This is a genomic window from Streptomyces chattanoogensis, assembly GCF_001294335.1.
Lineage (GTDB): Bacteria > Actinomycetota > Actinomycetes > Streptomycetales > Streptomycetaceae > Streptomyces > Streptomyces chattanoogensis.
The window spans coordinates 340,903-398,573 of the sequence record NZ_LGKG01000196.1; the positions used below are offsets into that span (position 1 = coordinate 340,903).

Here is a 57,671-nt window from a genome sequence, read left to right on the forward strand (position 1 = left end):
GACGCCGCGGACCGCCTGGCCGCGGCCTGTGCGGGACTGCAGAGCCTCGCGGGCGCGGTCGCGGCCGAACTCCCGCACAGCGAGGGGCGGATGCGACTCGTCGTCATCGAGATGGACGCCGGCTTCTTCTATCTGATGGCGGCGGGCGCGGGCGCCTATCTCGCGGTACTGGCCGACGACGGCGTGGACGCGGGCCTGATGGGCCAGCGGATGCGCGACCTCGTACTGCGGATCGGAGAGCACCTGAGCACGCCGCCGCGGCAGGACGGGCAGGCCGCCAGGTGACCCAGCCCTCCGGCCAGGAATGGGACGTGGGCGGGCCCGAGCGGCTCTATGTGATCACTGGTGGGCGCAGCGGTTCGTCCGCGCCCACCGAGCTCGACCTGGTCACGCTGATCGTGGCCGGGTCGGGCCCGCGGCCCGGGATGCCGCCGGAGCATGCGGACATCGTCCGCATCTGCCACCGGCCGCTGTCCGTCGCGGAGATCTCCGCGCACCTGGGCCTGCCGGTCAGTGTGGTGACCGTGCTGCTCAGCGATCTGCTGGCCGACAAGCGGGTCACCGCCCGGCCGCCGGTGCCGCCCGCACAACTCCCCGACATCGCGTTGATTGAGGCAGTGATCGATGGACTTCAAAGGCTCTGACCGGGCCACCGGGCAGCAGCTCGCCGGGCCGCGGAGCGAGGACGTGCTGCCCGAGACCGCGGCCGCCGCGGTCAAGGTGGTGATCGTCGGCGGATTCGGGGTCGGCAAGACGACCCTGGTCGGCTCGGTCAGCGAGATCCGGCCGCTGACCACCGAGGAGACGATGACCCAGGCCGGGGTCGGCGTCGATGACACGGCCGGGATCGCGGGCAAGTCCACGACCACCGTGGCAATGGATTTCGGCCGCATCAGCATCAACGAACAGCTGGTGCTCTATCTGTTCGGCACCCCGGGACAGGAGCGCTTCTGGTTCCTGTGGCGCGGCCTGTTCGAGGGCGCGCTCGGCGCGGTGGTGCTGGTGGACACCCGCCGCCTCGAGGTGAGCTTCGACGTGATCGGACGCCTGGAGGAGCGCCGCGTGCCGTTCGTCGTCGCCGTCAACACCTTCCCCGATGCGCCGGGTTACCCGGTCGAGGAACTGCGGGGCGCGCTCGACCTGCCGGAGTCGGTGCCGATCGTGGAGTGCGACGCACGGCTGCGCACCTCGAGCCGCGACGTCCTGATGACCCTGATGCACTACCTGTATTCCCTGGCCACGCCGACGGAGGCCTCGTGAACACCCCCGACCCGTCCCCCGCCCCTCCCCCGGGCTGCCCCGCGCACGGGCTCGGCGCCGAGGGGATCCGCAGGCTGTACGGCCCCGAGGCGGAGGCGGATCCGCGCGGGCTGTACGAGAAGCTGCGGGACGAACACGGCGCCGTCGCCCCGGTGCTGGTCCACGGCGACCTGCGAGCCTGGCTGGTCCTCGGCCACCGCGAGAACCTCGACGTGGCCCGTACGCCGTCCCGCTTCTCCCGCGACTCCCGGCGCTGGCGCGATCTGCGCGAGGGCCGGGTCCCGGCCGACCATCCGCTCACCCCGATCGCCGCCTGGCAGCCGGTGTGCAACTTCGCGGACGGCGCCGAGCACGAGCGGCTGCGCGGCGCGGTCACCGAGTCCCTGGAGCGCTTCGACCGCCGGGGGATCCGCCGCTATGTCACCCGCTTCGCGGGCCAGCTGATCGACCGGTTCGCGCAGAACGGCCGCGCCGACCTGGTCCAGGACTTCGCCGAGCAGCTCCCGATGCTGGTGATGACCCAGCTCGTCGGCATGCCCGAGTCCTACGGTCCGCGGATCGTGGAGGCGGCCCGCGACATGCTCAAGGGCACGGAGACGGCCGTCCAGTCGAACGAGTACATCACCCAGGCGCTGCGCCAGCTGGTCGAGCGCAAGCGGGAGCAGCCCGGCCGGGACTTCACGTCCTGGCTGCTGGAGTCGGGCGCGGCGGGGCAGGGTGCGGCGCTGTCGGACGAGGAGATTCTCGAGCACGTACGCCTCGTCCTCATCGCCGCCTTCGAGACGACGGCCAACCTGATCGCGAACACCCTCCGCCTGGTCCTCACCGACCGCCGCTTCCGGGCCAGCCTGTCCGGCGGTCATATGACGCTGCCGGACGCCCTCGAGCAGGTGCTGTGGGACGAGCCGCCGCTCACCACCATCCTGGGCCGGTGGGCCACGGGCGACACGGTGCTCGGGGGCGCGGAGATCCGCGAGGGCGACATGATGCTCCTCGGCCTCGCGGCGGGCAACGTGGACCCCGAGATACGCCCCGACCTCGCCTCGCCGGTGCACGGCAACCGCTCGCACCTCGCCTTCAGCGGCGGGCCGCATGAGTGCCCGGGCCAGGACATCGGGCGGGCGATCGCGGACAGCGGGATCGACACCCTGCTCACCCGGCTGCCCGATCTGGAACTGGCCGTACCCGAAGGCGCGTTGATGCGCTCCGCATCGCTGATGTCGCACCAGCTGGTGAGCCTGCCGGTGACGTTCACGCCCCGGGGGGCCGGGGTGACGGGCTCGACCCCGGTGCAGCCCCGGTCGTCTCCGCTGCCTGCGGCCGTACCGGCACCCACACCCTCGGCACCGGCGGAGGCGGCCGCCCCCCGGTCGTGGTGGTCGCGGCTGTTCGGCTGAGCATGCGCCGGGCGGGCCTGGTCCCCGGCCCGCCCGGCAGGGTCTAACCGATGAGCTCGGCCCACCACCAGTCGATGGCCGGAATGCCGGGCGCGGCCACGGCCGGATCCCGGGGAACCGGGCTCCACGTCACGTCATACGACGCCCCCTCGGCCGGCAGCGCATTGCGGTTCCGCGGACTCGCGAACCGGGGCGCCAGGTTCTGCCACTCGATACACCCGCTCACGTAGTGGGCCAGCGAGTCCAGATAGCGCAGCAACTCCGCGGAGGCCCCCCGCGCAACCTGCTCCCGCCCCTGGATGAACAGCGTCATCACCCGGTCCCGCAAGGCCACCGCGGGCCCCATCGCCTCCCGCGGTGAACAGCCCGCTTCGGCCGCCACCACGTTCAGCAGGTTCTGCTCCCAGGGCGACTGGTGGTCCTCCTTGTTGTAGGAGAACAGGTCGTTGTCGCACGACACGAGGAGCGCCGCCGCATCCGTCAGCGCCTGCACCGGCGCCGAGTACAGCTCGTCGGCCGGCACCGCGATCCCGTTGGCCGCATCGCACCAGGTGAGCGTGAACCGCGTCCCGTTCACCGACATCCGCATCGCGCAGAATTCGTTCAGGGACGGCATCACCCCGCGCTCGGCGTTCGCGGTCTGCCACCCCGCCCCGAGCAGCCAGTCCCGCGTCCCCTCGGCGAACCTGCGCAGCTCGAAGGGGCTGAGCATGGCCCGCGTGCGGACGACCAGGTCGTCCAGCGCGGTGGTGAGCGGCGAGGACGGCAGCAACGCGGAGCCCGGCGCCTCGATGGACCGGATCAGCCGGACGCTGTGGTCGGCGATCGCCGCCGTACTGACCGACGTGGAGCCGGAGTCCTGCCAGTCGTCGATGGCATTGGCCCAGTAGTTCCACTGCATGAACAGCAGGATCGGCTCGGGCTCACCGTACGGAATGATCCGCGAGGTGAAGTCGGCGCTGTGCGTGGCAAGGCCCCAGGCCCGCTCGGTGGCGTCGGGGTAGATCCCGAAGCGGTCGATCCACTCGACGGCCCGGGCCTCGAGCTCCTCGGCCTCGGGGTGGATCAGCGAGGCGTTGAACGGACAGTAGAAGGGCGGGAGTTCCCAGCCGATCCGGGAGGGCGCACTGTCGGCCGCGTAGACGGGAGGCATCGGTTCAGCAGTCCCCGCCCATGAGGCGGAACATCAGCAGCCGTGTCTCCAGCGCGTGATCCCGCCAGATCCTGAAGAGCTTGCCGTGGGTGACGGCGGACTCGGTGAGCCGCTCCCGCGACCACGCGCCCGCCTCCTCGCCGCGCTCGACCCGCTCCAGCTCCGCCGTGTTCCACGCCATGGACTGCACCCAGAACTCCGCGACCCGGTCGGTCACGTCCTCGTCCTGCTCCAGCTCGAACCCTGCCTTCCGGGCCGCGCGGATGTATTCGGTGAGCGTCCCGAGCCTGGTCTTGTAATAGCCGTCGATGAACTCGGTCCACTCCGGCCGGCAGATGAAGTGCTCCTGGATCCCGAACCAGCCACCTGGCTTCAGGGAGCGGGCCACCACCTCGAAGAGCCGCTCACGGTCCATGTAGCCGGAGCTCTCGTTGGCGTACGCGGCGTCGTACTTGCGGTCGGCGGCATAGCTGTGGATGTCCGCGAGCACCGGGGTGACGCGCTGCGCCACGCCGGCGGCGGCGGCGAAGTCCCTGATGACCGGGAGGTGGTCGCCCGCGACGGTGAGTCCGGTGACGTCCGTGCCGTGCTCCTGCGCCCAGTAGATCGAGCCGCCGCCCACACCGCAGCCTATGTCGAGCAGCGAACCGGGCGGGGTGGCGTATGCGCCCCAGGTGCGGGCCGCGTGGTCGACTATCGCTTCCTGGGAGGCCACGATGCGGCGCTGCAACACCCGCTGGGAGACGGTGGTGTTGGGGGCATGTCCCGGCTCGAAGAGACCCATGTGGAAGTGGACGCGCGGGCCGGGTCCGTATTTGTGGAGGATGCCTGCGGTCTTGCGCGAGTAGTACAGGGGCACTCGTGTCTCGTCAAAGGCGAGGAGACTGCGGTTCATCGATTCTCCGGTCGGTACGGCGTGGGGGTGAACAAGCGGATCAACCTTGCCCGAAAGTGATCGGTCCCGCCACGTCCGCCCTGTTAAATGCACGCCGACTTCGCGCCCGGTGCGGTAAGGAGCCTGAAGCGGCGTCACATGGTGACGCCCGGCGGACGGGTGCTCGATGCGTTGCCGTCCGCCGGGCGTGGCCGGGCCGCCGGGCCCCGCCCCCTCCTCGGGGCCCGGCGAGGGAAAGGAGCTCAGCCGCTGAGCTCGTCGAAGCGGCTGACGAGTCCGGCGCGGCCGGCCTCGGTGAGGTCGCCGTGCAGGCGCAGCCGCGCGAGGCCGCCGTCGGGGAAGACGTCGAGGCGTACGTGGGTGGCGGTGACCCGGCGCGGCAGGGCGAAGCGGTGCGGGGTGTCGGGCTGCAGCTTCGTCCGCGGCAGGATCTCGAACCACGACGCCTCGTCGTCCGGCGTTCCGTCGCAGCCGTGAAGGGCCGCCCAGCCGGCGGAGTTGCCCTTGAGGTACGCGGTGTCGATCTCGACCGCACGGATCTCGCCCTGCGCGGCGAGCCGGAAGCGCACCCAGTCGTTGGTGCCCCGGACCCGGCGGCGGCGGTTCTCCCAGCCGTCGTCCATCTTGCGGGAGAGGTCGGGCTGGATGATCTGGGTGGGCGAGGAGTAGAAGCGGTCGGAGGCGTCCTCGACGGTGCCACCGTGCATGACGGAGGCCAGGTCGAGGGTGCCCAGGACGTCCAGCCACTCCGGGTCCGGCACGACCTCGCCGTAGACCCTCAGGCGGGCTATGCCGCCGTCGGGGTGCTGCTTGAGGCGCAGGTGGGTGAAGCGGCGCTCGACGGTGACCTCGAAGCCGTTGGCGGCGTGGCCGCGGACGGGCGTGCGCGGGACCAGCTCCTCCCACTTCACGTCGTCGGCGAGCAGGTCCTCGGGGCTGGGGCTGCCCGGGAGCGCGGTGGCCTCGAGGGTGATCTGCTGCGGGTAGTTGCCGCGGAAGTGGGCGGTGTCGACGATGACGCCGCGGATCACGCCGGGGGCGGCGAGGCGGATCAGCGCCCAGTCGTGCTCGTCGTCGGTCGGGAAGGGGTGGTCGCCGTCGGCGCCGCGGCGGCGTCGGGTCTCCCAGCCGTCCATGATCTTGCCCTTGTGGCCGAAGTGCTCGGGGTCGAAGACCGCCGGGCCCGGCTTCAGCAGGTTCTCGCGCTCGGCGAAGAACTCGTCGTTCGCGGCGATCACACCGGCGCCGAAGCGGCGGTCGGCGAGATCGACGAGCGAGGTGAAGGGGAAGTCCCCGCCGCGGTAGTCGGCGTAGGGGTCACCGCCGCCGTACGGGTTGGCGTCGTTGGCGTGCGGATCGGTGGAGTCGGCGGCCGGGGTGGCGGTCATCGTTGCCCTTCGGTGCGGAGGCTGGTGCGGACCCGTCCACGGTCGCAGGCCCCACCCCACAGGTCCATCGAAAGTTCTTGACGGTTATGTTCAGCAGGATTGAACGGTCACGGGGGTTAAACCGTCAGCCGATGTGAGCTTCGCCCGGTGCCTGGGCGGCCGCCGCATGCCGCAGCGCGGCCAGTACGCGGGCCAGGCCCGGCGCCCCCTCGGAGCCGCGCCGGGCGGCCGCCACCACATGGCGGCGCGGCTGGTCGGCGTGCAGCACCCGGAGAGCCACCCCGGCGCCCCGCTCCCCGCGCGACACCGCGCCGCCCCCCGCCATCGCCATCCGCGGCACCAGCGCCACCCCCATCCCCGCCGCGACCATCGCCAGAATCGCGCTCCAGTCCGCCGCCGCATGCGCCTGCTCCGGCACGAACCCCGCGTTCTCGCAGGCCGTGGTGGTGATCTGCGACCAGGGCCCGCTGCTGCCGAAGATCCAGGGCTCGTTGGCCAGATCCGCCAGCCGCAGCCCCGGTTCGGCGGCCAGCGGATGCCCGGCCGGCAGCGCCACGTCCAGCGGGTCGGCCAGCAGCGAGACCCGGCTGAACTTCGGGTCACGGGGCGTCGGGGCATGCGCGGCCAGCGACAGCGCGAGATCGACGCTGCCCTCCGCCAGCAGCTCGTACGCGGCCTCCGCCTCCGCCTCCCGTACGGCGACCGACAGGCCCGGATGCGTACGCCGCAGCTCCTGGACGGCGGGCACCACCAGGGCGGGAATGGCCGTGGAGAACGCGCCGACCCGGACCTGTCCGGCCTCGCCCTGGAGGTAGTCCAGGAGTTCCGCGTCCGCCCGCTCGAGCTGGGCGAACACCGCCTCGGCGTGCCGCAGCACCAGCTGCGCGGCGTCGGTCAGCCGCACCCGGCGTCCATGCGCCTCCAGGAGCGTGACGCCGAGCTGCCTGGCCAGGCCCGTCAGCTGCTGCGAGACCGCCGAGGGCGTCATGTGCAACGCCTCGGCGGTCGCGGTGACCGTACCCAGCTCTTGGAGGGTGCGCAGGATACGCAGCTTTTTGATGTCCCAGTCGGCCATACGCGGCAGCGTACGCTGCGGTTTCTCCCCACGTTTTCGGCTTTCCCGCCGTGGTGGCTTCTCGCCGTTGCGCCTGCGGCGGGCCGATCCGCTGCGCTTTGCCAGGGCCGTACGTTGTCGGCCTCCCCGCCGTGGGTGCCTCTCGCCGTTGCGCCTGCGGCGGGCGTGGGTTGTACGGGAGCGGTGCCCCTCCTCCGGACTTCGTCCTGCGGAGCGGCCCCTCCCGTGGGTGGGGGAAGAGGCCGGTGGGGGCTGGTGTGGTTCGTTCGCTGCGGGCAGGTGGCGTCAGCGTTTGTTTCCGGCGCCGAGTGCGACGCCCGCGACGATCAGGGCCATGCAGACCGTCTGCATGACGCCCACGGGCTCGTCCAGGACCGCGGACGACAGCAGCGCCACACAGACCGGCTGGAGGTAGTAGACGATCCCGGCCCGTGCGGCGCCGACCAGGGCGATGGCCTTGTTCCAGGTGAAGTAGGCGACGGCGGACGAGAAGACGCCGATGTAGAGAAGCGGGGCGACGGTCCCGGTGGTGGGGGCGAAGCCGCCTTCGACGGCAAGGCTCACTGCGTACGCCGGGAGCAGCATCGCCGCGCCCAGCGCGAAGGTCATGAAGAGGAACGGAACCCCGCCGATCTCCCGGGGACGGCGGCGCAGCAGGGCGCTGTAGCCGGCGAAGGCGGCCGTCGCGGCGAGCATCCACAGATCGCCGGTGGCGAAGTCGAGATGGAGGACGGCCGCCGGTGAGCCCTTGCCGACCAGCGTCACCACACCCGCCAGCGCGAGCGCCATTCCGGCGGTCCGCCGCCCGCCGAGCCGCTCCCCGCCGCGGGCGAACAGGGCGATCAGCACCGGCGAGGCCGCCGCGATCATGGCCATGTTGGTGGCGGAAGTGCTGCGCCCCGCCTGGTAGATGAGGGTGTTGAAGAGGGTGACGCCCAGCAGGGCGGCCAGCGCCAGGAAGCCGAGGTGCCGGCGGATGACCGGCCACTGGCGGCGGACCGGCGCAGCGGCGAGCGGCGCCACCGCGAGCAGCGCGATGATCCACCGCCAGAAGGCGGTCTGGACGGGCGGGACGGTGTCGTGCAGGGCGCGGGCGATGACGAAGTTGCCGGACCAGACGACGGTCGCCGTCAGGGCGAGCGCCAGGCCGGAGCTCTGCGCGGACGGTGTGCGGGGGGCGCGGACCCGTTCCAGGACTGCCACGGTTTCCTCTCCTCGGGGGCGGTGGGACTCCACCGTGACAGCCCGGGAACCATCAGGTCCATCGAATAGTTTTGTTTGTTTCTTTTAGGGAAATTGAATGGTTGGGGCGGCCTCAGCCGCGGGCGGCCTCACGGCGGGCCCGGATGGCCGCCTGGCGCTCGTCGAACTTCCGCGCCTGGCCGTCCAGGCCGTCCATGAAAAGCCCCAGCTCCTCCTGGGCGCGCAGCCCGGCGGGTCCCAGGCCGCCGATCTCCAGCACCTTGAGGAAGCGCAGGACGGGCTGCAGTACGTCGTCGTGGTGGATGCGCAGGTTGTAGATCCCGCCGATGGCCATCCGGGCGGCGGCCCGCTCGAAGCCAGGCATGCCGTGGCCGGGCATCCGGAAGCCGGTGACGACGTCGCGTACGGCGCACATGGTCTGGTCGGGCGCCATCTCGAAGGCCGCGCCGAGCAGATTGCGGTAGAAGACCATGTGGAGGTTCTCGTCGGTGGCGATCCGGGCCAGCATCCGGTCGCAGACGGGGTCGCCGGAGTGGTGGCCGGTGTTGCGGTGCGAGATCCGGGTGGCCAGCTCCTGGAAGGCGACATACGCCACGGAGTGCAGCATGCTGTGCGAGTTGTCGGACTCGAAGCCCTCCGACATATGGGACATCCGGAACCGCTCCAGCTCGACCGGGTCCACCGCGCGGCTGGTGAGCAGGTAGTCGCGCATCACGATGCCGTGTCGGCCCTCCTCCGCGGTCCAGCGGTGCACCCAGGTGCCCCAGGCGCCGTCCCGGCCGAAGAGGGTGGCGATCTCGTGGTGGTAGCTGGGGAGGTTGTCCTCGGTCAGCAGGTTGACCACCAGTGCGATCCGGCCGATGTCGGTGACCTTGGACTGCTCGATCGACCAGGGCTCACCGCCCAGCGGGCCGTCGAAGTTCCGCCCGTCGCTCCAGGGGACGTACTCGTGCGGCATCCATTCCTTGGCGACCTTCAGATGCCGGTTGAGCTCCTTCTCGACGACCTCTTCGAGTGCGTAGAGGAGCTGTGCGTCGGTCCAGGCGGCCTGGCCGCGCTCTCCGTTGTGGCGGGCGGGGGCGATGGTCACGGGGGAACTCCGGGGGACGACGAAACCTACGGTGTCGCAGGCGGGGGACCTACGGGGCCGTAGGTTACGTCATCGTAGGTTGGGCCCGGTTAAAGACGCCCCCCTCCCCAAACCGGTGGAAATCCACTCGATAGGCACTCCGCAACCCCTTTTTCACCTGCGGAAACGCCCCCCAATAGCGCGGGGCATACAAAAGGGCGCCCACCGGTTCGTATGAACCGGTGGGCGCCCTCGAGGCGTCACGGAGGCTTGCGCCCCGCCCTGTGATGTCAGCCCTTGGCCTGCTTGCGGGACTTGTCGCCCGCGATGACCAGCCCGGCGATGACCAGGAAGAGCACGATGGGTGCGACGACATAGAGGCCGAGCGTCTCGACCACGTTCAGGCCCGGACCCGGGTCGTCACCGTCGTCGGGGATGGCCGCAGCCGCAAACACGGGGGACGACATCATCAGCATCAGCGCGGTGCCGGCCGTGATGGTCCCGGCGCGCAGGGCATTCTTCTTGACCTTGTGGCTCACGGAGTCAACGTATCCGACGCCCCGACGCCCCGCGCGCCCGGGGTGGCGTGCGGGGTGCGCAGCGGCGGAGGTCTCAGCGCCCGCCGTTGCCGAATTCCCGCATCAGGGTGTGCAGTCGGGGCGATGCGGCCAGCTGTTCAAGGGTCTGCGGGCGGCCGTCCGGGTCCGCGATCGGCAGGCGCCAGTTCGGGTATTCGTCCCAGGTCCCGGGGAGGTTCTGGGGGCGGCGGTCGCCCACCGCGTCCGGGAGCCAGATCCCGACCAGCCGCGCGGGGGTGCGCAGCAGGAAGCGGTGTACGGCCCGGACCGCGGCCTCCTCGTCGGCCGGGCCCTCCGGCAGCAGGCCGTGCCGGGTCAGCTCGCCCAGCCATGCGGCGAGTTCGCAGGTCGCGCGGGAGCGTTCGCGTTCCGGCGGGCCGGTGAGCAGGCCGAGCCGCTCGCGCAGTGCGATGTCCTCGCCGGTGAGCCGGGCGGCGGTGGTCGGCAGGTCGTGGGTGGTGGCGGTGGCCAGACAGCCGGTGCGCCATTCCTCGGGGGCGAGGATGCGCGCCTCGGCGGGCGCTTCGGCATCGCCGGCCTCACTGGCGGCGTCCGCCGCCGCGTAGTCCCGCTCGAACCACAGCACCGAGGTGCCCAGGACCCCGCGCTCGGCGAGCGCCTCCCGGACGCCCGGCTCGACCGTCCCCAGGTCCTCGCCGATCATCGCGGCGCCCGCCCGGTGCGCCTCCAGGGCCAGGAGGGAGAGCATCGCCTCGCCGTCATAGCGGACGTAGGCCCCCTCCGTCGGCGGCCGGCCCTCCGGCACCCACCAGAGCCGGAAGAGGCCCATGACGTGGTCGATGCGCAGTCCGCCGGCGTGCCGCAGCAGGCCGCGCAGCAGATCGCGGTACGGGGCGTAGCCGGAGGCGGCCAGGGCGTCGGGGCGCCAGGGCGGCAGGCCCCAGTCCTGGCCGCGGGCGTTGAAGGCGTCGGGGGGCGCGCCGATGGACATGCCGGCGGCGAAGGCGTCCTGCTGGGCCCAGGTGTCGGCTCCGGTGGGGTGGACGCCGACCGCGAGGTCGTGGACCAGTCCGATGTCCATCCCGGCGTCCCGCGCGGCGCGCTGCGCGGCCGCCAGCTGCTGGTCGGTGAACCAGGCCAGGCGGCAGTGGAAGTCGATGCGGTCGAGGAGTTCGGCGCGCAGCCGGGCGGTGCCGGGCGAGCGGGGGCCGCGCAGCCCGGCGGGCCAGGCGCGCCAGTCGGGTCCGTGCCGCTCGGCGAGGGCGCACCAGGTGGCGTGGTCCTCCAGGGGCGTGCCCTGCTCGGCGAGGAAATCGCAGTAGGCGGCGCGCCGTCCCGGCGAGAGCGGGACCGCGCAGAGCATTTCCAGGGCCTCGCGTTTGAGCTCCCAGACGGCGTCCCGGTCGATCAGTGCGCCGCGTTCGAGGACGTCCGTACGCAGGGTGCGGGCGCGGGCGGCGAGGGCGTCGGCCCGCCGGCGCTCGGAGCCGGTCAGGTGGGCGTACTCCGGGATGTGCTCGATCCGCAGATGGACCGGGTCGGGGAAGCGGCGCGAGGAGGGGCGGTAGGGGGACGGGTCGGCGGGCGGGCCGGGGACGGCGGCGTGCAGCGGGTTGAGCTGGACGAAGCCGGTGCCGAGGGCGCGGCCCGACCAGGCGGCGAGGTCCGCGAGGTCCCCCAGGTCGCCCATGCCCCAGGAGCGGCGGGACAGGAGGGAGTAGAGCTGGACCAGGAAGCCGTGTGCGCGGCCGGGCGGGGCGGGCACCCGGTCGGGGGCGACGATCAGCCGGGCGCGGGCGGTGCGGCCGTCGGGGGCCTGCGCGTGGAGGGTGTGGACCCCCAGGGGGAGGTCCGGAGGGAGTGCCGGGCCAAGAGAGGGGGGCCGGTCCGGGGGTGCGGCCGGCATGGGGTCCGGCGGCCGGGCGTCCGCGTCCCCGCCGCGCTCGGTCTCGACCCGCACAACGGTGCCCTCGGGCAGATCGCCGAGGTCGGGCGGGCGGCCGGGGCGGGCCACGACGGTGCCGGGGAGCAGGCGGCGGCCGGCTCCGTCCTCGTACGCGGTCAGGGCGGCGCGTACGGCATCGGGCGTCGAGGCGTCGACACCTAAGGCGGCGAGCACGGCGACAACGGTGTCGTCGCCGATGTGGAGGGTCCTGCCCGGCGAGGGTTCGTAGCACGTGGCGATGCCGTGCAGCCGGGCCAGCCGCGCACGGCCCATGGGTCCTCAGACCTCCATGGACTCCGTGCCCAGCCCCGTGGCCGTCGGTTCGCTGGTCAGCGGCAGCTCGGCGGAGATCGGGACCTCGCTGGTCAGCGGCGCGGCGTCGGCGAGCGGCGGCTCGCTGGTGAGCGGCGGCTCGGCGAAGCTGAAGGATCCGGAGCCGTCGAGCCCCGAGTCGGGACCGGAGACCCCGTCGAAGAGGTCCGGCTCGGTCGGCGCGTCGCCCGGTTTGGCGGACAGCGCATCAAGGAGCAGCTGAGCGGATGCGGCCATGAGGCCCTCCGTTCATCGGTAATGGGACAGGTCTGCCCTACCCACTCGACACGATCGCAGACGCTTTTACCCATTAGACGTGACTCAGCTCACACCGCACACGCAGGCGATTTCACGGTTGGGCCGTTCGACTGACGCAGGGAGTCCGGGCAAACGGGGTATCGCGACGGAAGTTCTGCGGGCACCGGGGCCCGGCGGGCCACCGCCCCCTCCCCGGCCGTCCTCCTCCGGGCCCCCGAGGGCAGGAGGCACCCCCGACGCGCGGTTGACCCCCTTACCGACACAATGGTGAGCTGACCGCCGAAGGTCTGTCCGAACGGGCATCGGCGGCATACAGGGGGGCCGGTGCGAACCGGCGTGCGGATGAGGGGACGAGGAGCGAGCCGTGCGGGTCCGGGGCGTATGGAGCGGCGGAAGTTTCGGCAAGGGCAGCAGGGGCGGCGGCGCGGGCCCCAAGGCGCGCGTGGCGGGAACCGCCGCGCTGGCCGCCGCGGTCATCTCCGGGCTGCTCGGCGGCGCGCCCGGCGCCCAGGCGGCGCCCGCGGACCCGTCGGTCGGCACCCCCGACCGGCCGGACCGCCCGGCGGACGCCGGCACCCCGCCCGCCGTCTGGCCGCGCCCCCAGTCGATGCGGGAGCTCGCCGCCGCCGTTCCGCTCGGCGGCGAGGCGGCGCTGGTGGCGGCGCCGGACACCGACCCCTACACCCTGGACGTGGTGCGCGGCCTGCTGCGCGACGCCGGTGTACGCAAGGTCCACCAGGTGGCGCCCGGCGACCGGCTGCCCCCGGCCGGGCCCGTGATCTACCTCGGCGCACCGGCCGCGGACGCGCTGCGGGCGCTGAAGGCGCCCGGCCGCGGCGATCTGCCCGCCGGCGGCTACCGCCTCGCCGTCGGCCAGGCCGCCGGCCGCGACACGGTGGCGCTGGACGGCGTCGGCCCGGACGGCCTCTTCCACGCCGCGCAGACGCTGCGGCAGCTGGTCACCGACGGTCCGGAGGGCCGCCGGCAGCTGGCCTCGGTCGTCGTACGGGACTGGCCGGGCACGGCGGTGCGGGGCACCACCGAGGGATTCTTCGGACAGCCCTGGAGCCGGGCGCAGCGGCTGGCGCAGCTCGATTTCATGGGCCGTACGAAGCAGAACCGCTACCTCTACGCGCCGGGCGACGACCCCTTCCGCCAGACACGGTGGCGCGACCCCTATCCGGCGGCGCAGCGCGCCGACTTCCGGGCGCTGGCCGAGCGGGCCCGCGCCAACCACGTCACCCTGGGCTGGGCGGTCGCACCCGGCCAGGCGATGTGCATGTCGTCGGAGGACGACCTGCGGGCGCTGCGGCGCAAGGTGGACGCGATGTGGGCGCTGGGGGTGCGCTCCTTCCAGCTGCAGTTCCAGGACGTCAGCTACAGCGAATGGCACTGCGACGCCGACGAGGAGGCCTTCGGCAAGGGGCCGGAGGCGGCCGCCAAGGCGCAGGCCAGGGTCGCGCGGGCGCTCGCCGGCCATCTCGCCGAGCGGTATCCGGGCTCCGCGCCGCTGTCGGTGATGCCGACCGAGTACTACCAGAACGGCTCCACCGCCTACCGCGAGGCGCTGGCCGGGGCGCTCGGCGACCGGGTGGAGGTGGCCTGGACCGGCATCGGCGTGGTGCCGCGCACCATCACCGGCGGCGAACTGTCCACCGCCCGGGAGGCGTTCGGCCACCCCCTCGTCACCATGGACAACTACCCGGTCAACGACTACGCCCAGGACCGGATCTTCCTCGGCCCCTACACCGGCCGCGAGCCGGCCGTCGCCACCGGCTCCGCCGCGCTGCTCACCAATGCCATGGAGCAGCCGGTGGCCTCCCGTATCCCGCTCTTCACGGCCGCCGACTACGCCTGGAACCCGCGCGCCTACCGCCCGGCGGAGTCCTGGGAGGCGGCCATCGACGACCTGGCGGGCGGCGACCGGCGGGCCCGCGCCGCGCTCCGCGCCCTGGCCGGGAACGACGCCTCCTCCGTCCTCGGGTCCCAGGAGTCGGCGTATCTGCGGCCGCTCATGGACCGTTTCTGGAAGGCCCGGGAGTTTGCCCTGAATCATGGCCGGCCGGGCAAGGATGCGTCGTTGGCCGAGGCTGCCGAGGCCCTGCGGAGCGCGTTCCGCACGATGAGCACCGCGCCCGAGGGCCTGAGCGCGGACCTGGCGGCCGAAGTGCGGCCCTGGGCCGAGCAGTTGGGCCGTTACGGGCGGGCGGGCGAGGCGGCCGTCGACACCCTGATGGCGCAGGCACGGGGCGACGGGGATGCCGCCTGGACCGCCCAGCGCACGGTGCAGCGGCTGCGCAAGGAGGCGGAGCGGAGCCCGGCGACGGTCGGCAAGGGGGTGCTCCTGCCGTTCCTGGAGCGGGCGATGACCGAGGCCGATGCCTGGACCGGGGTACGGGCCGGCGGCCCGAAGCCCACGGAGGGCGCCGATCCCACCTCGCTGACCGTTCCGTTCGAGCGGGCCCGCCCGCTCACCGCGGTCACCGCGCTCACCGATCCGGGTCCCTCGGCGGGTGCCGTCTCCCTGGAGGCGCATGTCCCGGGCGAGGGCTGGCGCCGCCTGGGCCGGCTCTCCCCCACCGGCTGGACCGAGTCCCGCACGCCCGGCCTGCGCGCCGACGCCGTACGGCTGTCCTGGCGGGGGGCCGCCGCCGCGCCCTCCGTCCACGCCGTCACGCCCTGGTTCGGCGACACCCCGGCGGCCGGGCTGGAGCTGGCCCGCAAGGAGTCGGACGCTCAGACCGGCGGCACCGCGACGGTGGATGCCCTGGTCTTCTCCCGCCGCCCCGCCGATGTCAGCGAGGAGCTCCGGGTCAAGGCGCCCAGGGGCTTCACCGTTCATGCGCCGCACCGGGTCACCGCCCCGCGCGGCGGCACGGCGACGGTCCGGATCACGGTCGACGTCCCCGAGGACGCGCGCTCAGGCACCTATGAGATCCCCGTCACCTATGCCGGACAGGAACAGGTCCTGACCGTACGGGCCTACCCGCGCACCGGCGGCCGCGATCTTGCACGCGGCGCCGCGGCCACCTCCTCCGGCGACGAGACCGCCGACTTCCCCGCCTCGGCGGCCACCGACGGCGACCCCAGGACCCGCTGGTCGTCCCGCCCCGACGACCACGCCTGGCTGCAGTTCCCGCTCCCCCGCCCCACCCGCCTGGGCCGGCTCGTCCTGAACTGGCAGGACGCCTACGCCACCCGCTACCGCATCCAGGTCTCCCCCGACGGCCGCACCTGGCGCACCGCGGCCGTCGTCAACGATGGCAAGGGCGGCCGCGAGTCCGTCCGCATGGACGCCGGGGACACCCGCTATGTCCGTATCCAGGGTGAGAAGCGGGCGACGCGGTTCGGATATTCGCTGTGGTCGGTGGAGGCGTATGCGGTGGCCTCCGGCGAGCCGGACTCAGGCCGCGGGGACGGTCACGATCACGGCCGTCGCTGATACGGGCCGGGCCCGGCGGTGGACGACCGCCGGGCCCGGCCCGTACGTACGGAAAGACCCGGATCTACGCCGATACGGCATCGATCCGGGCCAAGGCATCATCCGCGCCGTACGGCTGCAAGTACGGCAGCCAGCGCGGGTCCCTATGCCCTGTCCCGATGATCCGCCACGCCAGTCCTGACGGCGGGGCGGGCTGATGGCGCAGCCGCCAGCCGATCTCGGCGACATGGCGATCGGCCTTGACGTGATTGCAGCGGCGGCACGCGGCGACCACGTTCTCCCAGGTGTGCTGGCCTCCCCGGCTGCGCGGGATGACGTGGTCGACGCTGGTTGCGACGCCACCGCAGTACATACAGCGCCCGCCGTCGCGGGCGAAGAGGGCCCGGCGGGTCAGGGGCACGGGGCCTCGAAAGGGCACCCGCACAAACCGCTTCAAGCGGACCACACTCGGAGCGGGTATCACGCGGGTTGCGCTGTGCATCAGGGCGCCGGACTCCTCGAGACTCACAGCCTTCTCATTGAGTACGAGGATGAGCGCGCGGCGGAGCGGTACGACGCCGAGCGGCTCGTACGACGCGTTGAGGACCAGGACATGCGGCACGGGTGCCTCCTTGTACGCCGGCGGCGCGTGGCTCGCGCCGGGACGATCTCCCCCAGTGTCCCCCGGTGCCTGGTCGGAGCGCCACCATCACCGAGTAACGGGCCGGAGGTGTTTTCCACCACACCGCCGCACTTCCCGACGGATCCGGCCCTTCCCGGTCGTTCCGGCCGTCTCCGGGACTCTTCTCACTCGAACACGGGGACGGACCGCACCCGTTGCCCCGTTAGTGTGGTTGGTCTGCCCGGTCGACGACATCCACCGAGGCCCGGGTCAGCTGTCCCACACGGAAGGTTCTGCTGTGTACTGGTCCGCTTCGACGGCCGCTACCGCGCCCCTCGGCGCCGCAACACCCGGCGCACACGCCTCCACCTCGCTCGACGAGGCCACCCAGAAGGCCACCAACGCCGCCGGCTGGGTGGAGGAGAACTGGGGGACGTGGGTCGAGTCCGGCCTGAAGATCCTGCTGATCATCGTGATCGCGGTGGTGCTTCGGCATGTGATACGGCGCACCATCACCAAGCTCATCGAGCGGATGAACCGCACCGCGGCCGCCGCCCAGGGCACCGCGCTGGGCGGCCTGCTCGTCAACGCCGAACGCCGCCGTCAGCGCTCCGAGGCCATCGGCTCGGTCCTGCGCAGCGTCGCCTCCTTCGTGATCATGGGCACGGCCGCCCTGACGGTGCTCTCCGTCCTCCAGATCAACCTGGCGCCGCTGCTGGCGAGCGCCGGTGTGGCCGGCGTCGCCATCGGTTTCGGCGCCCGCAACCTCGTCACCGACTTCCTCTCCGGCGTCTTCATGATCCTCGAGGACCAGTACGGCGTCGGCGACGAGATCGACGCGGGCGTGGCCACCGGTACGGTCATCGAGGTCGGCCTGCGCGTCACCAAGCTGCGCGGCCCCAACGGCGCCATCTGGTACATCCGCAACGGCGAGGTGAAGCGGATCGGCAACCTCAGCCAGGGCTGGTCGACGGCCGGTGTGGACGTGATGATCGCCGCCGACCAGGACCTGCGGCGGGCCCGGGACATCATCACCGCCGCCGGCGAGGTGATGTCCAAGTCGGAGCCCTGGAACGAGCAGTTGTGGGAGCCGGTGCAGGTCCTGGGCCTGAGCGAGGTCCACCTCGACACCGTCACCATCAGCGTCTCGGCCAAGACCATGCCCGGCAAGGCCCTCGGCGTCGAACGCGAACTCCGCTGGCGCATCAAGCACGCCCTGGACGAGGCCGACATCCACCTCGCCCGCCGCCCAGTTCCCGAGGAGGAAACGGAAGAGGCCGCACCGGCCGACCCCACCGCCTCCATGGCGGCCCCGTCGGCCCTCAACAACCCGCTGTCCCCCCAATCGACGGCCACGGAACCGCTCTCCGGTCCCCCGCTGGGCAAGTAACGCTCCCCGGGGCCGCTGTCCCCGCCCCTGCCTCACCGGCCGCGCCGCCATGGCGCGGCCGGTTCCGTTTTTTGCGGTTCAGAGGTTCCGGTCATTTTTCGGCTTCTTCCCGCCGCACCTGCGGAAGCACGCCGACACCTCGCCGACCCGCCGACGGCATCTGTTTCAGGACTGACAGCATGCGCGGGCACGGCGATCACGTCGGGTCGCCCGCATTGCCCCCGGCGCACCACCCTCGGCACGTCGGCACGTCGCCCCCATTGACGGCGTCCCGCCCCGCGCCCTACCTTCCTGTCCATCATTTGGAAGGTTTCCTAACAGATGTGGGGGCAGTCATGGCCGGTGTGCAGGGCACGCAAGGGACGCCCGGGACGCCGCGCGTGCTGCGGGCCATGAATGACCGGGCGGCGCTCGATCTGCTGGTGTCGCAGGGGCCGTTGACCCGTACGCAGATCGGTGAGCTGACCGGGCTGTCGAAGCCGACGGCCTCGCAGCTGCTGGCGCGGCTGGAGGCCGCGGGGCTGGTGCGCACGACCGGGAATGTGACCGGGCGGCCGGGGCCGAATGCGCAGTTGTACGAGGTCAACCCGGTCGCGGCGCATGTCGCCGCGCTGGCCGTGGACCAGGAAGGGATCACCGCGGCGGTCGCCGACATCACCGGGCGGGTGCTCGGGGAGGCACGGGTCGGGACGGACGCGGTGGACGAGGAGGCGCCGCACCGTACGGCGCGGCTGGTGGCGAAGGCCGTGGACGGGGCGCTGGCCAAGGCCGGGCTGGGGCGCGAGCGGCTGCACGGGGCGGTGATCGGCACGCCCGGCGCGCTGGACCCGGAGACCGGTGCGCTGCGCTATGCACCGCACCTGCCCGGCTGGCACTCGCGGCGGCTGAAGGAAGAGCTGGCGGAGGTGCTGGGCACACCGGTCGTCATGGAGAACGATGTGAATCTGGCGGCCGTTGCCGAGCAGCATGACGGGGCCGCGCAGGACTTCGACGACTTCGTGCTGGTGTGGGTCGACGAGGGCGTCGGCGCCGCGATCGTGCTGGGCGGGCAGCTGTTGCGCGGCGCCACCGGCGGCGCGGGGGAGATCGGGTACATGCCGCTGCCCGACGCCCCGCTGTCCCGGGGCGGCGACCGCAGCGCCGCGCGCCCGGATGCCGGCGGTGGGTTCCAGCGGCTCGTCGGGTCGCCGAGTGTGGTCGCGCTGGCGCAGGAGTACGGCGCCCCGGAGGTCCGTACGGTCGCGGAGGCGCTGGAGCGCGACGCGGTGCGGGAGGAGGTGGCCAGGCGACTGGCCACCGGGCTGGCGGCGGTGGTCGCGGTGGTCGACCCGCGGCTGGTGGTGCTGTCCGGCGAGGTCGCCCAGGCCGGCGGGGAGGAGCTTCGGGTGCTGGTCGAGGAGGAATTCACCGGCCTCGCGCTGCCGCGGCCGGAACTGCGGATCAGCGATATCGGCGGAAATCCGATTCTTATCGGCGCACTGCGGACGGCACTCGCCGGGGCGCGCGATGCGGTGTTCACCACCGCATGAGAACCCGAACCCGGCCTGCCGCGTAACGCATCACACGACTCGTTCGTCAACTTCCCCTGCCGTGAAGCGCGGGGCGCAAAGGGAGTCTGCCATGCCGTTTTCCCGTATGCGTATCCCTCTGTCCGTGGCGCTGGCCTGCGCCGGGCTTCTCGTGTCGGCCTGCGCCCGGCCGAGCGTCGGCAGTGACCGGGACGATCCGACGAAACCGGTGACGCTCAGGTTCTGGCACGGCTGGTCCGCCGCCGGTGAGGTGAAGGCGATCGAGGACAGCGTCGCCCGCTTCGAGAAGCGGCACCCCCACATCACGGTGAAGGTGACCGGGAACGTCACCGACGAGACGGTGAATCAGGCGCTGCGGGCGGGCGGGGACGAGGCGCCGGATGTGGTGTCGTCGTTCACCACCAACAACGTGGGGCAGTACTGCTCGTCCGGCATGTGGGCGGATCTCGATCCGTTCATGAAGAAGACCGGAGTGGACAAGGAGAAGGTGTTCCCGAAGACCTTCCTCGATTACACGAGTTATGCGGGAAAGCAGTGTGCGCTGCCGCTGCTCGCGGATTCCTATGGGCTCTACTACAACAAGGACGCCTTCCGGGAAGCCGGGATCGCACGGCCGCCGCGGACGATGTCGGAGCTGGAACGGGACGCCGTGCGACTCACCCGGCGTACCGGGGACGGGTCGTACGAGCGGGTCGGGATCATGCCCAACTTCCGGCTCTACCAGAACAGTCCGGACCGGCTGTTCGCACAGTGGGGGCCGACGTACTTCGACCGACAGGGCAAGGCGCGGCTGGCCAGGGACCCGCGCACGAAGGAGTTCTTCGCCACCCAGCGCGGGCTGATCCGGGCGCAGGGCGGCTATGCGGCGCTGGAGAGGTTCCGTACGACCTTCGGCGAGGAGATGTCCTCGCAGAACGCCTTTCTGACACAGAAGGTGGCGATGCACATGGACGGCGAATGGCGTGGGCTGATGCTCAGGGACAAGAAGGCGCCGTTCCGCTGGGGCACGGCGCCGATGCCGGTGCCGGACGACCGGGCGGAGACATACGGCCGCGGATATCTGACCGGTACGGTCGCGGGCATCGCGCACAGCAGCCGGCATCAGAACGCGGCGTGGGAACTGGTGAAATTCCTGACCGTCGACACGGATCAGGTGGTGCGGTTCGCCAATGCCATCCATAACGTGCCGTCGACGAAGGCGGCGCTGAAGTCCCCGGGCCTGGACGCCGATCCGGCGTTCCGCACCTTCCTGGACATCGCGCGGAATCCGCACAGCACCGCGATTCCGCCGTCCGTCAACGGCGGCCAGTACATCGTCGCACTGCAGGACTTCGCATACGACGTCGAGGCCGGAAAGGTCCCCGATCTGGACGAGGGGCTGCGGGCGCTCGACGCGCACATCGACGCCGACACCCTCCAGTCGGAGAACTGACGGAAAAGAGAAGAGAACTCACCGGAACCGACGAGAACGTACGGAGGCCCGCCTTGGTATCCACCGCCCTCGCGCCACCGCCCGGCCTGCGCCGCAAGCGCAACCGGGAGCGACTGCGCACCCTCGGATTTCTCTCCCCCTGGCTGGCCGGGTTCTGCGTCTTCTTCGGCTATCCGCTGATCGCCACCGTCTATTTCTCGTTCATGCACTACAACCAGATCCAGGAGCCCGATTTCGTGGGGCTGCGGAACTGGACCTATGTCCTGACGCAGATGCCGCTGTTGGGACCCGCGCTGGGGAACACGCTGTGGCTGGTCGTGGTGATGGTCTCGCTGCGGGTCGTCTTCGGGCTGGGCATCGGGATGCTCGTCACCAGGATCAGGACGGGCGCCGGATTCTTCCGTACGGCGTTCTATCTCCCGTATCTGGCGCCCCCGGTGGCCGCGACCGTGGCCTTCGTCTTTCTGCTCAACCCCGGCACGGGACCGGTCGACGAAATCCTCGGCGCCGTCGGGCTCCCGGCCCCCTCCTGGTTCAACGACCCCGGCTGGGCCAAGCCGTCCCTGGTCCTGCTCTCCCTGTGGGGCATCGGCGACCTGATGGTGATCTTCATGGCGGCGCTGCTGGACGTGCCGAAGGAGCAGTACGAGGCCGCCGAGCTGGACGGGGCGGGCGCCTGGGGGAAGTTCCGGTACGTCACCTGGCCGTCGATCACCCCGGTCGTGCTGTTCGCGGTGGTCACCGGCGTCGTCCAGACCATGCAGTACTACACCCAGGCGCTGGTCGCCGGAAAGCTCGCCTCCGGCGTCTCCGTCGGCCCCGGCACGGTCATCCAGCCCGGCTACCCCGACCACTCCACCCTCACCGTCCCCCAGCTCGTCTACTCCCTCGGCTTCCAGAACTTCAACACCGGCGCGGCGTGCGCGCTCTCCCTCGTGCTGTTCGCCCTCGCCATGGCCGTCACCACCCTGCTGATGCGCAGGCGCGCCGGCCTGCTCCCGGCGGAGGACTGATCCGGTATGAGGCGCAGCCGGACGCTGCACTGGATCGCCGTACACGCCGTGGCCGTCGCCGCCGCGCTCTTCTTCGTCCTGCCCTTCCTGTTCGTCTTCCTGACGTCCGTCATGGGCGACGAGCAGGCGATGAGCGGCGAGCTCTGGCCGACCGCATGGCACTGGTCCAACTACGCCACGGTCTTCCGGACGCCCGGCTTTCTGGACTGGTGGCGGAATTCGCTGCTGTACGCCGGGCTCGGCACCCTCTTCACCGTCTGCTCGGCGGTCCCCGTGGCGTACGCCCTGGCCCGGTTCCGCTTCCGGGGCCGCCGTACGGCCATGATCCTGGTCGTCTCGACGATGATGCTGCCGCCCCAGGTCATCGTCATCCCGATGTATCTGGTGTGGGCCCAGCAGCTCCATCTCTCCGGGACGCTCTGGCCGCTGATCATCCCCATGGCGTTCGGCGACGCGTACTCCGTCTTCCTGCTGCGGCAGTTCCTGCTCACCATCCCCCGGGAGTACACCGAGTCCGCCAGGGTGGACGGCTGCGGCGAGCTGCGCACCCTGCTGCGCATCATCGTGCCGATGGCCAGACCCGGCATCGCCGCGGTGGCCCTCTTCCAGTTCTTCTTCTGCTGGAACGACTACTTCGGCCCGCAGATCTACGCCGCGCAGAACCCCGCCTCCTGGACGCTCTCCTACGGCCTGGAGTCCTTCAAGAGCGCCCACAACGTCAACTGGAACCTGACCATGGCCGCGACGCTGCTGGTCATGGCCCCCGTGATCGTCGTGTTCTTCTTTGCGCAAAAGGCCTTCGTCGAAGGCGTCACACTCACCGGAGTGAAGGGCTGATCCCGAGAGATGAAACTTGCCGTGGTCGGCGGAGGCTCGACCTACACCCCCGAACTCATCGACGGTTTCGCGCGGTTGCGCGACGTCCTGCCCGTGACGGAGCTCGTGCTCATCGACCCGGCCGCCAGCCGGCTGGAGCGGGTGGGCGGTCTGGCCCGGCGGATCTTCGCCCGGCAGGGCCACCCGGGCCGGATCAGCTGGACCGGTGATCTCGATGCCGGTGTCGACGGCGCCGATGCGGTCCTCCTCCAGCTGCGCGTCGGCGGACAGGCCGCCCGCAACCAGGACGAGACCTGGCCGCTGGAATGCGGCTGCGTCGGCCAGGAGACCACCGGGGCGGGCGGGCTCGCCAAGGCGCTGCGTACCGTCCCGGTCGTCCTGGACATCGCCGAGCGGGTACGCCGCCGCAGCCCCGGTGCCTGGATCGTGGACTTCACCAACCCCGTCGGCATCGTGACGCGCGCACTGCTCACCCAGGGCCACAAGGCCGTCGGGCTGTGCAATGTCGCCATCGGCTTCCAGCGGAAGTTCGCCAGGCTGCTGGGGGTGGCACCGGATCAGGTCGAGCTGGACCACATCGGCCTCAACCACCTCACCTGGGAGCGGGCGGTACGGGTCGCCGGTGAGGACGTCCTCCCCAGGCTGCTCGCCGAGCACGGCGACGCGGTGGCCGACGATCTGCGCATGCCGCGCTCGCTCCTGGACCGCCTCGGCGTCATCCCCTCCTACTACCTGCGCTACTTCTACCGCCATGACGCGGTGGTACGGGAGTTGCGCGGCAAGCCGTCCCGTGCGGCGGAGGTCGGGGCGATCGAGCGGCAGCTGCTGGACATGTACGCGGACCCCTCGCTGGACGAGAAGCCGGAGCTGCTGAGCAAGCGCGGCGGGGCGTACTACTCGGAAGCGGCGGTGGCGCTGACCTCCTCGCTGCTGCGCGGGACGGGCACCTCCGGCGGCGTGGGCGGCGCGGGCACCTCGGGCGGCGGGAACGACCCGGGCGACATCCGGATCGTCAACACCTCCAACCACGGCGCCCTTCCCTTCCTGCCCGACGATGCGGTGATCGAGGCGCCGGCGGTGGTGAGCCCGGCGGGCGCCCGGGTGGTGCCCGTACGGCCGCTGGAACCCCTCTACGCCGGGCTGACCGCCCACGTCACCGCCTATGAACACCTGGCCCTGGAGGCGGCCCTGAAGGGCGGCCGGGACCGGGTCTTCACCGCCCTCCTCGCCCACCCCCTCATCGGCCAGGCCGACCCCGCCGACCGGCTCACCGACGCACTGATCGCGCACAACCGGGAGCACCTCACGTGGGCCTGACAGGCACGGCGCTCGCCGTCGACGCGGGCAACAGCAAGACGGATGTGGCCCTGGTGACCGCGGACGGAAGACTGCTGGGGACCGCCCGGGGCGGCGGCTTCCAGCCCTCGGTGGCGGGCCCGCGGCGCGCCGTGGACGTCCTCGCTCCGCTCGTCACCGGCGTACTGGCACAGGCGGGAGCCTCGGGCCCGGTCGGGCATCTCTCCGCCTGTCTCGCCAATGCCGACCTGCCCGTCGAGGAGGTCGGCCTGACCGCGGAGATCGCCCGCCGCGGCTGGGCGGACACGGTCACGGTCGCCAACGACACCTTCGCGCTGCTGCGGGCCGGCCTGGCGGACGCGGGCACGCAGACGGGGGTCGCGGTGGTGTGCGGGGCGGGCATCAACTGCGCGGGCCTCGGACGCCACGGGGCCACCGCCCGCTTCCCCTCCCTCGGCCGCATCTCCGGCGACTGGGGCGGCGGTTCCCACCTCGCCGATGAGGCCCTGTGGTGTGCGGCCCGCGCCGAGGACGGCCGCGGCGAACCCACCGACCTGGTCCGCGCCCTGCCCGCCCACTTCGGCCTCGCCACCATGCTCGCCCTCATCGAGGCCCTCCATCTGCGGCGCATCCCCGACCGCCGGCGCCACGAACTGACCCCCGTCCTCTTCGGCGTCGCCGCCGCCGGCGATCCCGTCGCCCGCGCCATCGTGGCCCGGCAGGCGGAGGAGGTCGCCCTCCTGGCCGCGGTCGCCCTGGAGCGCCTGGGCCTCCTCACCGAGCCCACCCCCGTCATCCTCGGCGGCGGCGTCCTGGCGGCCCGCCACCCGCTGCTGCACGACCGACTGACCCAACTCCTCGCGGAGCGCGCCCCGATGGCCGTACCGCAGGTGGTCACGGCGCCGCCGGTACTGGGGGCGGCGCTGTATGCGCTGGACCGGGCGGGGGCGGGGCCGGACGCCTATGAGCGGCTGAGGGAGGCTTGGGGCTGAAAGGCGCCCATCACCCGCCCCCAGCCCACCTGCACGCTGCGCCCCCGGTGCGTCTCCGTGCGGTCGCCCGGGGCCAGCACGATGTCGGTGGTGGGGTCATGGCCGCCGTCGCGTTCCGTGATGACCGTGACGTGATGGTCGGTGTCGTTGACGACGAGGGTGGGGGTGCCGTCCGGTGCGGGGGTGAGGGGGTAGTGGCCGGCCGGGTCGATGTAGGTGCTGGCTCCGATGGTGAGGAAACCGCTGGCCGGCGGGGCGTGGGCGGAGGCTGCGGCGCCGCGTGCCGTCACGGCGGCAAGGGGTCTGAAGAGCTGTGCCACACGTCCCATGAGGAGCCTCCCGTATGCCGTCCATGCACCGTCCGCGCATCGTCACGCGCATCGTCCGCGCATCACCTTCGTCACTTAGAGTAGTTGACGTGGGGTGCATCGGGCAGCGGCGCGCGGGAGCGGAACGAGGGGCGTGCAAGGTGCCGTACGCGCCCCGGCCGGCCGGTCAGTCGTCCAGCGGCAGGGCCAGATCGCGGACATGACCGGCGAGCAGGAGGACGGCGGCGTCGACCGCGGCCTGCGGGTCCTGGGCGCGGATGGCGTCGGTGAGACGAGCGTGCGGGTCGGTGGGGGCCGCGGTGGCGGTGTCGAGGCAGGCGGCGCGGCGCAGTTCCTCGCGGAGGGCGGCGCTGAGGGAGCGGTAGATGTCGGCGAGTACGGGGTTGGCGCCGGCCTCGGCGACCAGGATGTGGAACTCGGCGTCGGCCGCGGTGAAGGCATCCGTGTCCTGCGCGGCGAGGGCGGCCTTGCGGCGGGCCAGGGCGGCTTCGATACCGGCGAGCTGGGTCTCGGTCCGGTGCTTGGCGGCCTGCCGGGCGGCGACGACGTCGAGGCCCTGGCGGACCTGGGTGACATGGGTGAGTTCGGCGCGCTCCAGGCGGCGGCGGAGGGCGACCGCGCTGTCGTCGTCGGAGATCACGAAGGTGCCGTCGCCCTGCCGGGGTTCGAGGAGTCCGGAGTGGACCAGGGAGCGGACGGCTTCGCGTACCGAGGCGCGGCTGACGCCCAGCGTCTCGGAGAGTGCGTTTTCGGGCGGAATGCGGCTGCCCACGGGCCAGACGCCGGTCACGATCTGCTCGCGGATCTCATCGGTCGCGGTCTCCACCAGCGACACCCTGCCCTTGCGCACCGCTTGCACGCGATCACCCTCCGGTCACGGTTCGCAGGTTGGTGGCCTGATGGCTTGATGTCCGGCGTCCGGCCGTCCTGGGGGCAACTGTAGTGCCGCTCGCCGGACGCCAGGCCGGACGCCGGACAGAAAGATCAGGTCAATCGCGGTGTGGTTGTCGGTGAGTGCAGACATACTGCTGCCCGTGCACCGGTTCTCGTGAGCGCGCGCGTCAGGCGCTGCGCGCGAGCGGCCGGGCCGCCGACGACGGAGGGGGAGGTTCGGTGTCGTCAGAAGCGTCCGTGTCACCCATGCCGTCCGCGGCGCCCGCATCGTCCCTGTCGTCCGCAGCGCCCCCGTCGTTCGCCTCGTCGGAGCAGACCACGCGGCCGGCGCCGGCGGAGCCCGCGGGCGGCGGCCCCGCACCCGCGCCCCGCCGCCGTACGGCATGGGCCGACGGGCTGGACGAGCTGCGCGCCGCGGCGACGACCGAGCCGGGGCGCCTGCGGGTGATCGGCGCCGTGCTCGCCCTGCTGGTGCTGGTGTTCGGTGCGGTCGCGGCCTGGGAGGTGGCCGACCGGGCGGCGGCCGCGGACGACGTGGTCGGGCGCAGCCAGCCGCTGAGCGCGGACGCGGCGCGCATCTACCGCTCGCTGGCGGATGCGGACACGACCGCCGCCGGGGGCTTCCTGGCGGGCGGGGAGGAGAGCCGGGCGACCCGCGACCGGTATGCCCAGGACCTGGCGACGGCCGCCGGGCTGCTGGTCAAGGCCTCGTCCGGCACGCGGGGTTCGGACCGGGCCGATGCGCAGATAGCCGCGCTCAGCAAGGCGCTGCCGCGGTACGCGGGTCTGGTCGAGACGGCGCGGACGAACAACCGGCAGGGGCTGCCCCTCGGGGGCGCCTATCTGCGGTACGCCAACGACCAGATGCGCAGGGAACTCCTGCCCGCCGCCCGGGCGTTGTACGACGCGGAGAACGACCGGCTGGCGGCGGACTACGCCGCGGCGAAGGCCTGGCCGTGGCTCGCGCTGGCGGCCGGGTTGCTCGCCGTCGGGGCGCTGGGGTGGGCGCAGCGGCGGGACTACCGGCGGACGAACCGGGTGTTCAACCGGGGGCTGCTGGCGGCGACGGCGGCCTGCCTGGCCGCCCTGGTGTGGCTGGTGGCCGGGCATGCGCTGGCGCGGTCGGGGCTGAGCGATTCCTATGAGCGCGGGACGCGGTCGTTGCGGGTGCTCCACGAGGCCCGGATCGATGCGCTGCAGGCACGGGGGGACGAGAATCTGACGCTGGTGGCACGGGGAGCGGTGCTGACCGGCGACCAGAAGGACTTCTACGAGGCCGGCTTCCGCACGGGGATGGCGGATCTGGTGGGTGCGGGCAGGAAAGGAAACGCCGCGGGCGGCAGCAGGCTGGGGAAGGCGCTGGCGCTGGCGGACGACGAGGCGGGCCGGCGGCCGGTGCGGGATGCTCTCCGGCACGTACGGCAGTGGCAGGCGCGGCACGCCGAGGCGCGGGCGGCGGACGAGAAGGGCGCCTACGAGCAGGCTCTGGCCAAGGTGATCGGCGGCGACCGGCCGACGCGGGAGTCCTTCGACCGGGTGGACGCCGAGCTGCAGCGGGCACTGGCGCACGAGCAGCAGGAGTTCCGGTCGGCGGCGGACGGCGGACGGGCGGCGCTCGGCGGACTGGCGGCGGGGGCCGCGGTGCTGGCGGTGCTGGGTGCGGTGGGTGCGGTGCTGGGTATCGGGCGCAGGCTGTCGGAGTACCGGTGAGGGGGCCGGGTGATGGGGACATGAAGCCTGGTGACGAGGGCAGGACGAGGCGGGCGCGGGCCTTGCTGAATCTGCGTGCCGCGCTGGCACCGGTCGCGGCGGGGATCGGTGTGATGGCGGCGGCCGCGGCGGTGCTGGTACCGACGCTGGGCGGGCACGCCTTCGACGACGGACCGGCCTGGCACAAGGCGCCGCCGCCCGTACGCGGAACGTCGCAGACGCGGCCCGCCGAGGAGCGCTGTACGGCGCAGAACGCCGCGCAGAGCTTGCGTCCGTCGGCGGACGACGGCCCGGCGGTGGACCGGATCAAGGAGAAGGGCCAGCTGGTCGTGGGGGTCGACCAGAACACGTACCGATGGGGGTACCGCGACCCGGGCACCGGCAAGCTGCAGGGCTTCGACATCGATCTGGCCCGGGCCATAGCCAGGGACATCCTGGGGCCGGACGCCAAGGTCGTCTTCCATGCGGTGCCGACCAACCAGCGGATACCGGCGCTGCAGAAACGCAGCGTCGACATGGTGGTGCGGACGATGACGATCAACTGCGCGCGCAAGGAGAAGGTGGCGTTCTCGACGGCGTACTTCCAGGGCGGGCAGCAGGTGCTGGCGCCCAGGAAGTCGCCGGTGACGGCGTTCGACGACTCGCTCCGGGGCAAGCGGGTGTGCACGGCGGCCGGTTCGACGGGCGAGGCGGAGCTGACGAAGCAGCGGCACGGCGCGACGGTGCTGACGGTGCCCAATCAGCTCGACTGTCTGGTACGGCTCCAGCTGGGCCGGGCGGACGCGGTGGTGACGGACAACGCACTGGCCGCGGCGCAGGCGGCGCAGGATCCGACCGTGGAGCTGAAGGGCAGGCCGTTCACCGACGAGCCGTACGGCGTGGCGATGAACAAGGCCGACACGGATCTGGTCCGGCGGGTCAACAAGGTGCTGGACGACTACCGGGGCGGCGGGGCCGCCGACAGCCCCTGGATGCAGGCGTACCGCAAGTGGCTGCGGGCCGATCTGCCGCGGATATACGGGCCGCCGTCGCCGGAGTACAGCGACTGAGCACACGTCACGGCCGCCCGGGGTGCACAAGCCGCTCATGCGCCCGTACGGCGACTGATCGGCCCAAGAAGCGATGGTTGCCTTCACTATGGGAAGGGAGGGGATGGCGGGAGCAGTTCACCGAGCGACCCAGGCGCACCAACCGCCGTGTGCCGTACGCGTATTGGAGAGGTGATCGATGGGGGTCCCTGGGCCCTGCCCCGGATCCGCGGGGCGGCAACCTGCCCCGGTGCCGGACCGGGAGGAGGTGGACCGCGCCCTGGCACGGCTCGGCGCCGAGTACGAAGCGATAGAGACCTCGCTGCTCGCGTTGCAGGATCACGCCGGCCGCCGGCTGCTGGAGGGCGGCGGCCTGTCGGGCACCACCAAGGAGCGCTGGGCCGCCGCCGAACGCTCCATCACGGTCCTGTGGTCGCTTTTCGACACCTACACCGCCGCGCTGACGGCGGCACGGGAGCTGCGGGCGCGGCGCCGCTGGCCGTCCCCCGACGATCTCGCGGAGCTGTCGGAGCTGCTGTACGGCAGCGGGCTGACGGTGTCCGGCGAGGCGGCGGACGACAGCTCGGTGGACGGCCCGCAGGAGCGCTTCAGCCTGGAGGAGCTCGTCGCGCGGATGAACGGCCTCTACGCCCGGTCGCTCGATGTCATCGTCGCGGCCGACGCCGTGTGGTCGACGCTGCCGGCCCGGATAGATCTGCTGTCGGCCGAGCTGCGCCGGACGCGTTCGCTGGCGCACTCGGTCGGGGTGCGCCCCGGTGCGCATCCGGCGGGCGACGACCTGGAGCGGATCACGGACGAACTGGCCCGGCTGCGCGACCGGGTGATCGCGGATCCGCTGGCGTTCTGGGTGTCGTCGTCGACGGGCAGTTCCGCGCCCGGTGGCGGCCGGCCGGACACCGGGCGCTACGACCGGGCGGCGCGCGCCCTGGAGGACGTACGGCGGGAGATCGAGGCGGTGCTGGACGTCCGGCAGGACGCCGAGCGGAGGCTGATGCAGCTGCGCGATGTGCTCTCCCGGGCCGACCGGACGCTGACCGAGGCGCGCCAGGCCCGCGGCGAGGTGCTGGCGAAGATCGCCGCGTCCGAGGTCCCGGCCGTCAGCGGCCCGTCCACGGCGCTGTACGAGCAGCTGGCGGCGGCCGCGGAGTACCGCAGGCGGGCGCAGTGGCACCGGCTGTCGCCGCTGCTGGAGAGCCTGGAGGAGCGGGCCGAGGAGGAACTCCACCGGGCCCGCGAATCGTTGACCGCGGTGACGGCCCCGCTGGCCGTACGGGCCGAGCTGCGCGGCCGGCTGGACGCGTACAAGGCGAAGGCCGCCCGGCACGGCATGGCCGGGGATCCGCTGCTGCTGGAGCGGTACGACGTGGCCCGCCGGATGCTGTGGAGCGCGCCGTGCGATCTGCGGGCGGCCGAGCAGGCGGTGTGGCGTTATCAGCAGGCGGCGGCCGAGGCGCTGGTGCCGGAGCAGGCGGAGCATGGGCCGGAGGAACCGGCCCGGGACGGCAGGGGAGAGAAGTGACGCAGGACGGGGGGCCGGTGGCGGTGCACGGCGGCGTCCGCTGTCAGCGGCCGGGCTGTGCGGGCCGGTACGACGACGCCGGCGGCGGCGAGCTGTACTGCGATGTCTGCCGGCTGGCGCCGGTGGTCTCGGCGGACGGGCTGCTGTCGTCGCCGGCGACGGAGATCACGGGGCGGGTGCCGGAGGACGAAAGGGCGGGCCGGGACGGCTCCTCGTCCGCCTCCGGGAGCGCCGGTGAGCCGACGCGGCAGATGCCGGGCCCGGCCGTCCCGGTGCCGGAGCGCCGTACGGACAGCGTCGCGGGCTCCGGGGCATCGGGGTCCGCGGCGTCCTCGGGGCCCTCCGGGTCGGCACGTGGCCGGCTGGGCGCCGGGCTGGTGACCGTGCCCCAGGTGCCGCGGCCCGATCCGCACACCGCCGTACTGGAGCGGCCGGAGGTCCCCGAACGGAAGCGGTTCTGCAGCCGGGGCGACTGCGGGGCGGCGGTGGGGCGGGCGCAGGGCGGCCGGCCGGGCCGTACGGAAGGGTTCTGCACCAAGTGCGGCCATCCGTACAGCTTCGTGCCCAAGCTGCGCCCCGGGGACATGGTGCACGGCCAGTACGAGGTCGTCGGCTGTCTGGCGCACGGCGGGCTCGGCTGGATCTATCTGGCCGTCGACCGTGCGGTGGCCGACCGGTGGGTGGTGCTCAAGGGCCTGCTGGACACCGGTGACGAGGAGGCGCTGGCGGTCGCGGTGTCCGAGCGGCGGTTCCTCGCCGAGATCGAGCACGCCAACATCGTGCGGATCTACAACTTCGTGGAACACCTCGACCCGTCGACGGGCAGCCTGGACGGCTACATCGTCATGGAGTACGTCGGCGGCAAATCGCTCAAGGACATCGCCAACGACCGGCGCACGCCCCAGGGGCGGCGCGATCCGCTGCCGGTCGAGCAGGCCTGTGCGTACGGCATCGAGGCGCTGGAGGCGCTCGGCGAGCTGCACCGCCGCAACCTGCTGTACTGCGATTTCAAGGTCGACAACGCCATCCAGCAGCACGACCAGCTCAAGCTGATCGACATGGGCGCGGTGCGCCGGATGGACGACATCCGGAGCCCGATCTACGGCACGATCGGCTACCAGGCGCCGGAGATAGCCGAACTCGGCCCGTCGGTGGCCTCCGACCTCTACACCGTCGCCCGCACCCTGGCCGTCCTCACCTTCGACTTCCAGGGCTATACGAACGTCTTCGCGGACTCCCTCCCGGACCCCGAGCACATCGAGGTGTTCCGCACCTACGAGTCCTTCTACCGGCTGCTGGTGCGGGCCACGGACCCGGACCGGTCGCGCCGCTTCGCCTCCGCGGAGGAGATGGCCGAGCAGCTGACAGGGGTGCTGCGGGAGGTGGTGGCGCTGCAGTCGGGCGAGCAGCGCCCGGCGCCGTCGCAGCTCTTCGGGCCGGAACTGCGCGTGGTGGACACGGAGTTGATGACGGTCGAGGAGGGCGCGGGGTCGCTGCTGGGTGCCCGCGGCGCGGCACCGGAAGCCGTGGCTGCGGGCGGGCCCGTGCTCCGGCCCCTGGACGCCGCCCGTGTGGCCCTCGCGCTGCCGGTGCCGCGGGTGGATCCGGCCGATCCCAACGCCGGTTTCCTGGCCGGGCTGATGACCGTCGCCCCGGCGGAGCTGCTGCCCGCGCTGCGCTCGGCGCCCGCCGACTCCCCGGAGCTGCGGCTGCGCGCGCTGCGCGCCCGCCTGGAGACGGGCGACGGCCCGGCCGCGCAGGCCCTGCTGAGCTCCGTCGAGGCGGAGCCCGCTGCGCGCGCGGCCGGCGACTGGCGGAGGGTGTGGAACCGCGGCCTGGTGTCCCTGGCCTGCGGGGACCGCGAGAGCGCCGCGCTGGCTTTCGACGCGGTCTACGACGCCTTCCCCGGCGAACCCGCGCCGAAGCTGGCGCTGGCGGTCTGCGCGGAGCTGCTCGGGCAGCTGGAGACCGCCGCGGAGTACTACCGCCTGGTGTGGACGGCCGATCACGGCTTTGTGAGCGCCGCGTTCGGGCTGGCCCGGGTGCGGCTGGCGGCCGGTGACCGCGGCGGCGCGGTGGAGGCGCTGGAAGCCGTACCGGAAGCGTCCATTCATCACACCGCGGCGCGCATTGCGGCGGTGCGCGCGCGGCTGCGGCAGCGCCCACCGCACGACGCGCTGCTCGATGATCTTCAGGCCGCCGCCCGAGAGGTGGCGCGGCTGGCGGAATTCGGACTGGACGCCGGGCGCCGCGAACAACTGGCCACCGAGGTACTGGGCAGCGCCCTGGACTGGGTACTCTCCGGTAGCCACGGTGCCCCGCCCGGGGGCGGACGGCCACCGTCGCTGCTCGGCAGCGCGCTGGACGAACGCGGCCTGCGGTTCGGGCTGGAGAGGTCGTACCGCCTGCTGGCGCGGCTGGCGCAGCGTGGCGAGGAAAGGATCGAGCTGGTGGAACGGGCCAACCGCTTCCGCCCCAGGACGTGGGTGTGACATGGGTGTGACTGGGCCGTCCCGCTGCCGGAGCTGCGCGGAGCCGCTCGACGCGGGGGACAATTTCTGCGGACGGTGCGGCGCGGACCTCGTGGTGCCCGCCGCGCCGGGGTACGGCGCGGTGCCGCCGCCTCCGTCGTACGCCCCGATGGTCGGTGCGCCCGCCGGGGCACCCTCAGGGGCGCCGGCCGGGCCGCCGCCGCCGGATCCCACGACGCGGATCCCGGACGAGGAGATCGCGGGCGAGGGCGCCCCCGGTGCGGACGCCCCGCGTCCGGGCGCCGCCCGGCGGCCTGTCGACCCCCGGGTCGCCGGGTACGAAGTGGTCGCCGACGCCGCCGCGGAGGCGGCCGGAGCCGCACGGAACGCCAAGGCGGCCCGGGACGGAGCCGACGGCGGCGGCACCGGTGAGGCGCCCCCCGGGGACGCCCCCGCCCCCGAGCAGACCGACCCGCCCGACGACACCCTCCACCTCTGCGCGATCTGCCACTCCGGCGCCCTGACGCCCGAGGGCTTCTGCGAGCACTGCGGACGCGCCCAGCCCCGCGAACGCAACCACATGGAGCACGAGCTGGCGGGCATCGCGGCCGTCAGCGACCGGGGCCACCGGCACCACCGCAACGAGGACTTCTTCGCACTGCGGGCCATGGCGCTGCCGGACGGTTCGCCCGCCGTGGTCGCGCTGGTCTGCGACGGCGTCTCCTCGGCGACCCGGCCGGACGAGGCCTCCCGGGCGGCGTCCGAGGCCGCGGGCGAGGCGCTGCTGGCGTCGCTGCCGCGCGGTACGCACCCCCAGCAGGCGATGCACGACGCCGTCCTGGCGGCCTCGGCGGCGGTCGACGCGCTGGCCGCCGATCCCTCCCTCGCGCACGACGAGCACCGCCAGCAGAACGCCCCGGCCTGCACCTTCGTGGGGGCCGCGGTCGGCGGCGGGCTGCTGACCATCGGCTGGGTCGGCGACAGCCGCGCGTACTGGATCCCCAACGACCGTACGGCGCCCCCGGCCCGGCTCACCGAGGACGACTCCTGGGCCGCGCAGATGGTCGCCAACAACCTGATGTCCGAGGCGGAGGCGAACGCCGATGAGCGGGCGCATGCCATCACCGGCTGGCTCGGCGCGGATGCGTACGAGGTCGAGCCGCACACCGTGACGTTCAAGCCGGACGGTCCGGGTGTGGTGGTGGTCTGCACGGACGGGCTGTGGAACTACGCCGACTCCGCCGCCCAGATGGCATCGGTGCTGCCCGTCGACTCCCCGGACCGCCCGCTGAACGCCGCTCAGGCCCTTGTCACCCACGCCCTCGACGGCGGGGGCCATGACAACGTCACGGTGGCGGTGGTGCCGTTCCCGGCGCCGGCGCGCGGCTAGGGCCATGACAGCGGACCGGCTCTCCCGACGACTCCCCGGCCAATACACCCAGGGATTACCCCACTTGCGCATGATTTCCGGATATCGACATCACTCGGGAAATACCGGGCGCGCGGTTCCTTTTCCGTTCATTCCCGTGCCGGAGGGCGGTTCGTCACAGCTCCTTCCACAAAGGCGCGTACCGGCCGCACGGAAGCCCACAACTCGGGCAATAGGGGTCGCGATACCGCGAATTCCGGCCGGTCCGCACCGCCACCGAATACCCCCGGGAATGCGGACACTGCGAAACTCCTTGCGAAGGTGGTGGGCGTCGCCGATGCGGCGACCGGTACTGTGCGACTGAAGGCGAAGGTGACCGGCGCGTACGCGATGACCCTCGCGACGCGCTCGCAAAAGCCATTTGCCCGAAGAAACACCCAGTGACACAGCCGAAGAAACAACCGCGAGCAGTACCGAGCAGTACCACCGGAAGAAAAGGTACGGAGGGGGAAGAACCGACATGCCGACCTGCCCGAACGGACACCAGTCGGTGGCCGAAGACTGGTGCGAGGTGTGCGGCCACCGGATGGCAGGCGCTGTCCCCCCGCCGCCCTCCTTGCCTGCGGGGTTCCTGAACACTCCGCCGCCCGGCCAGCCCGCACCGCCGCCGCCCCAGCAGCCGGGCCCGCCGCCTGCGGACCCGCAGGGACCGCCGCCGGGGTCCTTCGCCCCGCCGCCCGGCCAGCCCGGCCCCGGCACCCAGGGCGGTTACGGCTTCCCGCCACCGGCCCCCGGCCCGGCCCAGGGCCCTGGCGCCCAGGGCGGCTACGGCTTCCCGCCGCCCGCACCCGGACCGGGACCGGCGCCCGGTATGCCCGGCCCCGATCAGTCCGCGCCGTCCGAGGCGTGCCCGCAGTGCGGTACGCCGCGCATGGCGAACGCGCCGTTCTGCAACAACTGCCACTACAACTTCCTGACCCACACCGCGACATCCACGTCGCCTCCGGGGTCCTTCGCCCCGCCGCCCGGCCAGCCCGGCCCCGGCACCCAGGGCGGCCAGGACGGTTACGGCTTCCCGCCGCCGGCTCCCGGCCCCCAGGGCGGCTACGGCTTCCCGCCGCCCGCACCGCAGCAGCCGCAGCAGCCGTTCGAGCAGCAGCCCCCCTTCGGGCAGCAGCCTCCCTTCGAACAGCAGCAGCCGCAACAGGGTCCCCCGCCCGGCCAGCCCGGCCCCGGCGGCTTCCCCGGCCAGCCCGGCCCCGGTATGCCCGGCCCCGGCCCGGCCGGCCAGCCCGGTCCCCCGCCGCCGCAGGGCGACGACTGGACGCTGAACCCGCCGAGCGCACATCAGGCCGCGGCCCCGCCGATGGCCCCGCCCGCGCCCGGCCCCGGCCCGCAGGCCCCGTTCGAGCAGCAGCCGCCCGCGCCGTTCCCGCCGCAGCAGCCCGCTCCGTTCGAGCAGCCGCACCAGCAGCCGCCGTTCGAGCAGCAGCCCGGCCCGTACGACCCGCAGCAGCCGCAGCAGCAGGGCCCCCCGCCCGAGCAGCAGTGGAACGGCGGCCCCGGCCCGGGTCCCGCGGCGCCGCCGCAGGGTGCGCAGCCGGTCGTCGGTGACGGCTGGGTGGTGGCCATCGCGCCGGACCGCGAGTACTTCATGGCGATGATGGGCCGCAGCGGCCCGGAGGCGGCCGGGCTCAACCTGCCCGCGTACTCCCCCGAGCAGGTGCTCCCGCTCGCCAACGGCCAGATCGCGGTCGGCCGTCGCCGCAACAGCACCGGCGAGGCCCCGGACATCGATCTGGGCAGCCCGCCGGAGGACCCGGGCGTCTCGCACCAGCACGCGCTGCTGGTGCAGCAGCAGGACGGCAGCTGGGCGGTGGTGGACCAGAACTCCACCAACGGCACCACGATCAACCTCGCCGAGGACCCGATCCAGCCGTATGTGCCGGTGCCGCTGCACGAGGGCGACCGGGTGCATGTGGGGGCCTGGACGACGCTGACGATCCGCCGGGCCTAGCCCCGTACGGTCCGGGGGCGTGACCTTTCGGGTCACGCCCCTCGCCGTATCTGCCACCATGGACGGGTGAACAAGATTCCGCGCGGCACGCTTCAGGAGCAGACCTTCTACGAACAGGTCGGTGGCGAGGAGACCTTCCGGCGTCTGGTGCACCGCTTCTACCAGGGCGTCGCCGAGGACCCGTTGCTGCGGCCGATGTACCCGGAAGAGGACCTGGGCCCGGCCGAGGAGCGCCTCGCGTTGTTCCTGATGCAGTACTGGGGCGGTCCCCGCACCTACAGCGACGGCCGAGGCCACCCCCGGCTGCGCATGCGGCACGCCCCGTTCACCGTCGACCGGGCCGCACACGACGCCTGGCTGAAGCACATGCGCGACGCCGTCGACTCCCTCGGCCTCGCCGAGGAACACGAGACGCAACTGTGGAACTACCTCACCTACGCAGCTGCCTCGATGATCAACACGGCAGACTGAGGCCGGCCGGAGCGACGGCCGGCCCTTCCGCCGTCACACCGGGGTGACTGTGATCCCCGAGAGCCCCGTCAGCCCCTCCGGTCCCCCGGTCCGTACGGCGACCGATCCGTAGGGGGTGCTCAGCCGCAGCCAGCCGGCCGCGGCGAGCAGGCTCAGCTGCTGGTGTCCGGGCTGCGGGGCGTGGGCGCGGTGCGGGGGCGCACCGGCGAGGGCGGCCGACCGGGCCGGACGCAGAAAGCCCAGCGACTGCGCGGCGTGTGCGGCACGCAGCGGGAGATGGGTGTCGCCCAGGGTCCGCGACCAGATCTCGCGGCCGATGCGGTCGCGTGCGGCGCGGGTACGGTGCTGCGGCGGCAGCTCCGCATCGCGGGCGCGGAATTCGGCGACCGCACCGGCCACCGTGCGCAGCACGGCCTCGGGGTCCGGCAGTCCCGGCACCCGCCGCCAGCCGCCGCGCGGGGGCAGCACTCCGGCCCACGGCGGGCCGGTGACGGGAGCGGGCACGCTCAGCACGCCCTCCGCCGACGCCTCGACGCCTTCGAGGAGTTCACCGGCCGAGACGGTGACGTCCACGGTGATGCCGTCGTCGGCGAGCCGTGCCGTACGGATCGCCAGCACCTCGAACGACGGCGGGCGGCCGAAGACGGCGAGCACCCCGCTGCCGGCCTGGAGCCGTACCGCGGCCGCACGGTCGTAATGGATCAGCCGGGCCAGGAAGGCGGCGAGATCCGCCGCCTCCCCGGCATCGGCCAGACGCAGCGCCGTCATCGCGCGACGGCCCCCTCCCGACGCCCCTCCTGGTGCGAGGCGTCGTCCAGGAACTCCTTGAGGATGGCCTTCTCCTCCGCGGTGATGCGGCGGGGATGCCCCTCGGTGAAGTTGTACGGGACGACGACCGTCGAGGCGCGGAGGTAGACGGTGTCCTCGTCCTTCACCTCGTAGGCGATGGTCATCGACGCGGCGGTGACCTTGGTCACCCACAGCTCGATGGTCACCGGGGCGTGCCGGTGCACCAGCTGCCGCACATAGTCGATCTCGTGCCGGGCGACGACCGATCCGCCCGTGAACGCCGTACTGCCGCCCCCCGGCGCCAGCCGTCGCGTGAAGTCGATCCGCGCCTCTTCGAGGTAGCGGACGAACACCGCATTGTTGACATGGCCGAAGGCGTCCATGTCCGACCAGCGCAGGGGGCAGGAGTAGAGGTGTCGCACGTCGGTCAGCCCCGGGTCAGCTTCTTGTACGTCGCGCGGTGCGGACGGGCCGCCTCCGCACCGAGGCGCTCGATCTTGTTCTTCTCGTACGACTCGAAGTTGCCCTCGAACCAGAACCACTTGGATTCGCCCTCGTACGCCAGGATGTGCGTGGCGACCCGGTCGAGGAACCACCGGTCGTGGGAGACGACCACGGCGCAGCCGGGGAACTCCAGCAGCGCGTTCTCCAGCGAGGAGAGCGTCTCGACGTCGAGGTCGTTGGTCGGCTCGTCGAGGAGGAGCAGGTTGCCGCCCTGCTTGAGGGTGAGCGCCAGGTTCAGGCGGTTGCGCTCACCACCGGAGAGCACCCCGGCCGGCTTCTGCTGGTCCGGGCCCTTGAACCCGAACGCGGAGACATACGCCCGCGAGGGCATCTCCACGTGGCCGACGTTGATGTAGTCCAGCTCGTCGGAGACCACGGCCCACAGGGTCTTCTTGGGGTCGATGTTCTCGCGGCTCTGGTCGACGTAGGAGATCTTGACGGTCTCGCCGACCTTGATGTCGCCGGAGTCCGCGGCTTCCAGGCCCTGCAGCATCTTGAACAGCGTGGTCTTGCCGGCACCGTTCGGGCCGATGATGCCGACGATGCCGTTGCGCGGCAGCGTGAAGCTCAGGTCGTCGATCAGGACCTTCTCGCCGAAGGCCTTGTTGAGCTTCTCGACCTCGACGACGACGTTGCCCAGACGCGGGCCCGGCGGGATCTGGATCTCCTCGAAGTCCAGCTTCCGCATCTTGTCGGCCTCGGCCGCCATCTCCTCGTAACGCGCCAGACGCGCCTTGGACTTGGCCTGCCGCCCCTTGGCGTTGGAGCGCACCCACTCCAGCTCTTCCTTCAGGCGCTTGGCACGCTTGGCGTCCTTCTGGCCCTCGACCTTCAGACGGGTCTGCTTGGTCTCCAGGTACGTGGAGTAGTTGCCCTCGTAGCCGATGGCGCGGCCGCGGTCGAGCTCCAGGATCCAGCCGGCGACGTTGTCGAGGAAGTACCGGTCGTGGGTGACGGCGACGACGGTGCCGGGGTACTTGGCCAGGTGCTGCTCCAGCCACTGGACGGACTCGGCGTCCAGGTGGTTGGTGGGCTCGTCGAGGAGCAGCAGGTCGGGGGCCTCCAGCAGCAGCTTGCACAGCGCGACGCGGCGGCGCTCACCACCGGAGAGGTTGGTGACCGGCCAGTCGCCGGGCGGGCAGCCCAGCGCGTCCATCGCCTGCTCGAGCTGGGTGTCCAGGTCCCACGCGTTGGCGTGGTCCAGGTCCTCCTGGAGCTTGCCCATCTCCTCCATCAGCGCATCGCTGTAGTCGGTCGCCATCAGCTCGGCGACCTCGTTGAAGCGGTGGAGCTTGCCCATGATCTCGGCGGCGCCGTCCTGCACGTTCTGCAGCACGGTCTTGGACTCGTCCAGCGGCGGCTCCTGCAGGAGCATGCCGACGGTGTAGCCCGGGGAGAGGAACGCGTCACCGTTCGACGGCTGCTCGAGACCGGCCATGATCTTCAGCACCGTGGACTTACCGGCGCCGTTGGGACCCACGACACCGATCTTCGCGCCCGGCAGGAAGCTCAGCGTCACGTCGTCAAGGATGACCTTGTCGCCGTGCGCCTTGCGCGTCTTGCGCATCGTGTAGATGTACTCAGCCAAGAGAAACCGTCCGGCAGGTTTGGATCTATCAGGGATCTGTCAGGTCTGTATGCGCTCCGCCGCCCGGTCCGTGATGCGGCGCGGCCGTGCGAGGGCAGATACACCCATCTTGCCGTACGGCCGTGCCCGGAAGGAAACGAGTACGCCCGCGGCCCCGGATACGCCCGCGGCCCCGGAGCGGATGCTGCGCTCCGGGGCCGCGGGGTGACCGCCCGGCTACTGCCGGTGCCGCCAGGCCTTCTTGCGGGCCTTCTTACCGGGCCCTGTTACCGGGCCTTCTCACTGAGCGTTGTCACTGGGCCTTGTTACTGGGCCTTCTTCTTACGGAGGAAGAAGACCGCGCCGCCGCCGACCAGGACCAGGGCGACCGCGACACCCGCGATCATCGGGGTGGCGCTGCTCGAACCGGTCTCGGCGAGGTCGGTGCCGTGGCCGCCGGTGGTGCCGCCCGTCGCGGGGGTGGGCTTCGGGGCGGGCGTGCTGCCGCCGCTGCCGGCGGTCTTGCAGTCCAGGACGCCGGAGAAGGTCTTCTTGAAGCCGCCCTCCCCCTTGATCGTGATCTCGTACGGCTGGTCCTCGGCCACCGGTACGGTCACAGTCTGCGACTTGCCCGGTGCGACCTCGTAGTCCTTGCCGGAGAGCTGGAAGCGGAACGCCTCATCACCCTTGTTACTGGCGGTGACGTCCACGCCGCCCTTGGCGCAGTTCTTGTCGGCGGTGATCGCCGGGATGGCGCCCTGCTTCTTCCAGGAGACCGTGGCGGCCGCGGAGACCGTGGACTCGCTGGAGCCGGCCAGGATCTGGGTCTGGCTCTTGGCGTGCTCGCCGATGCCGGTGAAGGCGCGGCCGACCGGGACCTTGGTGGCGGCCTGGGCGGTCACCGAGGTGCTGCCGTCGGCGGCACCCTTGGGCACGTCGAAGAACAGCTGGGTGCCGTCGGCGGCGCTGGTGACGGGCTTGCCGTCCTTGCCGACGACCTTGACACCGGACGGCACGTCGGCGGCCGGGGAGAGCGTGACGCTGTCGGCGTTGGTGTGCACGGTGACCGGGCCGATCCTGCTGCCGGACTTGCCGGAGACGGCCGGCGGGTCCAGGGTCAGCGAGGCCTTGGGCTCGGAGACGCTCTGGGCGGACTTCTCCAGGTAGTCGGCGAGCTTCTCGGCCGCCGGGTCGACCGCGTCCACCTTGACGTGGTCGGAGAAGCGCCAGATCGCGACCTGGGTGCCGGCCGCGGCGGTCTTCTCGGTGAGGTTCCCCGCGTGGGCCTTGGCGGCGAGCGCCGCCAGGTCGTTCACCTGCGGGTAGGAGTTCTGCAGAATCCAGCGGATCTTGCCCGCGTCGCCGTTGTTGTGCAGCGACGAGGCGCTCCAGGGCACTTCCTGGTACTTCGCCTGCTGCTGGGTCGGGTTGTGGATGTCGATGCAGTACGTCTGCAGCGTGCCGCCGTTGTCGACCGACATCTCGAAGAGCCCCGCACCGACGCGCTGGTCCTGCCCGTCGGTGTGCACGATCGCCTGGTCGAAGGTCTTCAGACCGCCGAGCGTCGCGGTGGCGCCTCCCTGCGCGGGGGGCGTGTCCTCCGCCGCGGCGGTACCCGCGGTGGCTATCGCGCCCGCCGCGACCAGGCCGGAGGCCACGACCGCAGCGGCAAGACGGGCTGCGCCCCGCCTTTTCATAGCAAGCATGAAATTCCCCTCTGGGCGAGGCGGTCGAATGGGGGAGGGTGCCTCGCCGGAAAGTTCCCGAAGGACTCAACAGCCGAACTGGTCAGCCCCCGTGAGTACTCGTCGGATCCTATGGAGCGGGCGCATCACGGTCCCCAGGAATGGCGCCCCATAAGCGATCCGAATCGCAATCGTTACCGACATCAGGCATCCTCACCTTGCACTATCGATAAATCTCCGGGACTTATCGGGACACTGGGGGCAGGAAAGGGCGCGGCAGCTGCCGTCGGCGCTTCCTGTGCGCGAGCAGCGGGCGGCCCCTGATGTCTTCTCAGGCGGGCCGTTCCGGGAGCGGGTTGGACACATCAGGGCCCGGCTCGGCATCCGGGCCCCCGGCCGGTGGCTCGCCCGACGCCTGCGGCGCCCCTTGCTGCGGTGGCACCGGCTCCGACCGCATCCGCGTAATACGGCGGAATGCGGCGGTGCCGCGGGCGAGGTCGTGGCCGATCGCGAGGGCGTCGACCTCCGCCGAGAACCAGCGCTGCCCGCCCCGCTCGGGTGGCTGCTCCCCTTCCCGCAGCCGCAACCGGCCCTGCACCACGAGCGGTTCCCCCACCGCGACGGACGCGGCGACATTGTCCGCGAGGCCGCGCCAGGACCGGACCGTATAGAAACTCGTCTCCCCGTCGGTCCAGCATTCCCGCGTACGGTCGTAGCGCCGGACCGTCGTCGCGAGCCGGAACCTCGCCACCGGCACCCCCGCCGCCGTCAGCCGGTGCTCCACCGCCGTCGCGGCATTGCCCACCAGCGTCACCATCGTGTCGTTCATCGGACCCGCCTCCCCCGCTTCTGCACGTCTCCCGCGTGCACCGGTTCCATGCTGCACGGACCCGGCGGATGCCGCGGCGGCCTGTGGACAACGGCCGGGCTGTGGACAACCCGGCCACCCTGGAGGGGGATTCCTACGCGCCCGACGCCACCGCGTACTGCTCGCGCACCTCGCGATAGCGCAACAGCTCGGCCGCGACCGGCTCCAGGACCCGGGCCCGGCCGCACCCCGCCGCCGCGCTGCGCAGCCGCCGCTCGGCCTCCTGCCCGTACCGCCGGGCCGGGCCGCGCGCCGCCGCCCGGCACAGCAACGCCAGCGCCGGGCCGCCCACCGACCCGATGACCGCGGGCAGCAGCGCGGAGAGCCACGCCGCCGACTCGACCACACCGGCGGCGATGCCCAGCAGCGACAGCAGGCCGACGACCTGCAGTACGAGCAGCAGTCCCTGCAGCGCGGCGGCCACCGTCCACCACCGCGGCCGCCCGGCGGGCCCGCCCTGCAGGGACTGCTCCGCTTCGGCCGTCGCCCTGTCCAGCGCCTCCGGCAGCCCCTCCGCACCCCGGCCCGCCGCCTCGCGCACCGCCTGGGCCCAGGGCGCCGGCAGCCCGCGCGCCGCCTCGCCCGCCACGGCCCGTACGGCCTGCTCCACCACCGGACGCGCCGCGGCCCGGCCGTCCGGCTGCGCCCCGGTGCACGGCGCGGCGGCCCCTGACCGACGCTGCCCGCCCTGCCGGACCACCGACCGCTGCGTTGCCGTGACCGGCCGCCCCTCCTCCCGCACCCGCTGTCTGCGCCGCCGGGTCCACGGCAGGCCGCAGGCCCGCTCCGCATGCCGCAGCCAGTCGCGTTCCACCGCGCGCCCGGTGGCGACCGCGCCCACCGCGTCCGCCAGCCGGTCCTCGAACTCCGCGCGGGCGCGTTCCGTCAGCGCGACCCGGGACTGTGCGACATACATGGACCGCAGCCGCTCGGCCGCCGCGTCCACATCCGCCGCCAGCCGCCGGTCCGCCGCACCGCGTTCCGCCACGAACTGGCCCAGCGCCTCCCGCAGTTCCGCCACCCCGTCGCCGGTCGCGGCGGACAGTGCGAGCACCGCCGCACCGGGCTCACCGTGTTCGCCGAGCGCCAGCCCGTCCTCGTCCAGCAGCCGGCGCAGATCGTCCACCACCTGGTCCGCGGCGTCCCCCGGCAGCCGGTCCACCTGGTTGAGGACGACGAACATCACCTCGGCGTAGCCCGCCAGCGGCCGCAGATACCGCTCGTGCAGCACCGCATCCGCGTACTTCTCCGGGTCCACCACCCAGATCACCGCGTCCACCAGCGTCAGCATCCGGTCCACCTGGTCGCGGTTGCCGGTGTCCGAGGAGTCGTGGTCGGGCAGATCGAGCAGGATCAGCCCGCGCAGATCGGGGGTGCCGTCCGGCGCGAGATGGCGCCGCCAGGACGGTACGGCCAGCCGGTCCAGCAGCCCGTCCGCACCCGGCGGCCCGCCCGGCCAGACGCACGCCACCAGCTCCGAGGTCGTCGGGCGGCGCGCCCCGACCTGCGAACGAGCCGCCCCTACCAGCGCGTTGAACAGCGACGACTTACCGCTCCCGGTGGCCCCGGCGATGGCGACGACGGTGTGCTCCCCGGAGAGCCGGTAGCGCTCCCGCGCCGCGTCCAGCACCCGCCCCGCCTCGGCCAGGCACTCCCCGTCGAGCCGGGACCGGGACAGTGCGATCAGCTCCCGCAGGGCGTCCAGCCGCGCCCGCAGCTCGGCCGTCCGGGCGCCGCGGGCCCGCTCCCGCTCCCGCTCGTACGCAACGCCGTGCGCGCCGATTCCCGGGCCACCCGCCGGGCCGCCCCTGGTCTCGCGCGCCCCGCCGTCCCCCATCACCTCCACGGCAAGGGCGAATTCCATGTCCGCTTCCATGTCCGCATCCGCATCCGCCGCCGCGTCCCGGCCGGCGTCGCGCACCGGATCCACCGCAAGCAGCGGCTCCACCAGCGGCCCTGCGGAGGAACCGCCCCGCGGCCCGAACACCCGCCGCCGCGCGCCCGTCCCGGCCCCGCCCCGCACCCGCCGCGCGATCAGCCCGTCGTCCCAGGCGCCGTCGGTCCCCGCGGCACCGGCCCGGCCCTCCCCCGGCTCTCCCGCGTCCGCCTGCTCCGCACCCGCCTCGAAATCCCTCACCCCGACACCGCCCTCTCCGCCCTCTCCACCCTCTCCACCTCCGTCACTTGCTCCTTCTCCCTCTGCAGCACCGACAGAGCGGCGATCAGCTCGGCCTGCTGGTCGAGCGGTACGGCGAGTTGGTCCAGAGGGGCCAGCCGCCGCTCGCGCTCGCCGTCCAGGGCGCGCTCCAGGTACGTCGCCAGCAGCCGGCTGCCGCGGTCGCACAGCCGCAACGCGCTGTGCGCACCCAGCAGCTCGGCGAGGTTCTCTCCCGCCGTACGGGCGCGCCGGCCGCCCAGCAGCGCCGTGGCCAGCAGCGCAGCCGACTCCTCCGGCTCCACGGATCCCGCCCGCTCGCCGCCGGGCCCGCTCCGTGCCTCGTCCCGCTCTTCCTCGGCCAGTTCCTCCAGACAGCGCCGCCAGCGCCGCACCACCACACCGAGCCGCTCACCCGCCCCCGCGGCGCCCGCGGCCGCCGTCGCCGCGACCTCCGCCGCCGCCGGATCGCGGCGCCACGCCTCCGCGGCCCGCTCGTCCGCCTCGTCGACGGCACAGGCCAGCAACGACGTCAGCCCCTGAGTCAGCGCGTCCAGCAGCTCCTTCGGCCCTCCACCGGACCCGTGGTCCCGCCAGTGGGCGCGTGCGTCCCCGGCCAGCACCTCACCGGCCGCGACCTCGCTCCGCACCCGCTCCGCGGCCCGCTCGTAGGCCTCCTCGACCCGGCCGGTCAGCCGCAGCGCCGCGGCATGCTGGGCGGCGGCGGCACTGGCCAGTGCGGGCAGCCGGCTGCGCAGCGAGGCGATGACGCCGGAGGCGGTACGGTCCGCGGCGGCGGCCCGGGCGGCCGGGTCCTGGGCATGCCGCTCCAGCCAGTCCCGCAACGCCGCGACGGCCGTGGCGGGCAGCAGCCCGCTGCCGCCGCCGGCCGATTCGGGCAGCTCGGGAATGGTGAACCGGGGGACATGGCCGAGCCCGGCGTGGTGGAGCATTTCGGCGTACCGCCCGGAGATGTCCGTGACGATCTGATGCGGCACCCGGTCCAGCACGGTCACCAGCGTGACGTCGTACTCCTTGGCCGTACGCAGGAGATGCCAGGGCACCGCATCCGCGTACCGCGCGGCCGTGGTCACCAGCACCCACACATCCGCCGCACAGATCAGCTCGGCAGCCAGCTCCCGGTTCCGCGCGACCAGCGAATCGATGTCCGGGGCGTCCAGCAGTGCCAGCCCGCTGGGCAGCGCCGGATCCGTCTCGATCCGCACCATCGGCATCCCCGATTCGCCCCCGCCCCCTCCCTGTGCGCCGTACCCGCCCGCCGCATCCCCGTCGAACTCCGCTTCCCCGTCGTAATCGCACTCCGCGTCCCCCTGCACCCGCCGGTCCCCCGCCATCCCCTCCCCGTGGCCGCCGCCGTCCTGGCCGGGCACCCACACCCGGGTCAGCTGCGGCAGCACCCGCTGCCCGGCGAACCACCGGTGATCGTCGGGATGGCAGACCAGCACCGGCGTACGCGTCGTCGGCCGCAGCACCCCCGCCTCCGAGACCCGCCGCCCCACCAGCGAATTGACCAGGGTGGACTTGCCCGCCCCGGTGGACCCGCCGATAACGGCCAGCAGCGGTGCCTGAGGCGACCGCAGTCGGGGAATCACATAGTCGTCGAGCTGGGCGAGCAGCTCGGCCCGGTTGCGCCGGGCCCGGGCGGCGCCCCGCAGTGGCAGTGGAAAGCGTGCGGCGTCGACGCGCTCACGCAGTACGGACAGTGCGTCAAGGAGCCGGGGTCGTACGTCCAAGGTCGCCACATGTGCAGAATGCCCAATTTCGATGGGTTTTTGAAGCGTATGGGCCCGTGTGTGCGCCGTAAGAAATCCCCATAGAACGGGACAAGTGATTCATGAGACGATCGTGGCAACTGAGGCGCAGGCATAACGAGTACACAACACCCGGCGCGCCAGACGGCAAAAACAGTGCAGGATTCGTACCTGCCTGCGATTATCGGGATCGCTTCACCGAACCTCCACAACGTGCCACGGAGGTGAAGCAACCGGTACGAGGCACCCGGACCCCTATCCTTGTCCGCGGTCCGTGATCCACGTCCACCGCCCGGCCCCCGTAGCTCAGCGGATAGAGCAGGTGCCTTCTAAGCACTTGGCCGCAGGTTCGAGTCCTGCCGGGGGCGCTTTTCCAGACCTTCCCTTCGGGAAGGTCTTTTTGCTGTCCGGTGCGCGGGAGATGCAGCGGGTGCGGGCACATGCGGCCCCTCCGCCGGGACCGGCTCAACTGCGCTTTTCGGGGAGCGTGTTCTTCAGCGGGCGGGGAGAGTCGGCGGACTCATCCGCTTATTCGCATTTTCGGGACGGGGCTCTCACATTCATCCCGCCGCCGAACCACGTCAACAGCCCACCGGACAAACGCTCTACGGATTCCACCGCCCTACGACACGGAGCACGCGACGGAGTGGAGGCCCCAGGACCACTACTGCTAGTGTGCGCACGGTCACAGTAGGCAATCAGGCCGCTATGTACAGGTAATGAAGGGCCGAAGGTTCCATGCGCAAGCTTCAGCAGGTCGCGATCGTCGCCACAGCAGCAGCCGGCGGTCTGTCCGTCATCAGTGCCGGCGCCGGCACCGCCTACGCCGGCGGCCACGAGCCGAAGGTGAAGCCCATCTTCCGTCCGTACCAGGAGTGCAGTCCGCAGACGTTCGCGCAGGCCAAGTTCCCGATCGACGCCCTGCTCGGCGCCTCCGCGAACTTCGACACCACCTGCGGCCAGTTCAACCACGCCTTCACCAAGCACTGAGGGCGGACGCGACGCCGTCACGGGCTCTTCGGGGGTGCCCCCCGGAGAGCCCGTTTGCGTGCGGCACGACGGAATACGTCGCGGGCGGTACGGCCGGACGAGTGATCCACCCCGGGCCGCCCGCACCCGTTCCGGCCCGCCGATGCCCACACACCGCCCAGGACGCGAAGCAGCCACTGAGCCGGCCCTCGTTCGATGCCCCTAGCGCCCGGCGCGTCGCTGCGCAACTGCGGAACATTTCGTATTAGTTTTTTGTAACTGTACGAAGTCGATCAATTACTGATCGCATCCGCTCGATTTACCGGAGAAGATATGCGCAAGCTTCAGAAGGCTGCCGTCATGGTCGCCGCCCTCGGCACCATCGGCCTCCTCGGTGCCGGCACCGCCTACGCCGACGGCGGGTACAGCGGCGGCAAGGGCGACAAGGGCGAGAAGGCCGGCAGCCTCTACAACATCAAGCAGGGCAGCTCGTGCCGGTCGCACGACCTGAACGTCGACGTCCTGGGCGAGGTCGGGGTCCTCAACGGCGTGCTGGGCAACGCACTCGGCGGCGAGGGCGCCGCGGGTGCACAGTCCACGCCGATCGGCTCGAGCATGGGCTGCAACGACAGCTTCGGCAGCGGCGGCGGCGGAAAGTAAGCGAAATGGGTCCCGGTGTCCGAGCCACAGGCCGGCGCCGGGGCCCGTTTTCGACCTTCTACACGGTCCGGGCGCGGACCGGTTCGCGGTGCGTGGCGCCCGGACACCAATCACAAAGGAACCCAGCACATGTTCAGTCGGAAGAAGATCGCAGCCGTCTCGGCGCTCTTGGGCGGCCTCGCCGCGACCTGCGCCGGCGCCAGCCAGGCGTATGCCGGTGGGACTTCGGGCAACTGCGCCCGTGACATCACGGGCAACGTCAACTGCCTCCAGAAGAACACTTCCTACATCACGGAGGACGGCAGGTACACCGTCAAGCAGGCGCAGAACTGTGCGTCGATGCAGCCGGTCTCCTGGCCCGCACAGGGCCTGCTGAACACTGGGAGCTCACAGATCGGACCCACCGCGAACTGCTCCAACACGGCACCGGCGCCCGAAGAGCACGCCGAGCCGGCGCCGGCCCCCGAGCCCAACGCGCCCACCGCACCGGCACCGGCGGCGCCGTCGGCGCCGGCACCGGCGGCCTGAGAACGGCTGCCCCGCACTTCTCGAACGGTGGCGGGCCGAACCGCGTTGATCCCGGTCCGGCCCGCCACCGTTTGCGCGCCCGCGCCGGGCTCCGGGAGAACAGCACGAAAAGGGGTTCCGGCGCCGAGCCACAGGCTCGGCGCCGGAACCCCTTTCGGTTGGCTGCGCGGCTGCCGGCGCTCAGAGAGCGCTGTTGTTGCAGCCCATGGACGCACCCATCCTGGTGGTCTGCCCACCCGGGTGTCCCTCACCGTTGAGCGCGTTGCCCGCCAGGCCGTTGAGGGCTCCGACCGACCCGAGGATGTCGACGTTCATGTCGTGCGACCGGCACGAGGTGCTCTGCGTGACGCCGATGTCATGGGCACCCGCCTCCCCGTGGGCCGAGGCGGTACCGGCGCCGAGGGCGCCCACGCTGCCGAGGACGGCGCCCACGAAGGCAGCCTTCTGAAGCTTGCGCATTTCTTCTCCGGTGATTGAGCGGATGCGATCTGCAACAGATCGACTTCTTACAGTGGCGTAGGTTCGAGAGGGAATTCGCCGCACCGCCCGGCACGGCATCGACAGACCGGACGGGCGGAGGGCCCTATAGCTGGGCACGGACCGAGAGGTTGCCCCGCTCCCGCGGAAAGAGCCGCGGAGGCAGGGCAGTTACAGCGGGCCCGCCGGGCGGTTCGCGCCGGCCCCGCGGGCGTTCAACGGCGGCCGGCGGCCCCGCCTGCCCCATTGCTGCACTCCGGGGTGGGGGCCGGGCCGTACCGACGTGAACGGTCAGGAGAGTCGGGGCAGATCGAGCTGCCCCACCGGAGCCGCCGCGAGACGTCCGAGACCGACCGGGGAGACCTGCGGGACACCCGGGGCGACCAGCGGGTTGATCAGCGGATTGACCTGGGGATTCACCTGCGGGTTGACCTGGGGGGCGACCTGCGGGGCGTGCTGCGGGGGAACGACCTGCGGGACGACGACCTCCGGCGCGACCTGCGGGGTGACCTGCGGGGCAGCCTGGGGGACCACCTGCGGCATCACCTGCGGAACGACCGGCTGCTGAGCAGGAGCGGCCGCCTGCGGGGCAGGCTGCGGGGCCGCCTGCGGGGCAGCCTCCTGCTGATGCGAGGCGTGACTGGCGGAAGCCTGCGAAGCGCCCTGCGAGCTGGCGTATGCGGTGGTGTGGGGGCCGTCGTGCTCCGGGGCGGCCTGCGGCGCCGGAGCGGCCTGCGGGGCCGGCGGCTGCGGAGCGGGAGCCGGGGCGGGAGCGGCCTGCGGGGCCGGCGGCTGCGGAGCGGGGGCCGGAGGTGCCGGCGGCTGCGGGGCGGGGGCGGCCTGCGGCTGGTAGGCGGGCTGGGGAGCCGGAGCCGGCTGCGGCTGGTAGACCGGCTGCGGAGCGGGAGCCGGCTGCGGCTGATACGCCGGCTGCGGCTGGTAGGCCGGCTGGGGGGCGGCCTGCGGCTGGTACGCCGGCTGCGGAGCGGGAGCCGGCTGCGGCTGATACGCCGGCTGCGGAGCGGGAGCCGGGGCGGCCCCGTACCCGACGGGGGGAGCGTCGGCATGGCTGACCCCGGCGCCGATTGCGGACAGACCGCCGGCCGCCGCGACGACGAGCATGGCCTGATGAAGCTTGCGCATGGAACCCTCGGCCCTTCATTGCCTGTACATGGAAATCTGCATTGCTTATTGCTGTCTTGCGCGCGCTAACAGTGGTAATCCCGGGGGTTCACGCCCTGCGCACCCCGTGTCGGACCACGGTGAAAGCCTCCCGCAGGCCCTCGACGGCACTCGCTGCGCTGCCTTCCAACGCTCCTCGAAGCCGACGGCGGATCCCATCGCCTCTCCTCTGAATTCACGTCAGACAACATTGCCGGCGTAGTCGCCACGGGCCGCCCCGGCACCAAGGAAGAGCATTTCCGGGCAGGCGGCCCACGGGCCCATTCGCTGTTCTCTCCCAGGGGGCAACGAGATTTCCCCTGGTCGGGACACGGGAACCGATGCGCGGTCACCCATTTGCCACGTTCCGCTTATCGGGCTGTCGGCGGCGGCCCGGCCGCTCTTCGGGCCGCAGCCGGTGCAGAAGGCGGGGGCGGCATCGCGGTGACGGGAAAGACGGAATTCACCCCGGCGCGTTCGAGGGGCCGGGTGGTGCCGGGGCGAGACGCCGTGCGCGCTTTCGACTGTGGGCAAGGCATTCCCACCCCCGCCCGCCGAACCGGCCGCGCCAGTTGACGAACATTCAGCCGAGGGGATCCATTCGGCAATGGCGGCACGGGAATTGATTTCGTGTCAGGTGGGGCTGCTCAGGCAGGGCTGCCTGTGGCGATCCAGCAATGCAGCCCCATCAACCGGACCGGCCGTGCGGGACAGGCGACTCTGCCCGTCTCTCACGGCCGGTCCGGAACATCGAAAACGGCCCCGGCATCGGCCTGGTGGCTCGGATGCCGGGACCTCTTTCGCTTACCTACGCGACTGCCCGATGGGCTCAGAGAGCGCTGTTGTTGCAGCCCATGGACGAGCCGAGGGTGGTGGACTGCGCACCCGCGGGGCCCTCGCCGTTGAGCGCGTTGCCCAGCACGCCGTTGAGGATCCCGACCTCGCCGAGGATGTCGACGTTCAGGTCGTGCGATCTGCAGGAGCTGCCCTGCTTGATGTCGAACTTGTTGCCCGCCGGCTTCCCGCCGTCGGCGTAGGCGGTGCCCGCGCCGAGGATGCCGATGCTGCCCAGGGCGGCGGCCACGACGACAGCCTTGTGAAGCTTGCGCATTTCTTCTCCGGAAGGTTGAGCGGCTGCGATCTGTGAGGGATCGACTTCGTACAGTTACGGAGACTAATCACGAAATATCCTGAAGTCGCGTAGCGACGCGCCGGATTGTATGATCGAGGGCTTGAAGCCTGCCCGTGCCGAGCTCTGTACGGCCGGATGCACGCGCCGCGTTCGGTCAGTCACGCCGCACGCAAACGGGCCCTTCGGGGTGCTCCCCCGAAGGGCCCGTGGCGGGCGTGATGCGCGGCGGCCTCAGTGGTCCTACCTGGCGTGGGCGTAGGCGTTGGACTGGCTGTTGGTCTGGCCGTTGGCCTGGGTGCAGTGGACGCCCGAGGTCTGCGGGGCGGCAAGCAGGCCGACCGGGACGTTGGCGTCGAGCAGCGACTGGGGGCTGCACTCCTGGTACGGGCGGAAGAGGTTGTTCTGGTCCTGCATGCCGCCGCCCAGCAGGGAGCCCTGCGGGGCGGCCTGCGGCGCGGTCGGCGAGGAGACCTGCGGGGAAATCTGCGGGCTGAGCTGGGGGTTGAGCTGTGGCGAGACCTGCGCCCCGGACTCCTGCGGGGCAGCGCCCTGCGGGGCGTCCTGCTGCGGAGAAGCGTGCGACCCGGAAGCGTGCGAAGTGGCCTGCGAAGCGCTCCAGGCCTGGGGGCCGTCCGGCTGCGGAACGGGCGGCGAGGCGGCACCGTTGTACGCCATGGGAACGTCGGCGGAGCTGGCGCCGATACCGATGGCGGACAGTCCGCCGGCCGCTGCGAAGACGAGCGCGACCTGATGAAGCTTGCGCATGGAACCCTCGGCCCTTCGTTACCTGTGCATGGAAATCTGATTGCTTATTGCTCTTTTGTGCGCGCTGACAGTGGTAATCCTGGGGTTTCACACCCTGCGCACCCCCGTGCGGGACCACGATGGAGACCTCTCGCAGGCCCACGACACCACGTGTCGCAACCGCCCTCCCGACGGGCCCATTCACCGTGTTCTCTCCCAGGGGCAACGAGATTTCGCCTGGTCGGGTCACGGAAGACGGCGTGTGGTCACCCGTTTGCCAACTGGCGTGAATCATTTCGGGTGTTGATGGCCCGCCTGGGCAATGGGCGGTGACAGGCGGTGGGGCGTGCACAACTGCGGTGTGAATACCTCCCGTTGGAGGACCGGCCTCGGGGCGGACATCACATGAGTGTGGGGCCCGGCGGTTGCCGGGCCCCACACTCATACATGACAGAGCGACAGTTTCGAACGGCTGTCACTGCCTACATTCAGTCGCGCGCGGCGACTCGGCGGCCCCGGCGGTAGAGCAGGACGCCACCGATGATCATCGCCGCACTGGCGCCGGCCGGAATCGCCAGGCTGACCTTTTCCGCACCGGTGCGTGCCAGCTCGGGGCGAACGGGGGCCGCAGCGTGGAGCTGGTGGCGCTGGTGCTGCTGGACGTGCTGGTGGTGATGCTTGATCGCGCGAGTGACGACCGGAGGCGCCGCCTGACGGTGGCGGTGAGTCGGCTTGGCGCGGTGCTGCTGCGGCTTGTGACGCATCTCCGAGTGGTGCCCGTGCCCGTGCTCGACATTGGCGCAGCGGTTGCCGATAGCGGGGTTGAGCGCTCCGACCACATTGACCGTGTTGCCGCAGATGTTGGCCGGGATGTGGATCGGCACCTGAATCAGGTTGCCGGAGAGTACGCCGGGAGAACCGACGGCAGCCCCGTGGGCGCCGCTGTCGGCGAGGGTCGTGCCCGCACCCATGAGCAGCAGGCCGCCGGTGGCAGCCGAAGCGGCAATGACCTTTTTGATCACGTGACTCCTTCTTAGCAGTGCGGTCACGGCCGCGGACCGCACAAGCCTCAACGAGGCCGGAAGGGGAAGGCTACGAATCCGGCATTTCGATCACTCATTCAGCTTGGCGCATACGCTCACTCGGCTGACGAGTGACGTCATTCCGATTTTATGGAGAGGTTTTCCCCGTGGCGGTCACTTCCGGGAAAAGCCGAGGACAGGGGCTGTCCTTTGATGATCCGGCCGCCCGAGCCCGCCGGCACAACGGCCCGACCGCCCCCTGCCCGCCTTTGATTGCGGACCCCGAAATGACCCCGACGGACCATTCGGCGGGCCGTCAGAAAATGAGCTTTTCGACGCCCGATGCGCCGGTCCCGGCCGGGCGGTCAAGCGGGTTGAGCACCTCGAACGGCACGTGGCCCACCTGCAGCCCGCCGATGTTGGAGTTCAGCCTCACGGGATCGCCGACGATGCCGAGGACGCCGGGGCCGGGATCGGCGTGGGCGGGGGCGGAGAAGGCCCCGGCGAGAGCGAGGGCTGCCACGAAGGTGGCGAGTGCGCGGCGCATAGCGGCTCCTGCTTCATTTCGTGTCATTCGCGTGCTGCGTGCACAGCGCACCCTTCCACTCGTGCGGGACTGGCTCCGGCATCTGCGCCATGCACGCCGAGCGATCACCTGATCGCACGGTCGCGAAAGGCTTGCGCGCGATTTTCCAGGAAGTGCGCACCGTTACGCCGCACGGGGGAATTCCATGGCCTCTGCTCGCGGGCACCGCACCGCACGGTCCTCGGCAGGGATTTCGCCCGGCCTCGCCGGGGCAGGAGGCGCGTATCGCGTCAGCAGCGAACTCCGGCGCCCCGTGACGCGAAATCGGGCTGGAATCCGGGAGGTGCCGGGCCATGTTTCCGGGGTCGCCGCTCCCTACTCGACCGCTCGTTGATATGCAGCTTGGCCTAATAGGTGGTGCGCGCAGGGCCGAACAGGTGGTGCGCCACGGCGGGCCCGACTGCGCCGGACCGTAAATGCCCTGATCTGCTCGGAGTGAGCGGGAAAACGAGCGCTCCATCATACAATCCGGCGCGTCGTTGCGCGACTTCAGGATAATTGGCTATTAGCCTCCGTAACTGCACGAAGTCGATCGATCACAGATCGCATCCGCTCAACCTTCCGGAGAAGAAATGCGCAAGCTTCGCACGGCTGCCATCGTGGCCGCCGCCCTCGGCACCCTCGGCATCCTCGGCGCCGGCACCGCGTACGCCGATGGCGGTTACGGCGGCAAGAGCAGCGGCGGCAGCAGCGGCTCCTCGTTCGAGATCAAGCAGGGCAGCTCCTGCAGATCGAAGGACACGAACGTCGACATCCTCGGCGAGGTCGGGATCGCCAACGGCCTGGGCGGCAACCTGCTCGGCGGCGAGGGCGCCGCGGGAGCGCAGTCCACCACGCTCGGCTCGTCCATGGGCTGCAACAACAGCGTCGGCAAGTAAGCACCGGCCAGTAGCGGAAAAGAGCCCCGGTGTCCGAGCCACAGGCCGGACACCGGGGCCTTGTTCTGAGCGTGCGGCCGGCGCGCGGGCCGTCCGGGCCCGGCGCCGCGGCCGGTCAGGCGATGCGCCGGATCCGGGGGAAGGACGCCGCCGCGGCGAGGAACAGCCAGGTGGTGATGACGAAGGGCCAGCTGAGGGTGCGTCCGCCGAACGGCGCGAAGTAGGCGTTCAGGGCGGCCGTCAGAACCGTCGTGACGGCGACGGCCACCAGGGTGTACAGCGCGTTCGGCACCGTCCTGGCAAGGAACAGGCCGCCCATGGCGACGGCCACGAGGACCGCGTTGTAGCCGTAGACGCCCGCGGCGACCGCAGCCGGCGGGGCGCCCAGGGCCCAGGACAGGAGTACGGCCACGGCACTGCCGGCGACGGCGGCCAGCCCGTAGCGGATCCCGCCGACGAAGAGCCCCACCAGCATGATCGCGCCGACGTACCAGTGTGCCGACAGGCCGACCTGGGAGATGTTGGCGAAGAACCCGTGCCACAGGTCGGTCCAGGTGTACGCCGTGCCGGGGGCGGCGGCGATCGGCAGAGCCGCGGTGCTGCCGCCGGGCCAGACCCGGGTGAAGGCCGGGGCCGCCGCCAGTACCGCTCCGACGACCACACAGAACGGCGCGGTCAGCACCGGCAGCCGCCAGGGCGCCACCAGGGCGGTCAGCGCCGCGAAGGCCAGTACGCAGACGACGGCACCGCCGATGGTCAGCAGGTATGTCGAGGGGTGGGGGCCCAGGAAGACGTACAGGGCGATGCCGGTCAGACAGCCGCAGAAGCCCTGCGTTCCCATGTCGATGATGTACCGGTCGACACCCACCGCGTACGCGGTCGCGGTGGCGACCACGGCGCCCAGCAGCCCGAAGACGCCCCCCTGCCAGCTGCTCACGAAGAGCGCGAGCGTGAACAGGACACCGGTCCAGACATTCGTCAGCAGGCTGAACTGGCCGAAGCTGCGGACCAGCTGTGCCGCGAGGCGGACCGGGCCGGGCAGCGCGGGGGGCTCCGCGGTGGTGTCGGGTCCGTCCGGCTTCCAGGTGTCGGGGGTGATCACGGTGCCTCCTAGGCGGTCCGGGTACGCCGCCGTGCCCGCTGCGGGAGGTGGGGCCCGCTCTGCGCACGGACCGCGGCGCACCGCCGCGTCCGGCCCTACGGCAGGACGCCTTGCGGCAGGGCGTGTGTCGAGGGCAGAGGGTGTGTCGAGGACACGGCGTGCGGGTGTTCCGGGGCGTGCGGCTTTGACGGAGCGTCAGGATCGTGGGCCGTCGGCGAAGCGTCAGGGGCCGCCGTTTCAGGGGCGAGCTGCCACTGCCCGCCGTCCTCGCGGAGAGCGAGGACGTGTCCGCTCCCCGTGTGTGCCCCCGGCCCCGAGAACCAGCGGGCGTCGCTCGGGTCCCACCAGCGGTTCCCGACCCGGAGCACCTCGTGGTGCACCGTGTTCCGCCCGATCCACGCGTCGTTGACCTGCGCCTCGTTCCAGACGGCCCGCCAGTGCGCGGGGGCCATCGGCGGGGTCAGCACCGCGGCGCGGGCCCGCGTGTGCGGTACGGACTTCCGGGTGAGGAGCGCCGCCGCCACATCGGCGTGCACCCCGCAGTCGCCGACGAGGTCACCGTGGTCCACCAGGTCACACCAGTGCGCCGGCCACTGCACGGGCCCCCACCGGAAGAGCCCGGGGACGGCGGCGAGCGCGGTCCCTGTGTCCCCGTAGTGCATGAGCTGGGCGAACACGCTGTGCTTGACCATCTCGCAGCACGCCTTCGGGTGACTGGCCACCTGGGACAGTTCGATCCGGTCGAACCGCTTCAGATCCCCCATCAGTCCACTCATGGCTGCCCCAATTCCCGCGGCGCGGTCCCGCGCCCGAACTCGTAGGCCATGGAGGTGTCGTATCCGCCGCACATGCCGAATGCGAGGTAGTCGCCCTCCCGGACGTCGGTGAGGTCCAGCCGGACCGACAGCACGTCGTGTTCCATGCAGGACCTGCCCAGAATCCAGCTCCAGCCGGGGCGCAGCGGTTCCCAGCGGGAGCCGTCGAACCTGGCCACGGGATGTGGATGGAAGGGCGCCTCGGGCATATCGCCTTCGGCCGCGTCGACGACGATGTCATAGCCGCGGTGCGATGCCCGGCGCGCCAGAACCTGTGTCACCACCGCGGCCGACGGCTGGGTGAGGAGCTTGCCCGGCTCCATCACCAGCAGCGGATCGCCGTCGCGGGCGGCGGCGGGACCGTTCGCGCGCACATAGTCCAGCGAGGCGCGCAGATACGACAGGTCGTCGACATGCCAGCCGCCGCCGATGTCCAGTACGGCCGGTGGCCCGCCCAGCAGGTCCGCCAGGGGATCGGCCGCACTGAGCGCCGCCACGCATTCGCGCTCCCAGCGCGGTGCGCCCAGGACGCTCTGGGCGAAGTGGAAGTGCATCCCCCATCCGGCTCCGAGGCGATCGGCGAGGGTGCCGAGCAGCCGGGCCGCCTCCACCATGGTGTCGCGCTCGTGCAGCGGGACGCCGAAGCGGCTGATGAGCCCGGTGGGCGCGACACGCACCCCGACGACCTCGGCTTCCAGCTGGAAGCCGTTGTCCAGAAGGTCACCGAGCCTGCTCAGTTCCGCCAGGGAGTCGGCGAAGAAGGCGAAGCAGCGGACGCGGTCGGTGGCGGGCCACCATTTCGCGGGCCCGTTGAGGATCGCGCGTTCCGGCGCCATGCCGTGCCGCTCGGCCGCTTCGAGCTCGGCCAGGCTGATCGCCTCGGCGGCCAGACCGAGCCGCGCGGCCTCACGCAGGACGGCGGGCTGCGGGCAGGTCTTCACGCTGTGCGCGAGGAGCACCCGGCCGATCCCCTCCACTTCCTGCCGCAGGGCCTGGACCCGCTCGGTGAAAAGGGGAAGGAGGACCTGCCGGTACGGAGTGGCCGCGTTCCCCGGGGGGTCGAGCAGCCTCTCGAAGCCTTCGGTGTGCGCGGCCGGTTCCTTTGTCCGGGTGGCCGGCCGTTCCGCAGGTGCGGGCCGTCCTTCCACGCGCCCGGCCGGCATCCCGTTGTGTGCGGGCGCCCCCACCGCCCCCGCGCATTCGGCCGTTTCCACCGATTCCGCGAAATCCGCCGTTTCTCCTGCTCCCGCGTATTCGGCAGCCACGCCGATCCGTGCGGCGGATCCCGGGTTCGGGTGGCTCTCGACCGGCTCGTCGGCGTCCTCGGGCGGGAGCAGGCGCCGTTGGCCCAGCGACGGCATTCCCGAATGCCGCTTGTCGCCCGGACGGGAGATTCCGCCGG

The 57,671-nt window shown here is 72.1% G+C and carries 50 protein-coding genes, 1 tRNA gene and 2 pseudogenes (2 of these 53 only partly in view); 25 read left to right on the plus strand and 28 right to left on the minus strand.

The features are described from left to right. The 4 genes in view from ADL29_RS37985 to ADL29_RS38000 are tightly spaced (each overlapping or abutting the next) and all read left to right on the plus strand, a layout consistent with a single transcriptional unit that may run on beyond the window. A protein-coding gene (locus tag ADL29_RS37985; protein WP_179954703.1) for a roadblock/LC7 domain-containing protein crosses the window boundary here: on the plus strand, window positions 1–285 show its 3' portion. The gene continues 105 nt to the left of window position 1, outside the view; only the last 285 of its 390 coding nucleotides appear in the window; its start codon lies beyond the left edge, outside the window; the stop codon is at window positions 283–285. Then, the gene (locus tag ADL29_RS37990) at window positions 282–644 is read left to right on the plus strand and encodes a DUF742 domain-containing protein (RefSeq protein WP_053928011.1); all 363 of its coding nucleotides are present in this window, start codon (window positions 282–284) and stop codon (window positions 642–644) included. The genes ADL29_RS37985 and ADL29_RS37990 overlap by 4 nt, the downstream gene beginning before the upstream one ends. Beyond that, the gene (locus tag ADL29_RS37995) at window positions 625–1,260 is read left to right on the plus strand and encodes a GTP-binding protein (RefSeq protein ID WP_053928012.1); all 636 of its coding nucleotides are present in this window, start codon (window positions 625–627) and stop codon (window positions 1,258–1,260) included. Before ADL29_RS37990 ends, ADL29_RS37995 begins: the two co-directional genes overlap by 20 nt. Then, window positions 1,257–2,657 carry a cytochrome P450 gene (locus ADL29_RS38000; RefSeq protein WP_053928013.1) on the plus strand — a complete coding sequence of 467 codons (1,401 nt, stop codon included), beginning with the start codon at window positions 1,257–1,259 and terminating at the stop codon, window positions 2,655–2,657. The genes ADL29_RS37995 and ADL29_RS38000 overlap by 4 nt, the downstream gene beginning before the upstream one ends. A 43-nt stretch (window positions 2,658–2,700) precedes the next feature. Here the strand turns inward: ADL29_RS38000 and ADL29_RS38005 are convergent, their stop codons facing one another. The 9 genes from ADL29_RS38005 to ADL29_RS38045 form a co-directional block, all read right to left on the minus strand. Continuing rightward, window positions 2,701–3,810 (minus strand): terpene synthase family protein, encoded by a 1,110-nt coding sequence (locus tag ADL29_RS38005; protein ID WP_053928014.1) that lies wholly within the window; start codon window positions 3,808–3,810, stop codon window positions 2,701–2,703. A 4-nt stretch (window positions 3,811–3,814) separates the two neighbouring features. Beyond that, on the minus strand, window positions 3,815–4,705 hold the full coding sequence (locus ADL29_RS38010; protein WP_053928015.1) for an SAM-dependent methyltransferase: 891 nt from the start codon (window positions 4,703–4,705) through the stop codon (window positions 3,815–3,817). 242 nt (window positions 4,706–4,947) lie between these two features. Next, window positions 4,948–6,093, minus strand: a complete 1,146-nt coding sequence (gene alc, locus ADL29_RS38015) for an allantoicase (RefSeq protein ID WP_053928016.1) — start codon at window positions 6,091–6,093, stop codon at window positions 4,948–4,950. A 124-nt stretch (window positions 6,094–6,217) separates the two neighbouring features. Then, window positions 6,218–7,168, minus strand: coding sequence for a LysR family transcriptional regulator (locus ADL29_RS38020; RefSeq protein ID WP_053928017.1), 951 nt, complete (start codon window positions 7,166–7,168; stop codon window positions 6,218–6,220). Window positions 7,169–7,453: 285 nt separating this feature from the next. After that, on the minus strand, window positions 7,454–8,371 hold the full coding sequence (locus ADL29_RS38025) for a DMT family transporter (protein WP_053928018.1): 918 nt from the start codon (window positions 8,369–8,371) through the stop codon (window positions 7,454–7,456). A 112-nt stretch (window positions 8,372–8,483) separates the two neighbouring features. Next, a complete protein-coding gene (locus tag ADL29_RS38030; protein ID WP_046927995.1) occupies window positions 8,484–9,461 on the minus strand; it encodes an acyl-ACP desaturase in 978 nt (325 codons plus the stop codon). A 269-nt stretch (window positions 9,462–9,730) separates the two neighbouring features. Further along, window positions 9,731–9,979, minus strand: a complete 249-nt coding sequence (locus tag ADL29_RS38035; protein ID WP_053928019.1) for a hypothetical protein — start codon at window positions 9,977–9,979, stop codon at window positions 9,731–9,733. Window positions 9,980–10,052: 73 nt separating this feature from the next. Then, window positions 10,053–12,197: a 4-alpha-glucanotransferase gene (gene malQ / locus ADL29_RS38040; protein WP_053928020.1), complete on the minus strand. Its 2,145-nt coding sequence runs from the start codon at window positions 12,195–12,197 to the stop codon at window positions 10,053–10,055. Between the two features lie 6 nt (window positions 12,198–12,203). Continuing rightward, window positions 12,204–12,473 carry a hypothetical protein gene (locus ADL29_RS38045; protein ID WP_046927992.1) on the minus strand — a complete coding sequence of 90 codons (270 nt, stop codon included), beginning with the start codon at window positions 12,471–12,473 and terminating at the stop codon, window positions 12,204–12,206. Between the two features lie 463 nt (window positions 12,474–12,936). Here ADL29_RS38045 and ADL29_RS38050 point away from each other — a divergent pair, with 463 nt between their 5' ends. After that, window positions 12,937–15,936 carry a glycoside hydrolase family 84 protein gene (locus ADL29_RS38050; protein ID WP_053928085.1) on the plus strand — a complete coding sequence of 1,000 codons (3,000 nt, stop codon included), beginning with the start codon at window positions 12,937–12,939 and terminating at the stop codon, window positions 15,934–15,936. A 64-nt stretch (window positions 15,937–16,000) separates the two neighbouring features. On the opposite strand, the gene ADL29_RS38055 is transcribed toward ADL29_RS38050, so the two are convergent. Further along, window positions 16,001–16,537: an HNH endonuclease gene (locus ADL29_RS38055; protein ID WP_018088296.1), complete on the minus strand. Its 537-nt coding sequence runs from the start codon at window positions 16,535–16,537 to the stop codon at window positions 16,001–16,003. Between the two features lie 298 nt (window positions 16,538–16,835). Here ADL29_RS38055 and ADL29_RS38060 point away from each other — a divergent pair, with 298 nt between their 5' ends. The 7 genes from ADL29_RS38060 (at window position 16,836) to ADL29_RS38090 (ending at window position 25,026) form a co-directional block, all read left to right on the plus strand. Next, entirely contained in the window at window positions 16,836–17,927 is a 1,092-nt protein-coding gene (locus ADL29_RS38060; RefSeq protein WP_053928021.1) for a mechanosensitive ion channel family protein, read from the plus strand. 392 nt (window positions 17,928–18,319) lie between these two features. Beyond that, on the plus strand, window positions 18,320–19,456 hold the full coding sequence (locus ADL29_RS38065; RefSeq protein WP_053928086.1) for an ROK family transcriptional regulator: 1,137 nt from the start codon (window positions 18,320–18,322) through the stop codon (window positions 19,454–19,456). 91 nt (window positions 19,457–19,547) lie between these two features. Next, the gene (locus ADL29_RS38070) at window positions 19,548–20,888 is read left to right on the plus strand and encodes an ABC transporter substrate-binding protein (RefSeq protein WP_053928022.1); all 1,341 of its coding nucleotides are present in this window, start codon (window positions 19,548–19,550) and stop codon (window positions 20,886–20,888) included. 53 nt (window positions 20,889–20,941) lie between these two features. After that, window positions 20,942–21,901, plus strand: a complete 960-nt coding sequence (locus tag ADL29_RS38075; protein ID WP_053928023.1) for a carbohydrate ABC transporter permease — start codon at window positions 20,942–20,944, stop codon at window positions 21,899–21,901. A gap of 6 nt (window positions 21,902–21,907) precedes the next feature. After that, window positions 21,908–22,738 (plus strand): carbohydrate ABC transporter permease, encoded by an 831-nt coding sequence (locus tag ADL29_RS38080; RefSeq protein ID WP_078971585.1) that lies wholly within the window; start codon window positions 21,908–21,910, stop codon window positions 22,736–22,738. A 9-nt stretch (window positions 22,739–22,747) separates the two neighbouring features. Further along, a complete protein-coding gene (locus ADL29_RS38085) occupies window positions 22,748–24,055 on the plus strand; it encodes a 6-phospho-beta-glucosidase (protein WP_053928024.1) in 1,308 nt (435 codons plus the stop codon). After that, a complete protein-coding gene (locus tag ADL29_RS38090) occupies window positions 24,046–25,026 on the plus strand; it encodes an N-acetylglucosamine kinase (RefSeq protein ID WP_053928025.1) in 981 nt (326 codons plus the stop codon). Before ADL29_RS38085 ends, ADL29_RS38090 begins: the two co-directional genes overlap by 10 nt. On the opposite strand, the gene ADL29_RS38095 is transcribed toward ADL29_RS38090, so the two are convergent. Then, window positions 24,996–25,355 (minus strand): hypothetical protein, encoded by a 360-nt coding sequence (locus ADL29_RS38095; RefSeq protein ID WP_053928026.1) that lies wholly within the window; start codon window positions 25,353–25,355, stop codon window positions 24,996–24,998. The two genes, ADL29_RS38090 and ADL29_RS38095, sit on opposite strands and share 31 nt — an antisense overlap. 166 nt (window positions 25,356–25,521) lie before the next feature. After that, window positions 25,522–26,214 (minus strand): FadR/GntR family transcriptional regulator, encoded by a 693-nt coding sequence (locus ADL29_RS38100; RefSeq protein ID WP_053928027.1) that lies wholly within the window; start codon window positions 26,212–26,214, stop codon window positions 25,522–25,524. Window positions 26,215–26,495: 281 nt separating this feature from the next. On the opposite strand from ADL29_RS38100, the gene ADL29_RS38105 reads away from it, so the two are divergent. The 8 genes and pseudogenes from ADL29_RS38105 (at window position 26,496) to ADL29_RS38135 (ending at window position 36,855) form a co-directional block, all read left to right on the plus strand. Continuing rightward, window positions 26,496–27,959, plus strand: a complete 1,464-nt coding sequence (locus ADL29_RS38105) for a hypothetical protein (RefSeq protein WP_053928028.1) — start codon at window positions 26,496–26,498, stop codon at window positions 27,957–27,959. A 20-nt stretch (window positions 27,960–27,979) separates the two neighbouring features. Next, window positions 27,980–29,008, plus strand: a complete 1,029-nt coding sequence (locus ADL29_RS38110; protein ID WP_053928029.1) for a glutamate ABC transporter substrate-binding protein — start codon at window positions 27,980–27,982, stop codon at window positions 29,006–29,008. Window positions 29,009–29,186: 178 nt separating this feature from the next. Further along, window positions 29,187–30,527, plus strand: a complete 1,341-nt coding sequence (locus tag ADL29_RS38115; RefSeq protein WP_053928030.1) for a hypothetical protein — start codon at window positions 29,187–29,189, stop codon at window positions 30,525–30,527. Continuing rightward, the gene (locus ADL29_RS38120) at window positions 30,524–33,019 is read left to right on the plus strand and encodes a serine/threonine-protein kinase (RefSeq protein WP_245689797.1); all 2,496 of its coding nucleotides are present in this window, start codon (window positions 30,524–30,526) and stop codon (window positions 33,017–33,019) included. The genes ADL29_RS38115 and ADL29_RS38120 overlap by 4 nt, the downstream gene beginning before the upstream one ends. A 1-nt stretch (window position 33,020) precedes the next feature. Continuing rightward, on the plus strand, window positions 33,021–34,388 hold the full coding sequence (locus ADL29_RS38125; RefSeq protein WP_053928031.1) for a protein phosphatase 2C domain-containing protein: 1,368 nt from the start codon (window positions 33,021–33,023) through the stop codon (window positions 34,386–34,388). 264 nt (window positions 34,389–34,652) lie between these two features. Beyond that, window positions 34,653–34,811, plus strand: a pseudogene (locus ADL29_RS43875) (hypothetical protein); the annotation flags it as partial. Between the two features lie 76 nt (window positions 34,812–34,887). Then, the gene (locus tag ADL29_RS38130; RefSeq protein ID WP_063788607.1) at window positions 34,888–36,384 is read left to right on the plus strand and encodes an FHA domain-containing protein; all 1,497 of its coding nucleotides are present in this window, start codon (window positions 34,888–34,890) and stop codon (window positions 36,382–36,384) included. Window positions 36,385–36,450: 66 nt separating this feature from the next. Continuing rightward, on the plus strand, window positions 36,451–36,855 hold the full coding sequence (locus tag ADL29_RS38135) for a globin (protein ID WP_053928032.1): 405 nt from the start codon (window positions 36,451–36,453) through the stop codon (window positions 36,853–36,855). Window positions 36,856–36,888: 33 nt separating this feature from the next. Here ADL29_RS38135 and ADL29_RS38140 read toward each other — a convergent pair whose 3' ends face one another. The 7 genes from ADL29_RS38140 to ADL29_RS38170 form a co-directional block, all read right to left on the minus strand. Then, entirely contained in the window at window positions 36,889–37,623 is a 735-nt protein-coding gene (locus tag ADL29_RS38140; protein WP_053928033.1) for a DUF8010 domain-containing protein, read from the minus strand. Then, entirely contained in the window at window positions 37,620–38,066 is a 447-nt protein-coding gene (locus ADL29_RS38145; RefSeq protein ID WP_046927980.1) for an acyl-CoA thioesterase, read from the minus strand. The genes ADL29_RS38140 and ADL29_RS38145 overlap by 4 nt, the downstream gene beginning before the upstream one ends. Before the next feature lie 5 nt (window positions 38,067–38,071). Further along, entirely contained in the window at window positions 38,072–39,736 is a 1,665-nt protein-coding gene (gene ettA, locus ADL29_RS38150; RefSeq protein ID WP_053928034.1) for an energy-dependent translational throttle protein EttA, read from the minus strand. A gap of 305 nt (window positions 39,737–40,041) precedes the next feature. After that, on the minus strand, window positions 40,042–41,421 hold the full coding sequence (locus ADL29_RS38155) for a Cys-Gln thioester bond-forming surface protein (RefSeq protein ID WP_169795292.1): 1,380 nt from the start codon (window positions 41,419–41,421) through the stop codon (window positions 40,042–40,044). A gap of 310 nt (window positions 41,422–41,731) precedes the next feature. Continuing rightward, complete coding sequence (locus ADL29_RS38160) at window positions 41,732–42,229, minus strand: single-stranded DNA-binding protein (RefSeq protein ID WP_053928036.1); 498 nt, start codon at window positions 42,227–42,229, stop codon at window positions 41,732–41,734. Window positions 42,230–42,362: 133 nt separating this feature from the next. Further along, window positions 42,363–44,405, minus strand: coding sequence for a GTPase (locus tag ADL29_RS38165; protein ID WP_053928037.1), 2,043 nt, complete (start codon window positions 44,403–44,405; stop codon window positions 42,363–42,365). Continuing rightward, window positions 44,402–46,177, minus strand: coding sequence for a dynamin family protein (locus ADL29_RS38170; RefSeq protein WP_053928038.1), 1,776 nt, complete (start codon window positions 46,175–46,177; stop codon window positions 44,402–44,404). Before ADL29_RS38170 ends, ADL29_RS38165 begins: the two co-directional genes overlap by 4 nt. Window positions 46,178–46,490: 313 nt before the next feature. Here ADL29_RS38170 and ADL29_RS38175 point away from each other — a divergent pair. The 4 genes from ADL29_RS38175 (at window position 46,491) to ADL29_RS44755 (ending at window position 48,352) form a co-directional block, all read left to right on the plus strand. After that, window positions 46,491–46,563, plus strand: a tRNA-Arg gene (locus ADL29_RS38175). 370 nt (window positions 46,564–46,933) lie between these two features. Continuing rightward, a complete protein-coding gene (locus ADL29_RS38180) occupies window positions 46,934–47,185 on the plus strand; it encodes a hypothetical protein (RefSeq protein WP_046927975.1) in 252 nt (83 codons plus the stop codon). A gap of 312 nt (window positions 47,186–47,497) precedes the next feature. Beyond that, on the plus strand, window positions 47,498–47,824 hold the full coding sequence (locus ADL29_RS38185) for a hypothetical protein (RefSeq protein ID WP_053928039.1): 327 nt from the start codon (window positions 47,498–47,500) through the stop codon (window positions 47,822–47,824). A 129-nt stretch (window positions 47,825–47,953) separates the two neighbouring features. Beyond that, window positions 47,954–48,352, plus strand: coding sequence for a hypothetical protein (locus ADL29_RS44755; RefSeq protein ID WP_053928040.1), 399 nt, complete (start codon window positions 47,954–47,956; stop codon window positions 48,350–48,352). 180 nt (window positions 48,353–48,532) lie between these two features. Here the strand turns inward: ADL29_RS44755 and ADL29_RS38195 are convergent, their stop codons facing one another. The 6 genes and pseudogenes from ADL29_RS38195 to ADL29_RS38220 form a co-directional block, all read right to left on the minus strand. After that, window positions 48,533–48,811 carry a hypothetical protein gene (locus tag ADL29_RS38195; protein WP_046927973.1) on the minus strand — a complete coding sequence of 93 codons (279 nt, stop codon included), beginning with the start codon at window positions 48,809–48,811 and terminating at the stop codon, window positions 48,533–48,535. A gap of 309 nt (window positions 48,812–49,120) precedes the next feature. After that, on the minus strand, window positions 49,121–49,972 hold the full coding sequence (locus ADL29_RS44355) for a hypothetical protein (RefSeq protein ID WP_053928041.1): 852 nt from the start codon (window positions 49,970–49,972) through the stop codon (window positions 49,121–49,123). Between the two features lie 847 nt (window positions 49,973–50,819). Then, window positions 50,820–51,101 (minus strand): hypothetical protein, encoded by a 282-nt coding sequence (locus tag ADL29_RS38205; protein WP_046927971.1) that lies wholly within the window; start codon window positions 51,099–51,101, stop codon window positions 50,820–50,822. A 261-nt stretch (window positions 51,102–51,362) separates the two neighbouring features. Beyond that, the gene (locus tag ADL29_RS38210; protein ID WP_053928042.1) at window positions 51,363–51,887 is read right to left on the minus strand and encodes a hypothetical protein; all 525 of its coding nucleotides are present in this window, start codon (window positions 51,885–51,887) and stop codon (window positions 51,363–51,365) included. Window positions 51,888–52,660: 773 nt separating this feature from the next. Then, a pseudogene (locus ADL29_RS45845) lies at window positions 52,661–52,888 on the minus strand (chaplin); the annotation flags it as partial. 316 nt (window positions 52,889–53,204) lie between these two features. Then, window positions 53,205–53,435, minus strand: a complete 231-nt coding sequence (locus tag ADL29_RS38220) for a hypothetical protein (RefSeq protein ID WP_053928043.1) — start codon at window positions 53,433–53,435, stop codon at window positions 53,205–53,207. A gap of 611 nt (window positions 53,436–54,046) precedes the next feature. Here ADL29_RS38220 and ADL29_RS38225 point away from each other — a divergent pair. Continuing rightward, window positions 54,047–54,352: a hypothetical protein gene (locus ADL29_RS38225; protein ID WP_053928044.1), complete on the plus strand. Its 306-nt coding sequence runs from the start codon at window positions 54,047–54,049 to the stop codon at window positions 54,350–54,352. Window positions 54,353–54,467: 115 nt separating this feature from the next. On the opposite strand, the gene ADL29_RS38230 is transcribed toward ADL29_RS38225, so the two are convergent. From ADL29_RS38230 to ADL29_RS38240, 3 genes are all read right to left on the minus strand, one after another. Further along, on the minus strand, window positions 54,468–55,454 hold the full coding sequence (locus ADL29_RS38230) for an urea transporter (RefSeq protein WP_245689798.1): 987 nt from the start codon (window positions 55,452–55,454) through the stop codon (window positions 54,468–54,470). A gap of 95 nt (window positions 55,455–55,549) precedes the next feature. After that, window positions 55,550–56,230, minus strand: coding sequence for a hypothetical protein (locus ADL29_RS38235; RefSeq protein WP_157878678.1), 681 nt, complete (start codon window positions 56,228–56,230; stop codon window positions 55,550–55,552). Continuing rightward, window positions 56,227–57,671 carry the 3' portion of a hypothetical protein gene (locus tag ADL29_RS38240; RefSeq protein WP_157878679.1) on the minus strand. The gene runs 1,123 nt beyond the window's last position, so 1,445 of the gene's 2,568 nt are visible here — the last part of the coding sequence; its start codon lies off the right edge, out of view — the gene reads right to left on this strand; it ends in the stop codon at window positions 56,227–56,229. Before ADL29_RS38240 ends, ADL29_RS38235 begins: the two co-directional genes overlap by 4 nt.

Coding starts and splice junctions, on each gene's coding strand:
- ADL29_RS37995 (WP_053928012.1), top strand. CDS start 625: ATGGACTTCAAAGGCTCTGACCGGGCCACCGGGCAGCAGCTCGCCGGG.
- ADL29_RS38005 (WP_053928014.1), bottom strand. CDS start 3,810: ATGCCTCCCGTCTACGCGGCCGACAGTGCGCCCTCCCGGATCGGCTGG.
- ADL29_RS38010 (WP_053928015.1), bottom strand. CDS start 4,705: ATGAACCGCAGTCTCCTCGCCTTTGACGAGACACGAGTGCCCCTGTAC.
- alc (WP_053928016.1), bottom strand. CDS start 6,093: ATGACCGCCACCCCGGCCGCCGACTCCACCGATCCGCACGCCAACGAC.
- ADL29_RS38020 (WP_053928017.1), bottom strand. CDS start 7,168: ATGGCCGACTGGGACATCAAAAAGCTGCGTATCCTGCGCACCCTCCAA.
- malQ (WP_053928020.1), bottom strand. CDS start 12,197: ATGGGCCGTGCGCGGCTGGCCCGGCTGCACGGCATCGCCACGTGCTAC.
- ADL29_RS38045 (WP_046927992.1), bottom strand. CDS start 12,473: ATGGCCGCATCCGCTCAGCTGCTCCTTGATGCGCTGTCCGCCAAACCG.
- ADL29_RS38065 (WP_053928086.1), top strand. CDS start 18,320: ATGAATGACCGGGCGGCGCTCGATCTGCTGGTGTCGCAGGGGCCGTTG.
- ADL29_RS38070 (WP_053928022.1), top strand. CDS start 19,548: ATGCCGTTTTCCCGTATGCGTATCCCTCTGTCCGTGGCGCTGGCCTGC.
- ADL29_RS38080 (WP_078971585.1), top strand. CDS start 21,908: ATGAGGCGCAGCCGGACGCTGCACTGGATCGCCGTACACGCCGTGGCC.
- ADL29_RS38085 (WP_053928024.1), top strand. CDS start 22,748: ATGAAACTTGCCGTGGTCGGCGGAGGCTCGACCTACACCCCCGAACTC.
- ADL29_RS38095 (WP_053928026.1), bottom strand. CDS start 25,355: ATGGGACGTGTGGCACAGCTCTTCAGACCCCTTGCCGCCGTGACGGCA.
- ADL29_RS38105 (WP_053928028.1), top strand. CDS start 26,496: ATGCCGTCCGCGGCGCCCGCATCGTCCCTGTCGTCCGCAGCGCCCCCG.
- ADL29_RS38110 (WP_053928029.1), top strand. CDS start 27,980: ATGAAGCCTGGTGACGAGGGCAGGACGAGGCGGGCGCGGGCCTTGCTG.
- ADL29_RS38115 (WP_053928030.1), top strand. CDS start 29,187: ATGGGGGTCCCTGGGCCCTGCCCCGGATCCGCGGGGCGGCAACCTGCC.
- ADL29_RS38125 (WP_053928031.1), top strand. CDS start 33,021: ATGGGTGTGACTGGGCCGTCCCGCTGCCGGAGCTGCGCGGAGCCGCTC.
- ADL29_RS38130 (WP_063788607.1), top strand. CDS start 34,888: ATGCCGACCTGCCCGAACGGACACCAGTCGGTGGCCGAAGACTGGTGC.
- ADL29_RS38140 (WP_053928033.1), bottom strand. CDS start 37,623: ATGACGGCGCTGCGTCTGGCCGATGCCGGGGAGGCGGCGGATCTCGCC.
- ADL29_RS38155 (WP_169795292.1), bottom strand. CDS start 41,421: ATGCTTGCTATGAAAAGGCGGGGCGCAGCCCGTCTTGCCGCTGCGGTC.
- ADL29_RS38160 (WP_053928036.1), bottom strand. CDS start 42,229: ATGAACGACACGATGGTGACGCTGGTGGGCAATGCCGCGACGGCGGTG.
- ADL29_RS38180 (WP_046927975.1), top strand. CDS start 46,934: ATGCGCAAGCTTCAGCAGGTCGCGATCGTCGCCACAGCAGCAGCCGGC.
- ADL29_RS38185 (WP_053928039.1), top strand. CDS start 47,498: ATGCGCAAGCTTCAGAAGGCTGCCGTCATGGTCGCCGCCCTCGGCACC.
- ADL29_RS44755 (WP_053928040.1), top strand. CDS start 47,954: ATGTTCAGTCGGAAGAAGATCGCAGCCGTCTCGGCGCTCTTGGGCGGC.
- ADL29_RS38195 (WP_046927973.1), bottom strand. CDS start 48,811: ATGCGCAAGCTTCAGAAGGCTGCCTTCGTGGGCGCCGTCCTCGGCAGC.
- ADL29_RS44355 (WP_053928041.1), bottom strand. CDS start 49,972: ATGCGCAAGCTTCATCAGGCCATGCTCGTCGTCGCGGCGGCCGGCGGT.
- ADL29_RS38205 (WP_046927971.1), bottom strand. CDS start 51,101: ATGCGCAAGCTTCACAAGGCTGTCGTCGTGGCCGCCGCCCTGGGCAGC.
- ADL29_RS38210 (WP_053928042.1), bottom strand. CDS start 51,887: ATGCGCAAGCTTCATCAGGTCGCGCTCGTCTTCGCAGCGGCCGGCGGA.
- ADL29_RS38220 (WP_053928043.1), bottom strand. CDS start 53,435: ATGCGCCGCGCACTCGCCACCTTCGTGGCAGCCCTCGCTCTCGCCGGG.
- ADL29_RS38225 (WP_053928044.1), top strand. CDS start 54,047: ATGCGCAAGCTTCGCACGGCTGCCATCGTGGCCGCCGCCCTCGGCACC.
- ADL29_RS38235 (WP_157878678.1), bottom strand. CDS start 56,230: ATGAGTGGACTGATGGGGGATCTGAAGCGGTTCGACCGGATCGAACTG.